Here is a 54,484-nt window from a genome sequence, read left to right on the forward strand (position 1 = left end):
GGCAAGAGGTCCCAGTTGACCAGGGCCGCCGCGGCGACACAGGGCGAGGCCGCCAGCAGCATCCCGTCCCACGGACGGCCCGGTACCGTCCGGACCTGCGCCCAGACGGCGACCAGGAACAGCGCGCCCAGCAGCACCGCGTTGATGTCGACGAAGCCCAAGGTGGCGTCCACCCCTTGCTGGTCGGTCAGCCCGGTGCCGGACGGGGCGCCCAGCAGCACGTTGATCCGCCGCTCCAGCTCGAGGAACCAGCCGGTGAGGACGGGATACTCCAGCACCGGGTAGCTGCCGGAGTCGAGGTAGGGGGTGTTGCCCTGCTGCAACCCCCGGCCGGAGTAGAGCAGCCCGATGTCGGAGTAGCACATGTTCTTGTACTGGTCGATCGACTGCCCGGCCGTGGTGATCCGGCACGGCAGCCGGAAGACCATCCCCGCCAGGTAGACCACGGTGCTGACCAGCAACGCCACCCGGCTGGGGTTCCACCAGACCCCGAACCGGGCCGCGTGCCGCCCGACAGGGCCGCCGAACCGACGGCTCACCTCGGCGACGAACGGGTCACTCAACGAAGGCGCATCTGCGTCACGGGCCGGCGCCGTCACGCTCAGCCGCCGCCGCTGGAGCTCGCGCTCGGCTTGGGGGTGCTGGAGGCGCTGGGCTTGGCCGTCGACGGGCTGCTGCTCGGCTCCGGGCTGCTGGATGAGCTCGGGGTCGGCGAAGCCTGAGTAGTGGCGGACGTGGACGGCTCCGGCGCCGGCCCCTGGGGAGCCGGGGTCTGCGGCGCCGAGCTGGCGTTCACGTAGGCGGGGTCGTCGAACTGCTTCACCGCCTGCCCGTCGGTCGCGACCTCCATGTACTGCGCCCAGGTCAGTGCCGGGTAGGTCGCGCCGAAGAAGGTGCTGTCCCCCGGCCGGCGGTAGTCATCCAGGCTGGAGGTGCCGGCGTTGCCGGCCACGTACATCACGGCGGTGGAGATCTGCTTGGTGTAGCCGACGAACCAGGAGGCGTTGACGACGTTGTTCCCCTGAGCGTCGTCGACGCCGTTGGTGCCCGTCTTGCCGGCGACCGGACGGTTGAGCGTTTGGACGGTCCGGCCGGTGCCCTGCTCGACGACGTTGGAGAGGGCGAACGTGACGTCGCGGGCGACGTCCTCGCTCACCGCCCGCTTCTCCTTCGGGTCGGCCTGGTAGAGCACCTTGCCGCTGGCGTCCTGGACCTCCTCGACGACGTGGGCGGCCACGGACGTGCCGCCGTTGGCGAAGGTGGCGTAGGCGTTGGCCTGGTTCAGCGGGCTGACCTCAGGCGTGCCGATGGGGACGTTCCGAGGGGCCGCGTCCCAACCCACGCTCTTGGGGGCGCCCGCGTCCTTGGCCACCTGCAGGACCTTGTCGGCGCCGTCCTTCATGGTGGTGGTGAGGTCGACGAAGGCGGTGTTGATCGAGTAGGTGGTCGCGTTCAGCAGGCTGGTCTGGTAGCCGTAGCTCTGCCCGTACTCGTTGCGCACGACCTTCGGGTCGCCCGGCAGGTAGAAGCTGCTGCCGTGGAAGGTGGAGCGCAGGCTGTAGCCGTCCTCGAGGCCCGCGGCCAGGGCGAACGCCTTGAAGGTCGAGGCGGTGGGCCGGTGGGTCGTGGCCCAGTCACGGGAGTTCGCGACGTAGTCCGGGCCGCCGTACAGCGCGAGGACGTTACCCGTCCCGACCTCGACGGAGGCGACCGCGGCGTGCAGGTTCTTGGCCTTCTTGCCCGAGGCGTTGGCGGCCTGCTCGGTGTTGTCCTGAGCGGCCTTGACGGCCGCGTTCTGCGCGTCCTTGTCGAAGGTGGTGGTGATCTTCAACCCGCCGCCGTTGATCTGGTCGGAGCTGAAGCCGGCTGCCCCGAGCTCGTTCTCGACCAGCTTGAGCAGGAAGCCCTTGGGTCCGCCGTACCGCTCGTTGACGGGCACATCGGGAAACGTGGGCAGCTTGGCGGCGTCCTTGGTGGCCGCGGCCGCTGTGATGGCGCCGGTCTCGCCCATCGAGGTGACCACGTACCGGTAGCGGTCCAGCAGGTGCTGTTTCCCCTGCTTGCTGGAGGGGTCGAAGTACGTCGGGTTGTTGATCACGCTGGCCAGCACGGCCGCCTGCTTGACGGTCAGGTCCTTGGCGTCCGCGTCGAAGTAGGCCTTGCTCGCCGCCTGGATCCCGTACGCGCCGTGGCCGAAGTAGATCGTGTTGAGGTAGCCCTCGAGGATCTGTTCCTTGGTCAGCTGCTTGTTGATCTTGTAGGCGAGGAACAGCTCCTTGAACTTACGGGTGGCCGTCTGTGAGGAGTACAGGTACTTGATCTTGATGTACTGCTGGGTGATCGTCGAGCCACCCTGCAGGCTGCCGCCGCGTGCGATCGCCCAGGCGGCGCGGGCCATGCCGCGGATGGAGATGCCCTTGTCGGTCCAGAAGGAGCGGTTCTCCGCCGCCACCACCGCGTCCTTGATCGTCTTCGGCATCTCGTCGAAGCTCAGCGGCTGACGGTTCTGGATGGCAAAGCTGCCGATCTCGGACTTGCCGTTGTCGTAGTAGACGAAGGAGGTCGCGGTCTCGAAGTCGGCGTTCGGGTTGGGCAGCTTGGTGGTGGTGTAGCCGACGAAGACCACCGCTGTCGCGCTGACGAGACCAAGGGCGATCAGGATCGCGAGCGTGGCAAAGATGCGTCGGGCCCAGCGCTTTCGCGGCTTCTTGCTCACCGGACCCACAGGTCGCTTCTCCACCGGCCCCCACTGGGGGTCAGCCATAGATGTCCTCGACGGTCTGCTGCCGGCGCGGCGGCTTGCGGCGGACCCCGTCGCCGAGGAGGTAGGACAAGATCATGTGGTTCCACGAGCAGGTCTGGCACACCTCGACCACGACGACCTTGAACTCGCCGTACTCGTGGGCCATCTCCTCAAGCTCGGCCTTCCGCTTGATCCGCCCGGAGTACTGACCGAGCTGCTCACCGAAGACGTAGCTCAGCGTGCTCAACGCCGGCGCCTGGCAGACCGGGCACGCGTTGGTGGTCGGCTCCCCGTGGTACTTCGCCGCCCGCAGCAGCATCGGGTCCGCGTCACACGCCTCGAGGCGCGCCAGCTTCTTCCCCGGGCGGCGCAGCTTCTCCAGGCTGGAGCGTCGCTGCAGCGCATAGTCGATGACCTCCCGCTGCGACCACATGGCGTCAAGGGTACGACTCCTGACTGAGGACAGGCAGGGATGTGAGGTCTTCGACAGCCGGGAACCTCGGCCTGGCCTGGGGCGTTACGAGGCCCGATGACGTAGCATCGGGGACTCGTCGACCACCGCGGGGCCATGGCGCAATTGGTAGCGCACCTGCTTTGCAAGCAGGGGGTTAGGGGTTCGAGTCCCCTTGGCTCCACCCCGCATCTCGCCTTGTCAGAACTGGTTTCACCAGTAGATCGGGTGCTTCCCGAGACCGTCCAATGGGTTAGCGAGTGACTAGCTCTGCGAGTTGAGTGACTACAGCCCTGGACGCAAGCGGACTCCGTGACCTCTTGCCGGGCAGCGACGCTCAACGCTCGCAAGCCGCAAGGAGCAGCTCCGCGACAAGGTCGAGATCTTCCACTGTCACCTCGTCGCCACCGGAGTCGCGAATCCAGCGGATGGACTGACGGCGGTTTCGTTTGAACCAGAGATCGACATGCATGGCCATGTCACGCGCGACGCCGACATCGACGTGCCCGATCTGGGCCAGGGCGACTGGCCGCGTGGCTTCGTCAAAGGTAAGCCGGACGATGTCACTGAGATCGGTTCCTTGCTTCGCGACGGAGCGGTTCATCACCGCTTGCAGCTTCATGGCAATCAATGGCCCGGGTTCGGCAATCAGGGTTGTCTCCTCGAATCTTCTCCCGTCCGAGCGCCGGACCTCGATCGTCACATCCGAGGCCGTGTCGTTCGCCCACGCATGTGCAGCTGCATGGAGCCGATCGCCTGGATCGTCACTTGGCCGATCAAGCTCGACCTGCCGGACTTCCAGTACGTCGACCTTTACCGGGCCGTAAACGGTCGAGAGAATGACCGCCGCCGGCTCGACCGCTTCAGCGCCGGCAGCGGCGCGGAGCACCTCCAACTGCGGTACATCACCGAGAAGACGATCGACGACATCGAGGTCGACTGTCGCGCGGTACGGATTCGACAATCTCGAGAGCACCGCCAGACCACCGACAATCACCGGTGGATGTCCGATGAGCGCGCGGACTTCCGCAACACCTTGCACGACCGCCGCCATCTGGTCGCCGATGAACGTGACGCGGCTACCAGACACGTGGCCATCTGCTTTCGGGGGTCCACGCGTCCAGGATTTCCCGCCCGCGGCCAGCATCTTGGGCCAGGTCCAATGCGACGAACAGCGGGTGCGCCAGCGGCCATTCAGTCGGGTTGCGGCTCAGGTCGACGCGGTGCTCGGACACGGCGGGCACCGGTGCGACGCGCACGGTCGCCCGGACCTGAGAGGGGGAGACGGCCGATCCCAGCAACGTTGTCGCTCGACGGACGATCAGCTGATCGGGAACGAAGAAGTCGAGGACCTGGCCCGACCGGAAAGGCAGAGGTGCCCCGTACGCGGCGGCGGCCGCCGAGTCGGTCAGTGCCCACCCAGATTCATGCGTCTGGCCAAGTCCGAGACGCAATGGTTGAGTGAGAGTCGCATCACCAGCTGGTGGAGGGTTCGCGAGCTGGATGCGTTTGGTCGGCCAACGCTCAGCGGCCCTCCAGAACAGGTCTGTACCGACGACCTTGCCGTCTTCAATCAGCCCATCGCCGCGGAGAGCAGCCACAATGTCCGACACAGTGCTGGGGGAACGACCGAGTCTCCTTGCCAGCTCTCGGACGGCCACCGTCTGCTCCGGTTGCATGAGCAGTGCGGTGGCTATCTCGAGGCCAGCTTTGCCGCTGAGGGCGTCGGAACGGTCGGGACGTTCCTTGACCGGCTGGACGTCAGCTTCGACCACGAGCCGATCAGTGCGGATCGCCAGACGGCCGCGGAGGTCGAGGTAGCCACTCCGATGAGCCACCAGGACTTTCCGTGCGGTGTCGGTCACTCGGTCGGCGACGACGAGCAGCGTTGTCCCGTTCGGCCGAATCTCAGCGAGAAGCCGCTCGGCGACTTCGTCGGTGACCAGGGAGCGGTGCTTCACCTCGACAACGATGGCGGCGCCCTCCGGGTCAAGCACAAAATCGACGCCGGGGTCGGACGCGCCAGTGCGCAGTCGGGATACGATTCCCAGCTGTTCAAAGGCGTCGATCACAACGGCCTCAGTGTCCACGCCTCATGATGACTCGTGTTCGGTGTCCGGTCAATACCGAACAGCGAACATCGAACCTCGAGGCGACCGCTCGTGCTCTGTCCTTTATTGCGCGGTCAAGGGTCGATGGCGCTACCGCCGGATGGCAGCCGACTCGTGATCCATCGGGACTACCGAACAGACGCCGGGCACCGTGCTGCAAGCGCACTCGCAGCGCTCGCCAGCGATCCGGCCCGAGTGACTACCGTGTCAGTGCTGCATGGTCATCGGTGCACCCCGCTGGACAGCATCCGCGCTCAGACGACGACTCCGCAGACCTGGCTTACGTCGTTTGCAAGCAGGGGTTTAGAGGTTCGAGCCCCCTTGGCTCCACCGAGTATCTACCCTAGTCAGAGCCGACCGGACTGGCTAAATTGGACGGGCCGACTCCATTCGGGGCGTTTCCTGAGTGACTGACTCCTCAGACCGAGTGACAACGCTCCCGGATCGCTGCTGACTGACGGCTGACTGATCGCCGACGTCCGCACGATCAGGGCAGCTGACCGAAGCGCACGGAGTATCATCCGAGACAGGCGATGGATTCCGCCTGGAGCCAGCGAGCTCCGAACCGCCAGCCCGGCTGATGACTCCTCCCGACGTCGATCGTCTGGAGTATGCCGTGACTGATCCTGCAGCTACTGCCCGTGACCATCTTGCCCATGGCCAGGCCCTCATCTGCCATGACAAGCCGCACCGCACAGAACGCCGACGTCCAGCTCCGGCGACGGCTCGACCCGCCGCTCGGAGAGGTTGGCTGGCAGCATGTCCAGGCGCTTGCCTGGCCCTGGAGCCCGGGCTGGTCAACCCAGGGGCGACGTGGTCCCCGTCGTTCACGGCAGGTGATCCGCGCAGTGCTGGCGCCCTCGACCCGCAGGTCTGTGGGGCAGTGCAGGGCATCACCTGTGGAAACGAGCGGCACCCGATACCCAATGGCTGGTCCGAGCTGCACGTCGACCGGCGTCCAGGCGCGAACCTGACCACTGCCCCAAGCTCGAGTCCGAGCGCGGCGGTCCCGCTGGGACGAGTAGGTCGAGCACACGTAGGTCGTCGACGAGGAGCAGGCGAGCGACACCGAGGAGACGAGTGATGGGCGAGACGAGAGTCGCAGCGGTGGTCCTGGGCATAACGCCGCGGCAGCCCCCAGAGGTGCTCGCCGCCGCGTTGGGGCTGGCGAGCCGCTCAGGCGGCGTGGTCGTCTGCGCCTACGTCGATGCAGGCAGCTACGTGGTCGAGGAGCACGCGGACGGCTCGGTAGACGCGCGTCCGATCGACCCTGACCAGTTCGACTGGACGAGCGACACGTTCGACCCCGACCTGGCGAGACGCGTGCGCGCGGCCGGGGCTGCGCAGGGGGTTGAGGTGCAGCTACGGGCCCTGGCCGGGGACGTGGGCAAAGCGCTCGCTCGGCTCGCGGAGACGGTGGATGCGGAGGCGATCGTGGTCGGCAGCCGCCGGGGTGGGGTGCGGGCTAGCATGCACGACTTCTTCGGCGGCTCGGTCGCCGTACACCTCATCCACCGCCAGCCCCGACCGGTGCTGGTGGTGCCGGTCGAACCGTCACCGCCCGGCATGAGCCTGCCGTGGGAGGAGGTTTCGTGAGCAAGCCCCACGACCGGGCAGTCACCACCGACTCACACGCCGAGCTGCCGCTGGATCCCGACGTGGAGGCGGCCGAGACGGCGGGGTCACGTCTTCGACCGGTCCACCTGTCAGCCCGCAACATCGTCCTCGTGGCCACGGGGGGTGCGATCGGCACGGGTCTGCGGCTGCTGCTCGAGCAGAGCGTGCCACGGTGGGCGGGCGTCCCGGTGGTGACCGTCGTCATCAACGTCGTCGGCGCCTTCCTGCTCGGGGCGCTGCTGGAGACGGTCGCCAACCCGGAGCTGGACGAACGCTGGAGCCGCCGGGCACGGCTTGGGTTCGGAACAGGGGTTCTGGGTGGCTTCACCACCTACAGCTCCCTGGCCACCGACACGGCGATGCTGGCCGGGGGCGGTCACCCGGGGCCCGCGGTGGCGTACGCACTCGTCACGGTGATCGTCGGGCTGATGGCCTCTCTCGGCGGTATCCGAGCCGCCCGCGCGCAGTCGCGACATCGCGCCGGCGCCCTCGGCGCGGTGGAAGAACAGTGAACGCCACACTCGCTGCAGTGCTGGTCTGTCTCGCCGGCGGCGTGGGGGCCGCGGCCCGGTTCACCCTGGACGGGGCCATTCGCGGCCGGGTCCGCGCCGCCTACCCCGTCGCGACGGCCGTCATCAACCTGTCGGGGTCCTTTGCGCTCGGGCTGGTGACCGGGCTCGCCCTCGGTCGGTTCCTCGACCCGTCGTGGCAGCTGGTGATCGGTACCGGCCTGCTGGGCGGGTACACGACGTTCAGCACGGCCAGTTTCGAGGTGTCCCGACTCCTGGAGGAGCGGCGTTGGCTGGCCGGCGGCGTGCATCTCCTTGGAACCGTGGTCGCGGCCGCCGCCCTCGCCGCCGCCGGCCTCGGGACTGGGCTGGCCGTGGCGCGATGACCGGACCCGCCTGGCAACCCTCCAGACGGCGTCCAGTGCCCGCGTAACCCACCCGGGGCGAGCGCGAGCTCGACGCGTCGCCGGCGAGGTCGGCCAGACTGACGCTGCATCCGCCGTTCAAGATCGTTCGTAACGGCGGTTATGCTCAACTTGTATCTGGTCGAGTTCGGAGGAGAAGCCATGGGAGACGTGCTGCTGTTCGCCGCGGTGTTCCTGGCCTGCCTCGTCGAAGCCGTGGAGGCGTTGACGATCGTGGTCGCCGTCGGCGCCAGCCGCAGCTGGCGGTCCGCAGGTCTGGGAGTCGCAGCGGGCTTGCTCGCCCTCGCGGCGATCGTCGCCGCCCTCGGGCCTGCACTGACCCTGGTGCCGCTGGACGCGCTGCGGCTCGTCGTCGGCGGCCTGTTGCTGGTGTTCGGCTTGGGCTGGCTGCGGAAGGCGATCCTCCGGGCCGCCGGTTGGAAGCCGAGCCATGACGAGGACGCCATCTTCGCGCGGCAGGAAGCGGCTGCCCGGCTCGCCACCTCCGGGCGCCGCTGGATCGTCACTGACTGGTACAGCTTCACGCTGTCGTTCAAAGGAGTGCTGCTGGAAGGGCTAGAGGTGGTCTTCATCGTCCTCACCTTCGGCACGAACCAGGGCAGGGTGTCGCTGGCGGTTGCCGGTGCCGCGACGGCGGTCGTGCTCGTGACCGCGGCCGGCTTCGCGGTCCGGCGTCCGCTGGCGCGGGTTCCGGAAAACACCTTGAAGTTCGTGGTCGGGGTGATGCTGACCGGGTTCGGCACCTTTTGGGGGGCAGAAGGAGCGGGTGCTCGTTGGCCGGGCGGCGACGTCGCGTTGCTGGGGGTACTCGCCGTCGTCCTCGCTGCGGCGCTGATCCTGACCGCGGTACTGCGTCGATCCCGGGCCGCGTTCGTCAGCTCGACCACGGCCGGCCGCCTGGCCGGGGAGGCACGCTGATGACCGGCCTCGGGGAACGGTTGCGCGGGTTCGCCGCCTTCTGGTGGGACTTTGTGGTCGGCGATGACTGGCGCGTCGCGGTCGGCGTCGTTCTTGCACTGGCGGCCACGGCGGCACTCGTCGTGACCGGCCTGCCCGCCTGGTGGTGCACCCCCGCCGTCGTCCTGGTCCTACTGGCTCTCTCGGTGAGACGGGGCATGCATGATGCCCAGAAGTGACGACAGACCTGACAGCAGCGGCCAAGGCTCCGAGAACGAGTCGGGCGCGAGCGACCAGGACGTCCGCTCGGACACCGGTTGGCTACTGCTCACCTATCGGATCCCCAGTGAGCCGTCACGGCTCCGAGCCGGGGTGTGGCGCAGGCTGAAGAGCAACGGCGCCATCTACCTGCAGAACTCGGTCGCGGCCCTGCCCGACAGACCCCCGCACGAACGGCTGCTCCGCGGACTCCGTGCCGAGATCAACGAGCTGGGAGGCACCGCGCAGCTCTTCCGCGCCGCCGCCCTCACCGGTGGTGGCGATGTCCTCACCGCCTACAACGCTGCCCGCGACGACGAGTACGACGAGCTTCTCGACAAGTGCCAGGACTTCCTCGCCGAGATCGCCCACGAGACCGCCGCCGGCCACACCACGTTCGGCGAGCTGGAGGAGAACGACGAAGACCTGACCAAGCTCCGCCGGTGGCTGGTCAAGATCAATGAACGCGACGTCCTCGCTGCGTCCCGAGCCGCCGAGGCAGCCGCGCAGATCGAACGCTGCGCCGCGGTCCTGGAAGAGTTCGCGCAACGTGTCTACGGAGCCGACCCCGATGCGGGCTGACACCGACCGCCCGACCTCGACGGACGCGAGCCCGACGAGGTTGCGCCACCGCCACGGGGACCACGCCCACCAAGCCTGCGCCGCACAGTTCCCGACCGGCCTCCAGACGCGAGACCCGAATCCGCTGCCGCCGCGGCGACCACGACCACGATGACCTCCGGCGCCACGAGAGGGGCCCGCCTGTGAACGTTCTCGACGCACTCATCCTCGGCGTCGTCGAGGGATTGACCGAGTTTCTGCCGGTGTCCAGCACCGCACACCTGACCATCGCGGAGAAGGTGCTCGGCCTTCCCGTCGCCGACCCCGGAGTCACCGCCTTCACCGCCGTCATCCAGGTGGGGGCCATCGTCGCCGTCCTCGGCTACTTCCGCGGCGACATCATCGCCCTTGCCTCGGCCTGGCTGTCGGGACTCGCCCGCCCCGCCGCACGGCGCGACCCCCAGTACACCGTCGCCTGGTGCGTCATCCTTGGCTCGGTCCCGATCGGGATCGTCGGACTGGCAGCCCGCCACCTCATTGCCGGCCCCCTGCGGAACCTGTGGGTCGTGGTGACCGGACTGGTCGTCTGGAGCATCGTGATGTACGTCGCCGAGAAGTTCGCCCGGCAGAACCGCGCCGAACGAGACCTGTCCCTGCTCGACTCGGTGGTGGTCGGCCTGGTCCAGTGCCTCGCGCTGGCCCCCGGGGTCTCCCGATCCGGGGCCACCATCAGCGCCGGCCTCCTCCGCGGCTTCGACCGGGTCACCGCCACCCGTCTGTCGTTCTTTCTCTCCATCCCCGCCCTCGTCGCGGCCGGAGCCTACGAGGCCGGCACCGCCGCTGACAGCATCGCGGCCAGCGTCGGTTGGACACCGACCGTCGTGGCCTCGATCACCAGTTTCCTCGTCGCCTACGCCGCTATCGCCTGGCTCCTACGGCTCGTCGCCCACCACCGCATCACAGTGTTCATCGGATACCGGCTCGCCCTCGCCGCCCTCGTCGGCATTGCCCTCGCCAGCAGGCTGCTCAACCCGACCTGACCACGACCCCCGAACGAGAGGGCAGACTCCTCCCGCACCCAAGCGCCCTCGGCTCAGGCCTGGGCCCGCGGCGAACACGTTCGCGCCCCGGCATCGTCGCGCGACCGACCGATCAGGACAGCGTCGCCCAACTCAACTGACGTCGCAGTGTCGGAGGATCATGCCGCGTTGCCGGCCCGAGTGTGATCACCCTCGGGGTTCGGCTTGCTGCCAGCGGCGTCATCAACCTCGTCGCCCTCAGCCTCTGCCTCCTCGGCCCAGATGAGGTGCAGGCCGGCGGCCTTGGCGTTGTCGAAGTTGTCATCAACCACCACGAGCTGCCGGTTGGCCGCGGAAAAGGACGGGGCCGCGACCGAGGCGCGGTGGCCGCCGGCCTATTGCACCCACACCTTCGTAGCGGCTGGCACTTCCTGAACCCGCACCGGCAGCTCGTGGAGGGGGATGTTGGGGGCGCCCTCGATCCGGGCAGCCGCGAACTCGGAGGCGCGGCGGACATCGAGGACGACGACGTCGCGGTGGTGACGGACCTGGTCGAGATCGGTGAAGGTGGCCTGGCGGAACGAGGACAGCGGCCGGTCGGTCCAGCCGTCCGGATCGCCGATGGCGGCGGCGGCCGGTCGGTCGATGCCGATCCGGACCAGCTCACGCTGGGCCCGCGCGACATTCGTCCTCGGTCTCTCCCAGCAGGGTGAGGGGGTGCCCCACTCGATCAGCCAGCCGAGGTAGGTGGTGAAGCCGCCATCGATGCCGAAGTTCAACGTGCCAGCCATGTGCCCGGCGGCGAACCGGTGCGATTGCGCAGGTCCACCACCCAGTCACCAACCTCGATCCGGCGACGCAGATCCTCCGGCTTCGCCGTCGCCGGCGCGCGCCCACTCGGCCAGGGCCAGCCCGCCGGTGGCGTCGTCGTTGTGGATGTGGGTCTCGCACACGTGCGTGATCAGCGCCCCTCCGCGGCGACGAGCTCGAGGACCCGGTCGATGTCGCGCTGTGGGTCGATCACGATGACGACCTCACCGTCGTGGACCAGGGAGCTACGGTCCCCCAGGGTCGGGGTCTCGATCAGGATGACCGTCGGAATCTAAGTTTCGGAGATGGTCCTCGGGATCATCTTCCTTTCGGGGTGCCGGACTCGACCGGGCGGCCGGCCTTGGTCCAGGCGGCGGTGCCGCCGGCGACCGAATGGGCGTCGAAGCCGTGGTGCAGCAGCGCATCGGTCATCGCCGCACTGCGGCCACCGGCTTGGCACACCACGAAGACCGGCTTCGACCGGTCGATCTCGGCCAGCCGATCGGGCAGCTGACCCATCGGGATCGACGCGGCTCCAGGCACGTGGCCGGCGACGTACTCGGCGGGCTCACGCACGTCGACCACCTGCGCGGCACCGGTTGCGTGGGCGGTGGCGAAATTGTCGAGGGAAATCTCGGTCATGAAGCAGCTCCTCGGGGTCGGATACCCCTGGGGGTATAGATCCGACTCTAGCCCACCCCGAGAGGATCCGAGGGGGGCCGACGGACAGCTTGACGCCGGTCCCGTGCTATACCCGTTGGGGTATCCGCACCGACACGCAGGAGGCGACCGCAGATGAGCGTGCCCCGGAACGCCGTCGACCGGCAGACCAAGCAGCCGATGACCAACGGCAGCGAGCTCCGGGGCGTCGCGGCCAGTGCCGCGCAACTGCTCCACGCTGCCCTCGACTGCCTCACCGCGGAGGCGACCCGCTGATGGTCCAGCTCGATTCTGAGGCGGTCCGTCCCGTGGCCAACCGGCTCAAACGTGCCCAGGGGCAACTAGCCGGGCTGATCCGGATGCTCGACGAAGGCCAGGAATGCGAAGCCGTCGTCACCCAGCTCGCCGCCGTCAGCCGTGCCCTCGACCGAGCCGGCTTCGCCATCGTGGCCACCGGGCTCAAGCAGTGCATCGCCGAGGACGGCGCCGAGAGCCTCGACACCCAGAAGATGGAAAAGCTGTTCCTCTCCCTCGCCTGAGCACGATGGGAATGCCGGAGCCGCCCCTTCTGTTCACCTGCATATCCGTCCAGCCGTACGGATGACCGGCCTACGACGGAGAAGCGGAAGGAAGAGTCGTGCCGAACACTCGAAACAGCTCAATCAACACGGAGCCCCACGACCATCCCGTGGACCCCGAACGGGTCGCCAAAGCGCGATCCCGGGGTCTCTCGGCCGACGACGCCGGCCGACTGGCGGCACTTCTGTCGCTGTTAGCCGACCCGGTCCGCTCGCGTGTCCTCTACGCCCTGGATGAGGTCGACGAGCTCTGCGTCGGGGATCTCGCGCTCGCGCTCGACGCCACCGAGGACGCGGTCGGCTACGGCCTCAAGATCCTGCGCACCGCCGGGCTCGTCGCCACCCGCAAGCAGGGCCGCGTCGTCTTCTACCGCCTCGCCGCCGGCTTCCCTGAGCCGCTCCGCGACCACTGCTTCCGCCAACTGGTGCAGATCACCCGGGCCGACCAGGACGGGGAGGACGACTGATGAACATCTGGCACGCCGTTCTGCACGCCCTCGAGCTCACCGGGTCGATGACCTGGGAGATCACCTGGGCCCTCATCCTCGGCTTCACGCTCTCCGCCGCGGTCCAGGCCGTGGTCCGCCGCGAGTCGATCACCAGGCTGATGGGCAGCAGCAGCCCGAAGGCTCTCGCCATCTCCTCCGGCCTCGGCGCCGCGTCCTCGTCGTGCTCCTACGCCGCGGTGGCGCTGGCCCGCTCGTTGTTCCGCAAGGGCGCCAACTTCGCCGCCGCGATGGCGTTCCAGATCGCGTCGACCAACCTCGTCATCGAGCTGGGCATCATCCTGGTCCTGCTGATGGGCTGGGAGTTCGCCGCCGCTGAGTTCACCGGCGGCCCGGTCATGATCATCGTGCTCGCGCTGCTGTTCCACTTCTTCCTCAAGCCCCGTCTCCTTGACGAGGCTCGCCAGCAGGCTGCCCAGGGCGTCGCCGGGTCGATGGAGGGCCACGCCGCCATGGACATGACGGTCGGCGGATCGGGTTCGCTGTGGCGCCGGCTCACCTCGACCAAGGGCTTCACCTCGGTCAGCCACATCTTCGTCATGGAGTGGGCAGCGGTGCTCCGCGACATCGTCATCGGCCTGCTTATCGCCGGCGCCGTCGCGGCCTGGGTGCCCGAAACCTTCTGGCGGTCCTTCTTCCTGGTCGACCACCCGCTGCTGGCCAAGATCTGGGGGCCCATCATCGGGCCGGTCGTCGCCGTGCTCAGCTTCGTCTGCTCCATCGGCAACGTGCCCCTGGCCGCGGTCCTGTGGAACGGCGGCATCAGTTTCGGCGGCGTCGTCAGCTTCATCTTCGCCGACCTGCTGATCCTGCCCGTCCTGGTCATCTACCGGAAGTACTACGGCGCCAGGATGGCTGCCTTCCTGGCCGGAACCTTCTACCTCGCCAGCGTCGTGGCCGGCTACGTCGTCGAGATCCTCTTCGGCGTCCTCGGCCTCGTCCCCGCGCAGCGACACGCCCGCGTGGAGATGGCCCAGATCTCCTGGAACTACACGACCTACCTCAACATCGCCTTCCTGCTCCTCGCTGCCGTCCTCGTCGTGCGATTCCTGCGCAGCGGAGGCCCCGCGATGATGAAGATGATGGGCGGCGGCCCCGACGACATGGCCGGCGGCGACCACGCCGGCCACGACCAGATGAACCACTCCGGAAGCCAGGTTCACCATCACGACGACTCCGCTCAGGAGCGCCCGCACTCTAGCGATCCGCACCACGACCACCGCTGACCAGAGCCAACCACCAGCGGACGCTCGCAGATCGAAGGAGCGCCCTGACTCAGGCGGGGCCCTCTTCTCAGTAGGAGGTGATGGTGATGTGGCCCCAGGCGTTGTTGATGTAGCCCTTGGGGTTCCACAGCGCCGCTGCGCGTTCGGGCTGGGTAGCGCCGGTGGAGTCCCAGGCCCGGACGGTGATGCGTGACGTGCCGACTGGCAGTTGCAATGAGGCTCGCCAGAGCGACCAGGCCCACGGTCCGCTGTAGGTGAGGTCCGCCTGCTGCCAGCTGCTGCCGTCGTCGGTCGAGAGGTCGACCCGGACGACGCTGCGGTCGTCGCCGGCGTAGGCGTACCCGCTCACAAGGCTGGGGCCGGCGGGTAGGACGGCGCCGTCGGCCGGGCTGAGGATGTCGCAGTTGAGGGCGACCGAGCTGAGTGACAGGCCGTCACCGGGACCTGCGGTACTGGGGTCGGCCTCGGCCGGCAACAAACGGTACGCGGTGGCTTGGAAGTAGTTCGAGGACGGCTCGGTCTGGGCGGTGATGCGGCTGACCCACTTGACGCTGCGGGCGCCGATGTAGCCGGGCACGACGACGCGGACCGGGGCGCCGTGGGCGGCCGGTAGCGCCTGCCCGTTCATGCCCCAGGCCAGCAGCACCTCGGGGCTGGTGGCTTTTGGGATGCTGATGGAGCTTCCGTAGGTCTGCGGCGGGTTGGCGATCTGAGACGAGTCGGGGGCTTCGAACGCGACATGCTCGGCGCCGCTCTGGAGGCCCGCGTCGGCAAGGACGTCGCACAGCGCGACACCGGTCCACTCGGCGGTGGAAGTGGCCCCAGGACCCCACGGGGCTTCACCGGGGATCTCGCGCACATCCATCAAGTCGACGCGGCGGGCGCCGGCGTACTGCAGGGTCGCGACCATCGTCCGGATGGGGTAGCGCCGCTGCAGCGCGGCGAGGGACAGGTCGAGGGAATGCTTGACGAGCCCGTCGACCCGAAGCCGCCACCGGTCAGGGTCGAGGGTCGGGATGGGCCCGTGGTTGCGGCTGTAGAACGTATCGAGGGGGGTCAGCAGGTGCCCGTCGAGGGCCTGCGGAGTCGGCTCGGCGTTGTACGGGTCGTCTTGGTGGACGATCGAGTCGGGACGCTTGGACCAGTTCATCGGTACTCCTTCGTAGCAGGGCCGGCCGGGACGGATCGGTCGTTGGGGCGTTCAGGCCTGGTCGACCACGAGCAGGACGAGGGCAGCGACGAGGGCGAGGACCAGCAAGGTGGAGGCCGCGACGGCAAAGCCGGTCTGACCGCTACGCGTCCGGCGGTGAGCCTCGATGTCGGCAGCGACGCGACGGCAGCGAAGGGTGCCGTAACCGATTCCGACCGCCCCCACCGCCACCAGCAGCGCGCCGGCCAGTAGTGGCAGCAGGTCGACGCCGGCCGCATCGGCCCGGTCGTTGTCGAGGAAACGGGCTACGGCCAGCCCGACGAGCATTGCACTTGCCCCGGTTCGGAGCCACGCAAGGTAGGTCCGCTCGTTGGCGAGGTGGTCACGCGTGCGAGTGTCTGAGCCGGGCTGCGGCGGGTCGCTCATGAGGCGTTCGAGCCCTTCCTGTTCGGGTGGCGGCTGGGCGGTTGCGAGGTCGGTCAGGTCCGGACGAGGAGCACTCCCGCGTAGGCAGTGGCTCCGACGAGGACCCACGAGAGAAGCGCGAGAACGAGCGCCCGGCCGCCGGTGCGGCGGAGGGTGGACACGTGGATGCCTGTACCCAGACCGACGAGCGCAGCCACCAGCAGCACCACCTGGACCTCTTTGGCGACCGCGAGCACCTCAGCCGGCAGGACGTCGGTGCTGCTGACGGCGATGGCGGCCAGGAACCCGACCACGAACAGCGGCACCACCGGCGCCCGCCTACTGCCGCCGGGCGCAGCGGCGGAGGCGCGGCGACGCGCGACCAGCCCGACTCCGGCCACCAACGGGGCCAGCAGGACGACGCGGCTCAGCTTCACCACGACCGCGGTGGTCAGGGCGCCGGGAACCCGGTTGGCGGTGGCAACGGTCTGGCCCACGTCGTGGACGCTGGCACCGACCCAGCGGCCGAAGTCGGACGGGTCGAGACCGAGCGGTCCACGCAGCAGCGGCAGCAGCACGATGGCGAGGCTGCCGCAGAGCGTGACCAGGGCGATGGCGACGGCGGTGTCGTCCTCGTCGCCATCGGCGACATCGGACATGGCTGCGACCGCCGAGGCCCCGCAGATGGAGAAGCCGGTGGCGATGAGCAGCGAGCGGGCGCGGGGGATGCCGAGGAGCCGGCCGATCAGCCGGGTCCCGAAGAAGGTGACGGCGACGGTGGCCACGACGACACCCAGACCGGCAAGCCCGAGGTCGACCAGCTGCGGCAGCGCCAGCTGGAGCCCGAGCAGGACCACCGCGATCCGCAGCAACCGGTGCGAGGCCACATGGGTTCCGGCGTGCAGCAAAGGCCGGTGGAGGCCGAGGTTCGCGGCCAGGGCTCCGAGCACGACGGCCACCGTCGACGGGTTCAGCGCGGGCACGAGGTGGGCGACGCCGAAGGCGACGGCGGTCGCTGCGGCCACGGCCAGCAGACCCGGCCACGCGGCAGCTCGGCGGTCGCCCGGTTGATGGTGCCCGAACAGATGCCGCAGGTCCATTGGCGCGAGGTCGCACCCAGGCCGGCACTGGCTCCGGCGCCGCAGGATGGGCGTGGCGCCGGACCTCTGCAGAATGGGGGTGTCACCTGGTGCAGTCATAGGTCCATCGTCGGTGCTCCTGGCGGCGTGCAGTAGACGTCGCGGACCGATGGACCCATTGAGTGACTGGATGGCTTGTCATAGGTTGGCTGCATGGTCTCGCCCCATGTTCCTGGGCTCGACAGCCTGGCGCTGCTGCTGCAGGTGGCCGTAAGCGGTTCCCTGGGTCGTGCGGCCACGGCGCACGGCATCAGCCAGCCGGCGGTGTCGGCCCGGATCCGAACCATCGAGCGGCTGGTCGGCGTCCCGCTGGTCGAGCGGACGGCACGTGGTTCCTGCTTGACCCCGAACGGCGTCCTGGTGGCAGGCTGGGCCCGGACCGTGCTGGAGGCGGCCGAGGTGCTGGACGCGGGCATCGCCTCGTTGCGGGCGACCAGCGAGCAGCAGCTGCGCGTCGCCGCGAGCATGACCGTCGCGGAGCACCTGCTGCCGCGCTGGCTGGTCCGGCTCACCGCTGAGCGCCCGGAGACCGCGGTCAGCCTGCACGCGATGAACTCGGCACAGGTCGAGCAGGTCATGCTCGCGCACCAGGCGGACCTCGGCTTCGTCGAAGGCCCGCAGGTGGGTCACGGACTCGACAGCCAGGTGGTCGCCACCGACCGGCTCGTCGTGGTCGTCGCACCAACGCACCCCTGGCGGCGCCGTCGCGGAGGCATCGACGCGCAGGAGCTGGCGGGCACGCGGCTGGTTCACCGCGAGCCGACCTCCGGCACCCGGACCGCACTTGAGGCGGCCCTGTCCGCCTACCCACCCATGGCCGCACCCCTGCTCGAGCTCTCCACCACCAGCGCAGTCCGGTCCGCCGTCGCCGCGGGCGCCGGCCCAGCCGTCCTCAGCCGGCTCGCGGTCGGCGACGACCTGAGCCGCGGCACCCTCGTCGAGGTCACGGTCCGCGGGGCCGATCTGACCCGACTGCTCCACGCGATCTGGCCGACGGGCCAACGCCCCAGCGGCCCCGCCCGCGACCTGCTGCGCATTGCCACCCCGAACAAGGGATCAGGATCAGCTAGGCCAGGACCGCGCAGCCAGAAGCCCGCTATGTGAGATATACCCCCTGGGGGTAGGCTTCGCCCCGAAGCCGATCACCGCTACACCCCCCCAGAGGTGTACAGGGATGCTGACCAGGAAGGGGCGGTGCGGTGCGCGTACGGCCAACGACCACCCCTCAGTTCACGCAGTCCCGGCTCGAGCGCGCCGGGTGGCACCGGCTGTTCGTAGGCCTGGTACTGGGCGTCGCCGCACTCGGCGTCATCGCCATGCACCAGCTCTCCCTCGGCCACATGTTCGTGGCGCCCTCCAGCAGCCACGACCACCCGACCGGCATGAGTATGGCCACGGCCACCGGTCCCTCATCCCGCATGGCCGTCGAACCCGGCGTGGCCGTTGAACCCAACAAGGCGACAGAGCTGGTCCAGGCGGCGGGTTCAAGGCCCGAGAAGGTGTCGGCGGTCGGATCGGCCGGCGACAACGGCTGTGCCGGCTGTGCCGGGGACCACGCGATGATCTTCGCCTCATGCGTTCTCACGTTGACGCTGCTGGTGCTGTTCTGGTGGTTGGTGCTGCCGCGGCTACGTCTTGCCCCGCCACTACCGCGGTGGCGGCCGCATCTCGGGCTGGTGGGTCGCCGCCGCGTCCCTGCGATGTCCCTGACGGAGCTGTCGATCCTTCGGACGTGAGCCGGTCCGAGCAGCTCAGCGTCCACCTCATCCCTCCGCGGTACACCTGACCCTGTCGGTCCGTGGCATCTCGCTGCTGCCGCCGACCCGTGCCGCGTCGAGGGGTGACCCTCTCACCAGCTGAGGGGGTCCACCATCTGCACGGAAGAGACAACCGATGAACACCAAGCACGTAGCCAGGGCCGGGCTCACTGCTCTCGCCCTGAGCCTGACCCTCGGGCTCGCCGCCTGCGGGAGCAACGACAACTCCGCCGGGATGGGAGGCATGGGCTCCGGCACCGCCGCCGCCCCGATGTCACCGATGTCGCCGGCGCCCTCAGGCAGCCCAAGCGCGGCGGCCGCGTTCAACGACGCCGACGTGATGTTCGCCCAGATGATGCTTCCTCACCACGAGCAGGCCGTGGCGATGAGCGAGACGCTGCTGGGCAAGAGCGGGGTGAGCGCGGAGACGACCGCACTCGCCCAGCAGATCAAGGACGCCCAACAGCCCGAGATCACCACGCTCAAGGGCTGGCTCACCGCCTGGGGGCAGAGCGCCGACGGTGGCATGAACGGCATGGACCACGGCGGCATGGACGGGATGGCCACCGCGGACGAGCTGGAGAAGTTCGACCAGGCCAAGGGCAAGGACGCCGAGAAGAGGTTCCTGGAGATGATGACCACACATCACCAGGGCGCCATCGCGATGGCCAAGACCGAGATCAGCGACGGGAAACACTCCGACGCGATCGCCATGGCCAGGACCATCGCCACCTCTCAGCAGGCTGAGATCGCCACTATGAAGAAGCTCCTCGACGGGCTCTGACCCGGGCCGCCCCCCAGCAACGGGTGGGTGCCGGGCCGGCCCATCATGACCCGGCCCGGCCCGGCCCGGCCCGGCCCGGCGCTCGCCCGCCCATCTCCGCCGACAGATGTGCCGTCGCGTCGCGACCACCGCGCGTTGGCCCCGCCCCACCCGGCCCCTTTCGCCGGCACCAAGCTGGCTGGAGTCCACTCCGCACAGCTCCTCGATGTCGGCCTCCCGACCTTCTCGGCTTTCCCGGTTTTACCGAAGCAGATTCCGTCCAGGGCCGGGAACGTCTGCGGACACACGCACACCGTCTGGCTCCATTCCTCAGTTGGTGGCTGACGCCATCCGCTTAGTGACCGTGAACATGCGAGGGGGAACTGTCGTCGACGGGCCTTTCGCGGCGATGTCCCGGACTATCGGTTGCCTGCAGTTTCGCGAAGCGGCGGGACGTCGGCCAACCCTTGACCCACCGGACCGAGCAGCGCCACCGCGCGGAGGCACCGCAAGCCGTTCGCAGCGGTCGCAAGCAACCAGGACCGAGTGACTAAGTGAGCGACTACCCTCCCGAGGCTGGGTGGTCACAGCCGGACCGTGCTGGACACTTTCACGCTCAGCCGGCGCCTCCACCCGTGTGGCCCTTGTCGTTTGCAAGCAGGGGGTTAGGGGTTCGAGTCCCCTTGGCTCCACCCACTGTCGCGGGGTTGCTCGGCTCGACGGCACTCCGGCCATGTCACCACATTCAAGACGGACAAAGTGGATGTCTCGCCGGCTCGGCCACACTCGATTCTGTTTGTGTACCCGGCTAGAGCAATACACATGCCAGGCGCCGGTCCGGCGACTTGCTCGGCACCGAGCTGGACCTCGAGTGGCTTCGCCATCAGATCCACCTGCGAGCCCTCGGGCGACGACCGGGACGCGGGGGAGAACCCGAGCCAGGGGTGCGACGCGGGAGCCCAGGCAGGGCCGCGACGCGGTGACCGTCGAGCCCGCTGTCCTCAGCCGGGCGCGGGCCCGGCGCCGGCGGCGCGGCTGACCTCGACCAGGCGCTGCTCCAGGAAGGCGCGCTCCGCGGCGTTCGCCGTGAGCTCCATCGCGCGCCGGTACGACTGAGCCGCGCCGGCGGCATCGCCGAGACGGCGCAGCAGGTCGGCGCGGATGGCGGGGAGGTAGGGGTAGTCGGCGAGCCGGCGATCGTTCGCCAGCTCGTCGAGGAGCGGCAGGGCGGCGGCCGGACCGTCGGCGAACGCCACGGCGGCGGCCCGGTTGAGCGCGACCACCGGGGTGTTCCACACCGCCAGCAGCCGGTCGTAGAGATGCACGACGCGCGGCCAGTCGGTCTGCTCCAGGGACGGCGCCATCGCGTGCACGCCGGCGATCGCCGCCTGCAGGGTGAACCGCCCCGGTGGGCCGGACGCCAGCGCCCCGGCCGTCACCGTGAGCCCCTCCAGAATCGCGCGCTGGTCCCAGCGCGTCCGGTCCTGGTCGGCGAGCAGGAGCAGCCGGCCCTGCTCGTCGGTCCGGGTGACCCGGCGTGCGTCGGTGAGGAGCAGCAGGCCCAGCAGGCCGCGGGTCTCGGCCCGCTCGGGGAGCAGCGCGGCGAGGGTGCGCGCGAGGTGCAGGGCCCGGTCGCAGAGCTCCTCACGGACGAGCGCGTCCCCCTCGCCGGCCGTGTGGCCGGTGCTGAAGAGCAGGTGGACGGCGGTGAGCACGCTGTCCAGGCGCTCGGGCAGCTCCGCCCGGCCCGGAACCCGGTAGGGGATCCGCGCTTCGGAGATCTTCTTCTTGGCCCGGGTGATCCGTGCCGCCATCGTCGGCTCGGACACCAGGAAGGCCCGGGCGACCTCAGGCGTGGGAACGCCGCAGACCAGGCGCAGGGTGAGGGCGACGCGGGCCTCGGGGGCGAGGGTGGGGTGGCAGCAGGTGAAGACCAGCCGGAGCCGGTCGTCCGGCACCGCGTCGGGCCAGTCCAGGTCGGCCGGGTCGTGCGGGTCGACGGTCGCCGGCTCCACGAGCAGCGGGAGCTTGCGCCGGAGGGTGACCTCGCGACGCAACCGGTCCAGCGCCTTGTTCCGCGCCACCGTGGTCAGCCACGCGCCGGGTCGCTCCGGGACGCCGTCCCGGGTCCAGGCCTGCAGCGCGCTGACGTACGCCTCCTGCGCGCACTCCTCCGCGACGTCCAGGTCGCCCGCGACGCGCACCGTGGCGGACAGCACGAAGACCCACTCGGAGCGGTGGGCCTGCGCGAGCGCGGCCGCGACCGCGTCCGCCTGCGTGGCGGACGCGGTCGGCTCGTCGCTGGGAGCGATCAGAACGGGTTCGTCGACGGGTCCACGAGCGGGCGGACCTCGACGCCGCCGAAGGGGGCCGGGCAGAGCTTGGCGATCTCGACGGCGTGGTCGAGGTCGCGCGCCTCGAACGAGTAGTAGCCGCCCAAGGCCTCCTTGGACTCGACGAACGGGCCGTCCGTCACCGTGCCGCCACCCTTGATCGTGGTGGCCGTCGTCACGGACGCGAGCGCCCCCCCGCCCGTCATGGACCCACCGAGCTCGGAGATCTGCTTGACGAACGTGCTGTGCGCATCGATCAGCGCGCCCCACGCCTCGGGCGACATGGTGGCGTAGCGCGTCTGGTCTTCGTAGATGAGGACGATGTACTGGGACATGGAACTGCCTCCTGCACTGGGTCGCGGGCCGGCCTGTCCGGCTCCGTCATAGCTACGACGAACACTCTGCCGCCGGATCGACAGCCGAGCCTGAATCTTCTTCAAGACTTTTTCCGACGCCGCCGCCGCGCGTGCCGGCGTCCGCTGGGCGTGCTTGAGCCTGAGATGACTCCGCCAGGAACCGTCGCCTCGGCTGCCAGGGGTCGCGCGCCACGAGGCCTTCGTGACGGCCAAGAGCCGAAAGGTCGACCTGTGGACAAGGACGAGGTGGAGCTGCTCCGCGAGCGCCACCCGGCGTGGCGGCGGTTGGGGTCAGGAAACGCGGCACTCACCCTGTCGTTTTTCGGCCTGTTCTTGGTCGAGCAGGGCCGCGGCGACCGCGGCCAGCGTCGTGAGCGAGGCGCTCGACGACGAGCTCTTCCGCCCCGACGTCGACTCCCCGGAGGAGCCTTGCTTCCCCCGTCGACCGGAGCACTACCTCGACGACGGGGCGGAGTCCGGCTGGCTCCGGCGGTTCCACCCGTTGGGCTCCGACGAGGTCCACGACGCCGTCGCCGGCAGAGCCGAGCCAGATCATGTCGGCAGGAACAGTAGGGAACCCGGCCGCCGCGGCTAGGGTGGAGCACGATGTCGCACGCATGCCCCTGGTCGTCGACCCTGTCCGCCGACTCCACGACGGACCCGGCGTGACCGCCGCGGCTCTGGTCGAGGTCACCCGGCGGCTTCTGCCCCAGATCGCCCGCGGGGCCGCGGAGCGCGACCGCAACCGGCAGCTGCCACGGGCCGAGCTGGACCAGCTCTCCCGGGCGGGTGTGCTGGCCGTCACGGTCCCCCGCGCGCACGGCGGTGTCGGCGGCGGGGCCGCCGCCGCCTTTGAGATCACGCGGCTCCTCGCGACCGCCGACCCCAACCTCGCGCAGATCCCGCAGAGCCATTTCGTCTACCTCCGCCTGGCCGCGCTGGCGGGCTCGGTGGAGCTGAAGGACGAGCTGTTCGCCGCGGTGCTCGCCGGGGCGCGGGTCGCGAACGCGCAGTCCGAGCGCGGCGGCCGGACGATCACCGATCTGGCCACCGCGGTGAGGTTCGACGGCGAGGACGCCGTGGTCGACGGCGAGAAGTTCTACTGCACGGGAAGCCTGTGCGCCGACTGGCTGGCCGTGCTGGCCCGCGACGCCGAGGGCAACGACCAGGTCGGCTTCCTGCCGGCGGACACTCCCGGCGTCTCCATCGTCGACGACTGGACCGGCATGGGTCAGCGCACCACCGCCAGTGGCACCGTCCTCTTCTCGCGGGTCCGGCTGCCGCGTTCACACCTCGCGCCCCGGCGGGCGGCGGTCACCGGCCCCTACGGCTACGGCGCCCTGGCCCAGGGCCTGCATGCCGCCATCGACGTCGGAATCGCCCGCGCGGCTCTCACGGAGACGGCCGAGTTCGTCCGGACCTCGTCGCGACCGTGGTTCGAGGCCCAGGTGGACCGGGCCGACCTCGACCCGCTGCTCGTGCAGCGCTTCGGCGAGCTGGAGGTCGAGGTCCGCGCCGCCGAGGCGGCCCTCGGCGTGGCCGGGCACGCCTGCGACCTGGCTGAGGAACGACGTGACGACTCGGCGTCGAGCGAAGCGTCGCTCGCGGTCGCCACGGCGAAGGTCCTGGCCGACCGGGCCGCGATCTCCGTCACCAACGCGCTGTTCGAGCTGGGCGGCACCCGGGCCAGCGACGATCGGCTGAACCTGCACCGCCACTGGCGCAACGCGCGTACCCACACCCTCCACGACCCGGTGCGCTGGAAGCTGCAGCACCTCGGGCGGTGGGCCGTGCGGGGCGAGCGTCCGCCCCGAGGTCCGCAGCTGTGACCGCCGCCCTCACCGGCTCCCGCGACGTGACCCACGCCCCGACCGAGAGTGACCGATGACCCTGACCTTCGACTGGTTTCTGCCCACGACCGGCGACAGCCGCTCGCTCGTCGGCGGCGGACACAGCGTCCCGGCCGACCTCGGACGGGCCGGCGGCTCGATCGACACCGCGGGCCGCTTCCGTGAGCCCGACCTGCGCTACCTGGCCCACGTGGCCCGGACGGCGGAGGGCCTCGGCTTCGATGCCGTACTGACCCCGACGGGCACCCCGTGCGAGGACGCCTGGGTGGTCGCCTCAGCGTTGCTCGCGGAGACCGAGCGCCTCAGGTTCCTCGTCGCGTTGCGGCCCGGGCTCATCACCCCGACGCTGCTCGCGCAGATGGCCTCGACCTTCCAGCGGCTCTCGGGCGACCGGCTGCTGCTGAACGTGGTGGTCGGCGGGGACCGGTCCGAGCAGCTGCGCTTCGGCGACCGGATCGACAAGGACAGCCGCTACGCGCGGGCCGCCGAGTTCCTTCAGGTGTTCCGCGGCTGCTTCGGCGCGGAGGGCACCGACTTCTCGGGCTCCTTCTACGACGTCGAGGACGCCCGTACGCGGCGGCCCGCCACGGTCCCGCCGATCTATCTCGGCGGCTCGTCCCCGGCTGCCGGCGTCGTCGCGGCCGAGCACGTCGACGTCTACCTCACCTGGGGCGAGCCGCCGACCGACGTGGCCGAGAAGGTCGACCGGATCCGCGACCTGGCCGCCCGGGCCGGCAGGACCGTGCGCTTCGGGGTCAGGCTGCACACCATCAGTCGCGACCACTCCGAGGACGCGTGGCGGGTCGCCGAGGACATGCTCGCGCAGCTCGACCCGGCCGAGGTGCGACAGACCCAGGCCGTGCTCGCCGCCAGCGAGTCCGAGGGCCAACGGCGGATGCGCGCCCTGCACGGCGGCACGACGCCCTCAGACGCGCGGGCCCTCGAGATCCACCCCGGCCTGTGGTCGGGCATCGGGCTGATGCGCAGTGGTGCCGGCACCGCGCTCGTCGGCAGCCACACCGAGGTCGCCGGCCTCATCGGGGAGTACGCCGCGGTGGGCGTCGAGGAGTTCGTCATGTCGGGGTACCCCCACGTCGAGGAGGCCTACTGGTTCGCCGAAGGGGTGTTGCCGGTCCTTCGCCGCCGAGGACTCCTCGCCGAGGCCTGACGCGGCGCGCTGAGCCATGATGGAGCCATGGATCCCGGGTCACACTCCGTGGCGTTCCCGCGGCGTTGGTGGTATCCGGTGGCCCGGTCGACCGAGCTCGGCCGCAAGCCGCTGGCCGTCACCCTCATGGACACCCCGCTCGCGGTGTTCCGGGATGCGGCCGGCGTCCCGGCCGTCGTCCTGGACCGGTGCGGGCACCGCAACTACCCGCTGTCGCTCGGACGGGTCACCGGCGACGGCCTGCTCCAGTGCGGCTACCACGGCTGGTCCTACGACGGCGCCGGGCAGTGCCTGCGGGTGCCCGGGCTCCGTCAGGTGCGGACGCAGTCGACCTGGCACGTCCCCGCCCACCGATGCGTCGAGCAGGACGGGTTCGTCTGGGCGTGGGGTGAGCCGGACGCCGAACCGACCCGGTCCCCGTACTCCCTACCGGTGGTGGACGGCCGCGGAGCGGGTGAGACCGTCTTCCGGTGCGACCTCGACTCCACTCTGCGAGCCTCGCTGGAGAACGCCCTCGACGTCCCGCACACCGCCTTCCTGCACGGCGGGCTGTTCCGCGGGAAGACGCGCAACACCATCACCGCGGTCCGCCGGCCGATCGAGGGGGGCGTCGAGGTGCAGTACCTCGGCGAGCCCGCCGGGATGGGTCCGCTCCGGCTGCCGGAGACCTCGAGCAGGACCTTCGACCACTGGGACCGCTTCCTGCTGCCGTCGATCGCCCAGATCGAGTACGCCGTCGAGGGCTGGTTCCGGGTCGTGAACACGCTCGTCCAGCTGCCGCTCTCACCGTTCCGCACCCGCGCCTGGTTCGTCGTCCGCTTCTCCTCACCCCTGCCGGCCCCGGTGGTGCAGACCGTGGTCCAGCTCCAGGGCCGACGGATCCTCCGGCAGGACGCCAACGCCCTCGCGCGACAGACCGAGCGGACCCGCAGCCTCGGCGGTGAGCGCTACGCCTCGACCGAGCTGGACCTCCTCGGCACCGCGATCTGGCGCCTCCTGAACCACGCCGAACGCGCCGAGCGGACGAACGGGAGCGACCTGCCCCCCGCCTCGGTCAGCGAGCGCCGGGTCGTGTTCGAGGCTTGAGCCGCCTCGACGGGGAACGGCTGCACCGGGAGTCGTTCGTGCTCGACCTGCACACGCACGGTCGCGGCTTCGTCCCGCAGCCGTTCCACGCCCTCTGGCGGGCGGGGACGCCTGCGGCTCCGCCGCAGGTCGGCTTCGACGCGTTCGGCGAGGGCGGGGTCGACGCTGCCGTGGCCATGGCGGTCGGCGATCCGGTCGTGACCCGCTGGTACCTCGGCCTCAGCCCGTGGGACGCCGTCGAGCACCAGCTCGGCCGGATCGAACGCCAGGCTGCGCGGGCCGGCGTGGTGGTCGTCAGCTCGGTCCAGGGCCTGGCGCGGGCTCGGGCCGACGACGTAGCGGCCGTGCTCCTCGGGGTCGAGGGTGGCGACGCCCTCGGGGACGACGTCGACCGCGTCGACGCCTGGTACGAGCGGGGGGTGCGGGCGCTCGGGCTGGTCCACCTCGGCGACAACGCCCTCGGCACGACCTGCCTGCCCTGGCAGCGGTACGCCGGCCCGCTGCCGGTCCGCCGCCGCTCCGAGCCGGGACTGACCCCGCTCGGCGTCCGGGTCGTCGAGCGTCTGAGCGAGCGCGGCGTCCTGGTCGACGTCGCGCACTGCGACCGGGCGACCCTGCTCGGCGTGGTCGACGCCGCTGCGGCCCCGGTCGTGGCTTCCCACGCCGGCGCCCGGGCCCTGCAGGACTTCCCGCGCTACCTCAGCGACGTCGAGCTCGCGGCGGTCGCCTCGACGGGAGGCGTCATCGGCCTGTGGCCGTTCCGGGCCCGCCGCACCGGCGTGCGCGACCTGCCCGAGCTGGTGGCCCACGCGAGGCACATCGCCGGCGCCATCGGTCCCGAGCACCTCGCCATCGGCACCGACCTGAACGGCGTACCGGGAGTGATGGCCGGGTACGGCGGTGAGGCCGACCTGCCCCGCGTGACCTGCGCCCTCCTCGACGGCGGGTTCGTCCCCGCAGAGGTGGAGGGGATCCTCGGCGGGAACGCCCTGCGGGTGCTGACCGCCGTCGAACGTCACGCCCGCCCGATGCCGACCTGACCTGGACCCAGGGTGGGGACCAGGGTCCTCACGGCTCGAGCGGGAGCGCCGTCCACGTCGAGGTGAACTCCAGGCCGCTGCGCTTGAAGAGCTGGGTGACCGGACAACGCCGTTCGAGCTCCGACACCAAGGTGGCGAAGGTCGCGGCGTCGGCGTCGGTCTGGACCGACGCCTCGACGGTCACGGAGTCGAAGTTCGCGTTCCCCTCGACTCCGCCCACGAAGACGGACGGGTCGAAGTCGCCCACCGCCGAGATCGTGAACTCCCCGAGCCGTACCCCGAGGTCCTTCGCGACCAGCTGGGCGGCGATCTGGTTGCACGAGGTCAGCGCACCCAGGGTGTAGGCGAGCGGGCTGGGAGCGGCGTCGGCGCCTCCGAAGGCCGGGTAGGTGTCCGAGGTGAACGTGTGCGCGTGCTCGCCCACCACGGTCACGTTCTGGGCGACGCCGGTTCCCTGACCACGGACAGCGAAGGGGACGGTCTGCTTGGGCACGAGGGCCTCTTTCGGTAGGTGAGCGGCGGGGGGGCGCCCCGGTAGCCGGTATTCCCTATCAGTTAACCAGGGAATCCCGACGACGGGCGGCCGTGCCCACTCAGAGAGCGGTCGACTCGTCGAGCCGGTGGTAGGCGTGGTCGAGGTAGACGAGCGGGTCCGTCTGCTCCGCGCCGCCCGTGGCCACCACGCGGACCGCGACCAGGTACGACCCCCCGACCGGGATGCGTTCGACCACCGTGCCCCGCAACCAGGAGGCGGCGCCTGTGACCACCGGCTCGCCACTCGGTAGCCGGTGCCAGCCGCCGGCCGCGAAGCGGTCGATGCCGCGGGTCGCGAAGCGGGCCGACAGGTCGGCCTGAGCGGCCGAGAGCAGGCTGATCACCACGGAGTCCGCGGCGGCCAGCCCTGGCCACGAGGACGAGCTCGCCTGCACCGAGAAGGCCACGACCGGGGGCGCGGCCGACACCGAGATCACCGAGGTGGCGGAGAAGCCGAACGGCCGGTCACCCGACCAGCCGGTAATCACCGCCACGCCGGCCGGGTGCCTGCGGAAGACCGACCGGAACTCTTCCGGCGTGATGGCAGCGTCGTCCTCTCCGAGCGCCGGGTGGTTCGAGGTCAGTGGGGACGTCACGCGAAGGCCTCCTCACGCGCCGGGGCGGCCTGCTCGGGGCGCGGCCCGGCCGCCCGCCGCGCTGCGGCGTAGCGGTTCTCCGGAACGGGCAGCCCCAGCAGGCCGCGCAGAGTGGTGGCCTCGTACGCCGTCCGGAAGATCCCCTTGGCCTGCAGCCTCGGCACCACCTGCTCGACGAACTCCGACAGCTGCTCGGTCAGCCGGAACGACACGTTGAGCCCATCGAGGGCACCGGCGTCGAACCACTCCTCGATCGTGTCGGCGACGGTGTCGGGAGTGCCGGCGAACGGGTTGCCGCGGTACTGGCTGAACCGCTCGACGGTCTGGCGGAGGGTGAGCCGCTCCTCCCGCGCCACCCGCTTGATCTCCTTCACCCGGTCCCCGCGACTGTTGTCGCCGGTGGTGCCCAGGTCTGGGAACGGGGCGTCCGGGTCCAGCACGGCGAAGTCGACGCCGAAGGGACGGGCAAAGCCTTCCAGCTTGCGCGGGAAGTCGTTGTCGGACTCCCACTGCTCCCGGTCCAGACGCCGCGCGGCGTCCTCCGTCGGCCCCAGGACGGGATGGCCGCCGGGGAAGATCCGCAGCTGCTCCGGGTCGCGACCTTTCGAGGCGATCCGCCGACGGATGTCGCGGCCGAACTCGGCACCCTCGGCGATCGACCCGGCGTGGGTGTAGATGCCCTCGGCCACCTCGCCCGCGAAGTTGCGGCCCTGCTCGGAGACGCCGGCCTGGAAGATCACCGGCTGACCCTGGGGCGACCGGGAGACGTTGAGCGGCCCGGCGACCTTGAAGAACTCTCCCTCGTGGTCGAGAGCGTGCAGCCTGTCGGGATCGAGGAAGCGGCCGGCCGCCACGTCGGCGACGAACGCGTCGTCCTCGTAGGAGTCCCACAGGCCCTGGGCGACCCGCACGAACTCCAGGGCGCGGGCGTAGCGGGTGTCGTAGTCGTAGTGCTCGTCGAGCCCGAAGTTCCCGGCGACGCCGGGGTCGAAGGAGGTCACGACGTTCCAGCCGGCCCGGCCGTGGCTGATCTGGTCGAGGGAGGCGAGCCGTCGGGCCAGGTTGAAGGGTGAGTTGTACGACGAGGTCGCGGTGGCGACCAGGCCGATGTTCCGCGTGGCCACGGCCAGCGCCGACAGCAGGGTGAGCGGCTCGAGCCGATTCAGGTAGTGCGGCGGGTAGGTCGCGTTGATGTACTGGCTGTCGACGACGAAGATCAGGTCGAAGCGGCCCTCCTCGGCGATCCGGGCGTTCGCGATGTACCAGTCGATGTCGGTGCTGGCGTCGTTCGGGACGCGCGGGTCCTTCCACAGGTTGCGCTGCCCGGGCCCGCCGACCCCGTAGAGGGCCAGAGCCAGGTGGAGCTTGCGGTCGGTCATGAGATCAGCTGCCTTTGCGTCGGGGGTGGGGTACGGGATGGGTCTGAGGGGTGGGTGCGATGTCGCCCCGGGCGGCGAGGTGCCGGTTCACCGGGACCTCCAGTTCGAGGTGGTCGCGCAGCGTGGCGCCGAGGTAGCCGTCGCGGACGACGCCGCGGGCCACGAGCTCAGGGACGACCTCGGCGGTGAACCGGTCGAAGTCCCCCGGGTGGTGGACGAAGACGTTGAACCCGTCGGCGGCCCCGGCGACGTACCACCCCTCGAGCTCGTCGGCGATGGTGCGTGGCGAGCCGACGAAGGTGGCCCAGTGCGGGTCGGTCAGGCTCAGCAGCACCTCGCGCAGGGTGAGCCCCCTCTCGACGGCGTCCTGCTGCAGGGCGGCGGCGCCGCTGAGCGCCCCTCCCGAGCTCGACGCGTCGACCAGCGGGAACGCGACGTCGAGGTCGTAGCACGCGAAGTCGTGGCCGCCGAAGGTCCGGCGCAGCTGGAACAGCGGCACGGCGAGGTCGATCCCGGCCCGCCGCTCAGCGGCGATCTCCTGCGCCCGCTCGTCCGTGTCGGCGATCACGATCGAGGCCGCCGGCAGGATGATCACCTCGTCCGGGCTACGGCCGTGAGCCGCGAGTCGGCCGCGGATGTCGTCGGCGAAGTCCTTGCCCTCGGCGGCGTCGCGGCAGAAGTTGAAGATCACCTCACCGACCCGCGCGCTCAGCTCGCGTCCGGCCTCCGACGCGCCGGCCTGCACCAGCACCGGTCGGCCCTGCCGCGAGGCGACCAGGTTCAGCGGGCCGCCGACGGTGTAGAACTCCCCGACGTGGTCGAGCCGGTGCTGCTTGGCCGGGTCCAGAAAGCGGGGTGCTGTCCTGTCGGTGCTGAACGCGTCCGGCTCGTAGGAGTCCCAGAGACCCGTCACCACCTCGACGTTCTCCTGGGCGCGGCGGTAGCGGGTCGGGTAGCCCTCGTGCGCGTCGCGGCCGAAGTTGCCGGCGGTGCCAGGGTCGATGCTGGTGACGATGTTCCAGCCGGCGCGGCCACGGCTGATCAGGTCCAGCGAGCCGACCTTGCGGGCGATGTCCCACGGCTCCGCGTAGGTCGTGCTGACCGTGGCCACCAGCCCGATCCGGTCCGTCCGGGCCGCCAGGGCCGAGAGCAGGGTGAGCGGCTCCAGCCGGTTCAGGTGGTGGTGCGGGTAGTCGGCGTCGACGTACTGGCTGTCGACCAGGAAGACGAAGTCGAAGCCCGCCGCCTCCGCCTGGCGGGCCTGCCGGGTGTACCAGTCCAGGTCCACGCTGGCGTCGGTCGGGACCGCGGGGTCGCGCCAGAGGTTGGGCACACCGCCGTCCCCCACCCCGACCAGGACGGCACCGAGCTTCAGGCTCCGGGTCATCGGTCCGCCGACCCGACCCCGGCCAGCTCGCGCCGACCCGGAGCGAGGTCGTCCGCCGCAGTCGAGACGCGGCCGTAGACCAGGTCGAGCAGCGCGCCGGCCTCGCTCTCGGAGCCGGCGACGATCCCGTCACCGCGCCACGCCACGTGCAGGTCGGGCCGGACGAGCGCGTAGTCGCGGCCGTACGCGGCCCGGGCGTCCGCGTCGGCGAGATGGATCACCTCCAGGCCGATCCTCCGCTCGCGCGCTGCCGCGAGGAAGGGCGCCACCGCCGCCTGGTCCTGGCCGAGCACCAGCAGTGTCAAAGAGGAGCCCAACCGGTCGTAGAGCGTGCCCCCGTACGGGTCGAGGTAGCCGTTGGGAGCCCGGTGTCCCGGGGCGCCGGTCGGTGAGTAGACGAACGGACTCCACGGCGGGTCTGCCTGGTGCTGCCCCGGCTCGTAGGCGACCACCGGCGAGGCGTCGTAGCGCTCGTCGAAGGTGACCCCCGGCGTGGGCCCCTCGCCGTCGAGCAGTCGGCCGATCTCCACCCGCCTGGCGTCCGCGGCCTCGCTGGTGTCGTCGTCGGTCGGCACCCCGCCGGCGCGGATCCGCCGGACCGCGTGCTCGGCGGACTCCGCCCGCTGCAGGGCATGGTCGGCGACCCGCCAGTTGTGCGGGCGCCGCTCAGCGTCGTAGGAGTCGAGCAGGGCCTCGCCCGCGTCGCCACGGAGCGTCGCCGCCAGCTTCCAGCCGAGGTTGGCGATGTCCCCGAAGCCTTCGCCGAGGTTCCCGCCCGGCGTGCGGACGTGGGCGGCGTCGCCGACCAGCAGCACGCGTCCGCGACGGAACGTCTGCGCGATCCGGGTGCTCTTGAAGTACGGCGTCGCGCTGATCACGTCGAGGTCGACGTCGAACCCGAACGCCGACCGGCCGAGCGCCCGCAGCTCCTCCTCGGTCGGTTGCTCCCCGAGCGCGTACGGTCCGGCGTACGCTCGCCAGTGGGTCTCGTCCAGCGCGGCCAGGAAGCCGGCGTACGTCTGGTTGACGATCACGTTGGTGCCACTGGGCTGGGGTCCGAGCACGGCCGAGGTGTCGGACCGGGTGCGGACCACGAACCGGAAGTGCCGCTCCGTGGCGTACGCCCCGTCCCGCTCGATGCCGGCGGCCCGGCGCACGAAGCTGCGACCGCCGTCGGCGCCGACCAGGTAACGGGAGTGGATCCTCCGGATGCGCCCGGTCTCGGTGTGCTCCACGGTGAGGACGACCCGGTCGGCGTCCTCGGCCAGACCGATCGCGCGCCACCCGCCGGCGACCGCGACCCGGCGTTCGGCGAGCCGCTCCAGGAAGACCTTCTGCAGCACGGTCTGGGGCCGGCGGATGCCGGTCTCGGTGCCGCCACGGCCGCCCCGGGGGTCGGAGGTGAACGAGCGGTGCCGCGTCCCTGCGAGCTCGTGACCGGCCAGCGACGTGAGCACCAGGTGACCGCGGTCCCACTCCGGCGGGATCGTCCACTCGTCGCGGATGCGCTGCAGGAGTCCCCAGCGGCGGAAGAGCTCGACCACGCGGGCCGAGTGCCCCATGGCGCCGGCCCGGACCAGGGAGGCCTGGGTCGCGCCGTCGACCACGGCGACGGACACGGCGTGGCGTTCCAGCTCGACGGCGGTCCCCAGTCCGGCCGGACCGGCTCCGACGACCAGCACGTCGACGATCTCGGGTGGTTCGTGGGTGGGGAACCGGACCAACTCGACGGCACGGCGGCCGGTGGTGGCGGGGGGGTCAGAAGCGGCAGGCACGGGGTTCTCTCTCGCAGCAGGTCAGGCAGGGACGGGGACCGCGCCGGCGCGGGTCCAGCCGAGCTCGGGCGCGATCTGGGTCGCGATCAGCTCGAGGGCGCGGATCGACGCGTCGAGGGTGGGGCGGCCCGGGTTGAACTGGGCGAGCAGGTCCGTGGCTACCGGCAGCACGCGCTCGGTCTGCAGTCGGGCGGTGATCTCGTCCGGGTGGCCGTAGTAGGCGTTGAAGCGGAACAGCGCGTTCTCCAGCTCGGCGGGGCCGAGGTCGGTGGTCCCACTCATCCGCCGGACGCCCTCGAGCACCCCGTCGGCCAGGTGCCGGAGCGACGTCGCCCGGTCCGCGGCGGGGAAGATCAGCCGGGACAACCCGATCCTGGGAGCCCGCTCCTGACGCCAGCCCGCCAGGTAGGTCTCGGCCCAGGGCCGCTGCACGACGTCGGTGGGCTCCTGGTAGCCGTAGGCGGCCCGGTTGAGCAGCAGGTTGCTTCCCTCGTCGGCGACGTGGGCCGCACCACCGGCGGAGAACACCGCGTGCCAGGACCGCGTGCGGACCAGGTCCGGGGACGGGGCCTTGATCACCGTGCCGAGGTCGTCGATCGGTTCACCGAGCAGGGCCGAACGGGTCCGTGCGAAGTGCTCGGTGGTCAGCTCGCGCCGCCGTTCGTGGTCGCGGCCGAAGGCGCGGAAGGTCGATTCGCCGAAGCCGCTGCCGACGCCGAGCTCCACCCGCCCGCCGGAGAGCGCCTCGACCACGGCGACGTCCTCGGCGAGCCGGATCGGGTCCTCGATCGAAGCCAGCGTGATCCCGGTGCCGAGGTGGATGCGCGAGGTGCGCGCCGCGGCGTGGGCGAGGAAGACCCAGGGGGACCCGAGCCCACCCGCCGGGTCGTCGGAGAAGTGGTGCTGCGCGACCCAGCCGGAGTCGAACCCCAGCTCGTCGGCCGCGACGAACAGCTCCGTCGCGTTGCGGTAGCTCTCGGCGATGTCGGCGCCGCCCTCGACGTGGGTCAGGAAACCCAGCCGGAGGTTTCCGCGCCCTGAGCTCGTCGAAGGACGCGTGGGTCGAGCCTGTCGAAGCGTCATCCCCCCGCTCCCAGCGACTCGAGCTGCTGCAGCTCCGCGCGCAGCTCGTCGCGACGGACCCGGTCGACGGCGCCGGAGGCCAGGGTCGGGGCCGACCCGATCAGGAGCCGGGTGTACGGGTGGCGGGGATGCAGCACGACCTGCTCGGTCGGCCCCTCCTCCACGACCCGCCCCTGGTAGAGCACCACGACCCGGTCGGCGATGCCGGCCACCGAGCCGAGGTCGTGGGAGATGAAGACCAGGCTCGTCGACGCGGTGTCGCGGAGGCGGCGGAGCAGCTCGAGGACCTGGACCCGGTTGGCGGCGTCGAGCGCGCTGACCGGCTCGTCCAGGATCAGCAGCCGGGGCTCCGCGATCAGCGCCCGGGCGACGGCCGCGCGCTGCCGCTGCCCCCCGGACAGCTCACCCGGCAGCCGGCGGAGCAGCCCCGGGTCGAGGTTGACCCGGTGCGCGAGCTCCTCGACCTGCCCGGTCGCCACCCGCCGCGCGGTTCCCCGGAGCACCAGCGGCTCGGCGATCGAGGTCCCGACCGCCAGATCGGGGTCCAGGCTGCGCAGCGGGTCCTGGAAGACGTAGGAGAGGAGGCCCTGCCGGCGAAGGTCGCGCCACTGCCGTCGGCTGAAGCGGGTGAGGTCCTCCCCGGCCAGCCGCACCGAGCCGGCAGCCGGGCGGACGAGGCCGAGGACCGTGCGGGCCAGGGTCGACTTGCCGGAGCCGGTCTCGCCGATGACGCCGATCGACTGGCCCGGCTCCACGGTGAGCGAGGCGCCCCGCAACGCGGCCGTGCGCCGATGGCCGCGACCGTAGGTCACGTCGAGTCCCTCGACAGCGAGCAGTGGTCGGGAGGCACGTGGTTCAGACACGGTCGAGCACCTCGGTCCGGGGAGCGACGCCGGACCGGAAGCGGTCCAGGCCGTACTGGTGGTGCTCGGAGATCAGCAGCCGGGTGTAGGGATGCTGCGGTGCGCCCAGGACCTGGTCGCAGGTCCCGTGCTCGACCACCTCGCCGTCCCGCATCACCAGCACCTCGTCGCAGAGCTGGGCGACCACCGCGAGGTCGTGCGCGACGACGATGAGGGCGAGACCGATCCGCTCCTTGAGCTCGATCAGCAGGTCGAGGATCTCCGCCTGGACCGTCACGTCGAGCGCGGTCGTCGCCTCGTCGGCGATGAGGACCTCCGGCTCCAGCGCGATCGCCGAGGCGATCAGCACCCGCTGCAGCATGCCGCCGGACAGCTCGTGGGGGTACTGCTGGTAGACGAAATCCGGGTCCGGGAGCCGCACCGCCCCCAGCAGCTCGACCGCGCGGCGGCGAGCGTCCCGGCGTCCCAGCCCGGCCTTGACCCGCAGCACCTCCGCCACCTGCGGGCCGACCCGGATCGACGGGTTGAGGTAGGAGCCCGGATCCTGGAACACCGCACCGATCCGGGTGCCGCGCCACGCCGTCCACTCCTTCGCGCTCAGCGTGGCGGTGTCGCGTCCGAAGAGCTCGATGGTCCCGGCGCTGACCTGCAGCCGGTCCGGCAGAATGCCGAGGACAGCTCGGCAGGTCAGGGTCTTGCCGCTTCCTGACTCGCCCACGATGCCGAGCACGGCACCACGGCGCACCGTGAAGCTGATCGGGTGGACGAGCTCGACGCCGTCGAGAGGGTCGGTGACCGCGACCCCGTCCAACCGGAGCAGGACCTCCGCCGCGTCAGCCACGGGCCACCTCCTCGATCTGGGGAGCCGTCACCGGAGACGGCGTCGTCGCACGACCCGGCGGCCGGGCGGGCCTGGCACCGGAGCTGCCCGCCACGTCGCGGATCGCGTCGGCGAGCAGGTTGAACGACCAGACGGTGATCATGATCAAGACGGTCGGGAACAGGGGCGCGTACGGCCGGTACCCGAGGTAGCCGAGGTCGGAGGCGAGCACACCGCCCCAGGTGGGCTCCGGCGGTTGCACGCCGATGCCGAGAAAGGTCAGGCTGGCCACCACCACGAGGCCGACGCCCATCGTGTTCGCCAGCGCGACCGCGACCGGCGGCAGCACCTTGGCGATGACGTGCCGGCGGACGATCCAACCGGTCGACGCGCCCGCCAGGACGGCTGCCTCGACGTAGGGGGAGCGCGAGACCGACAGGGTGGCGGCGCGAGCGACCCGGTAGAAGACCGGCGCGACCAGGATCCCGACCGCGAGCATCGCCTGGGTGATGCCGTTGCCCATGAGAGCGGTCATCGCGACCGCGAAGACGAAGAACGGCAGCGCGATCAGGGTGTCGGCGAATCGGAGGGTGAACCACTCGAAGACCCGGCCCAGGTACACCGAGATGATCCCCGGGACGGCACCGATGCCGAGACCGATCAGCGCGACCTGGACAGCGCTGAGCACACTGACCGGCGCACCCCAGAGGATCCGGCTGAACACGTCCCGACCGAGGTAGTCGGTGCCCAGCGGGTGGGCCCATCCGGGCCCGGAGAGCGTCAGGTCGGTCTGCGCGATCGGGTCGTAGGGGGCCAGCACGCGGCCGAAGACCGCCAGCAGGACGATGCTGCCGAGCAGCACCACGGCAAGTCGTCCGGAACGGAGCCGGAGCACGGAGCGCACCATGAGTCACACCCCTCCGGAGGCGGTCGGGATCAGTCGGTGCAGGAGCACGTTGACGGCGACGTTGAAGGCCACGACCAGGACGACCGCGACGACGAGCACGCCCTGGACGGCCGGGACGTCCCCGATGAGCGCGGACTTGGCGGCGAACATGCCGTACCCGGAGAGCCCGAACACCTGCTCCAGGACGACCGCGCCGCCAAGCAGGTTGGCGAACTTCAGGCCGAGGACGGCCAGGGTCGGCCCGAGCCCGTTGCGCAGCACGTGGACCCAGAAGATCCGTCGGCGGCCGAGCCCACGCACCACGGCCCCGAGGACGTAGTTCTCCCGGTTGGCCTGGATCAGGCCGACCCGCAGCTGCCGGGCCACCTCGGCCACCGTGTCGAGACTGAGCGCGACCGCCGGCAGGATCAGATGGACGACCCACGTGTCGAAGCCCCGGTCCAGCGGCACGTACCCGGCCGAGGGGAGCAGTCCGAGGCCTACGGCGAAGATCGCGACCAGCACGATACCGACCACGAAGGCGGGCATCACCGAGATGGCCGTGGCGAACGCCGTGATGCCCCGGTCGAGCAGGCTCCCCTGCCTGGCCACCGCCAGGACGCCGAGGGCGAGCCCGCCGACGACGCCGATGAACAGGCCCAGACCGGCCACCGACAGGCTCACCGAGGCCCGCTGGAAGATCTGGTCGGCGACCGACTGATTGTTCGCCCAGCTCCGGCCGAAGTCTCCGGTCAGCAGATGGCCGAACCAGTCGGCGTAGCGGACCCAGAACGACCGGTCGAGACCCCAGTTGTGCTCCAGCCGGGCGATCGCCTCAGGGGTGGCCGACTCCCCGAGCTGCAGGGCGGCCGGGCTGAGCCCGCTCAGCTCGCCGAGCAGGAAGGTCACGAAGGTGCCGAACAGGAAGACGGGGAGGAAGACCCCCAGCGGCTGCAGGACGGTCAGCAGGAGCCGGCGTCCGCCCAGGCCCCACCCCCGGGCCGGGCGTCGCGCGCTCGGTTCGGCCTGGCGCTCCGGTGTGGCGGGGGGCACCAGGGGCGGCGCCAGCGCCAGCGGGGTCTGGGTGGCCATCGGAGTCTCCTCTGCTTGTTCGTGTCGGGGGCGGGAGCGAGCGCTCGCAGGCGGTTAGTCGGCCTGGATCTTGACGCCGGTCCAGTGGACCTGGCCCGGGACGGGCGGGATCGCGGTCAGACGCTTGGTCTTGGCGAACAGCGTCGGCGCGCCGATGGTGAAGACGGTGGCGGTGTCCCGGACGCCCGCCCGGGTCGCGGCCTGCAGGTTCTTGGCGTAGTCGGGGTCCTCCAGCGGCGTCTGCCGGGCGATCGCCACCCGCCGCTGGAACTCCTTGGAGGTGAACGGTCCGCTGAGGTTCAGCGGACCCTGCGGGCCGAAGTGCGCCGTCAGGGTCTGCACCGGTGACTCCCGGCCGGTGGTGCCGTAGGTGGACAGCACCAGGTCCTTGGCGAAGAACGGGGTCTGCCAGTTCGTGTCGACCTTGATCGCGGCCTTGATGCCGACGGCGGCCAGCTGCGCCTGCAGGATCTCGTTGGACGCCGCGTCGGTGGGCACGACGAACGGGATCTCCAGCCGTGCGTCGTTCTCGGTGTACCCGGCGTCGGCGAGGATCTTCCTGGCCTTCTCCGGGTCGTAGGGCCAGGGGTCGGCCGATTCGGGGTCGTAGGCGATGTGCCCGGGCGGGAAGGGTTGTGAGGTCTTCCAGCCGGTGCCGAAGTTGACCTTCGCGAGCAGCTCGTCGCGGTTGACCGCGTGCCGGACCGCCTCGACCACCCGGGGGTCGGTGAACGGCGCCAAGTTGGCGTTGATGCTGAGGTTGGACGCCGAGTTGACCGGGTGCTCGATCACGTCGAGCCCGGCTCCCTTGGCCGCCTGCACCTGGCTGGCCACGACGTCGGCGAAGTCGTACACCCCGGTCTGGACCGAGGACACGACCGACGCCGCGTCGATGCCCCAGGAGAGCTCGAAGCGGTCGATGAAGATGTTGGCCGCGTCGTAGTAGTCGGGGTTCTTCTCGAAGTAGGCGTGGGCGCCGGGCACGATCTCCAACGCCTTGAACGGGCCGTGGCCGACCGGCTTGGTGGTCAGCCCGTCCGGCGTCCTCCCTGCCTCCTCGCTGGTGATCGCCGCGATCCGTTGCCCGAGCAGCAGCGGGATCTGGTAGTCGACCTGGGCCAACCGGAAGGTGACCTCGGTGTCGCTCTCGGCCACCACCTCCTTGATCGAGGTCAGGTCACCGGCGATCGCGGAGTTGGCCTGTTTCTGCGCGCGGGCGATGTAGGCGCGGACGGCGCTGGAGTTGACGGGGCTGCCGTCGGTGAACGTCAGGCCCTCCCGCAGCGAGAAGGTGATCGCGTCGCCCTTGGCGTTGTACTTCCAGCTCTTCGCCAGGCCGGGCTGCGCCTCGCCCTGCTCGTTGATGGTGGTGAGGGAGGTGTAGACGAGGGCCAGCTGGTTGTACTGGAAGCCGCTGCCCTGGACGACGAGGTCCCAGCTGGTCGGTTCGGAGCTGCTCACCCAGCGGACGGTGGCGGTGCTGCTGCTGCTGCCGGACGACCCGCCGGAGGCGCCGCAGGCGGCGAGACCGGCCAGGACGGGTGCGGACAGCGAGGCGCCGAGCAGGGTACGGCGGGAGATGGGGTTCATCGGGATCGGCCTTGTCTTTCTCCGGTGCCGGGAAGGCACCTCGTGGGTGGGTGGAGGAGCGGTCGGGCGGGCGGGCCTCAGACCGAGACCAGGTCGGCCGCGTGGCGGGCTCGGGTGTGGCGGTTCTCGACGAAGGGCAGGCCGAGGTTCTCGCGCAGCGTGGAGCCTTCGTAGCTGGTACGGGCCAGCCCGCGCTCGCGCAGGATCGGCAGCACCTGCTCGTTGAAGCGGCGGGTCTGGTCGGGGTGGCCGAGGTGGATGTTGTAGCCGTCGACGCCGCCGGCCTGGAACCAGAGCGCCAGCTCGTCGGCGACGGTCTCCGGTGACCCGGCGAACGGGCTGGGCTTCGGGCTCGACACCACCTCGACGGTCTGGCGCAGGGTGAGCCCGCGTTCGGTCGCGAGGTCGGTGATCCGTTTGGCCTGGGTGTAGAAGGAGCGCTCGGCCGACGCCAGCGCCTCGACCGGGAACGGCGCGTCCAGCTCGTAGCTACGGAAGTCGTGCCAGCCGAAGGGGCGGCCGAACTCCGCGAGCGCCCGCTCGAAGCTGGTGTCGGCCTGATGCCAGCGCCGCTCGATCTCCCGGGCCTCGCGGTCGGTGTCGCCGACGTAGACCGCCACCCCCGGCATGACCAGGACCTGGTCGGGATCGCGGCCCTTCGCGGCGGCGCGGCCGCGGAGGTCGGCGCGGAAGGCGACGGCCTGCTCGAGCGAGGCGGCGTGGGTGAAGATGCCCTCGCCGATCTCGGCGCCCAGGTCGCGGCCGTGCTCGGAGTCGCCGGCCTGGAAGATCACCGGCTGACCCTGCGGTGACCGGGACAGGTTCAGCGGGCCGGCGACGGAGAAGAACCGACCCCGGTGGTCGAGCGGGTGCTGCCTGGTGGGATCGAGGAAGGTGCCGGTGGTCCGGTCGCGCGGAAAGGCGTCGTCCTCGTAGGAGTCCCACAAGCCCTGGGCGACGCGGACGAACTCCAGCGCCCGGGCGTACCGGGTCTCGTAGTCGAAGTGCTCGTCCAGGCTGAAGTTGGCTGCGGTCCCGGCGTCCCCGGTCGTGACCACGTTCCAGCCGGCGCGGCCACCACTGATGACGTCGAGCGAGGCGAGCCGGCGGGCCGTGTGGAACGGGTCGTTGTAGGAGGTGGAGAGGGTGCCGACGAGGCCGATGTGCTTCGTGGTCACGGCCAGCGCGGACAGCAGGGTCAGCGGCTCCAACCGGTTCAGGTAGTGCGGCGGGGAGTCCCGGGTGATGAACTGGCTGTCCACGATGAAGACGAGGTCGTACCCGGCGGCTTCGGCCTGCTGTGCCTGGGCGATGTACCAGCCGATGTCGACGCTCGCGTCGCCCGGGATGTCCGGGTCGAGCCAGGTGTTGACCCGGCCCGGCCCACCGACGCCCGTCAGCACGGCACCGAAGGCGATCTGGCGTCGCTGCCTGGCGACAAGTGGTGAGGTCATGCGTCACCCCTGAGGTTGTTGGTCCGGGATCGTTGATCACGTTCCGGGACGGCTGGGCGGAGATTTCGAGGCGGCGTCAGCGGCGGCGAGGGCCGCTTCTGTGGCGCTGTGGTCCGGCGTGTCCGGGTCGTCCCCGTCGCCGGACGTCGGGCGGGTGGCTCCCTGGGGGCTTCTAACCCAGCTGCCGGTCGGGCGTGCAGGTCTGGAGTCGCCCCCGACACGAGCCGCTTGCCGTACCCGCAGGGTTGATCGCGCGGCAGCTGATCCGAACTCCAGACATGACTAGACCATATTTCCTAGTAGGAACATAGGAAACTGGATCTCACCATTTGGTCATGTGTCCAAATGATGAGCAAGAAGCAGGTGATGCTCGGTGCGACTCCGAAACGTCTCGTTCAGTGAACTTGAAGTTCTTCCGGGGCCTCCCCGTCCACGTCAGCTGCGTCGGTGTCGAGGTGGCCTCGCCCCGAGCGCTCGAGTGCGGCCCGGATCGTCGCAGCGCGGTGGTCAGCGCGGGCCGGGGGTGGTGCGAGCGAGATCGACCTCGGCCATGTGCGCTTCGGCCCATTCCCGGATGGCCGCGAGCGGTGCCTCGAGAGAACGGCCGAGGCTGGTCAGCTGGTAGTGGACCCGGGGTGGGACCACCGGTTCGACCCGTCGCGCGAGGAGTCCGTCGGCCACGAGCTGCTGCAGGGTGCTGGACAGCATCTTGTGCGAGACCCCTGGCATCCGACGCTCCAGCTCGGCGAACCTCAGCTCGCCCTGCTCGGCGAGCACCGTGATCACCATGGCCACCCACTTGCCTCCGATCCGGTCCAGCAGCTGCCGGGTCGGGCAGCCGGGATCGAACAAGTCCCCGCGGCGTCCCTGCGGAACCAGGTCACCCACCCGACACCACCTTTCCGATCTGTGCGGTCTTACCGTCCGGGACTGAGTCTCTTACGGTGACCATGTCACCACAAGGCAAAGGATGGGGCTCGGCGTGGACATCAGAGAACAGCACATCTCGGTACGCGACACCGTGCTCAACGTGGCGGTGAGCGGAGCCGGTCCGCCCGTCGTGCTGCTGCACGGCTTCCCGCACACCTGGCAGGTGTGGACGCCGGTGATCGAGGCGCTCAGCGTCACCCACCAGGTACTGGCGCCCGACCTGCGCGGACTCGGCGCCAGCGGCCCCGGCCGGACGGGCTATGACGCCGGCCAGATCGCGGCCGACGTCATCGCCCTGCTCGACTCCCAGCGCGTCGACCGTGCCGACCTCGTCGGACTCGATCTCGGCGTGGTGCCGGTGTTGCTCGCTGCTCTCACGACCCCGGAGCGGGTCCGGCGCCTGGTCGTCATGGAAGGGCTGGCCGGTTCACTGCCCGGTGCCGAGGACTTCGTCACCGGCGGCCCGCCCTGGTGGTTCGGCTTCCACGCGGTGCCCGGCTTCGCCGAGCAGGTCCTCGCCGGACACGCCGTGGAGTACGTCGACTTCTTCCTCCGGTTGGGTACTCGAGGCCGCGGCGTCGATCCGATCGCCCGGGACGCCATCGCCCGGACGTACGGAGCACCGGCCGGGCTCGCCCGGGCGTTCGAGCACTACCGTGCGCTACCGGCCAGCAGCGACCAGCTGACCACGGCCGCCGGAGCGCGGCTCCGAATACCGACCATGGCTATCGGCGCGCAGCCGGTCGGTCGGGCGCTGGAGCACCAGCTCGCCACGATCGCCGACGACCTCACCGGACACCTCATCGAGGACTGCGGTCACATCATCCCGCAGGACCGCCCCGACGCACTGACCGCGCTCCTCGTCCCCTTCCTTCGTTGACGCGAGCACCACGGCCGCCGGGACCCGGTCGGAGAGCGGCCCGACGGTCCGGACCAGGCCCGTCGCCACCAGGGCCGCACGGGCCGGCCGGGCTGATGGAAGCTCCGCCAGGCCCCGCCGGGCCGCGAGCACCGTCCTGCTAGGTTCAAGCCAATCGAGGATTGGGAGCCACTCATGCAGCTCGGAATGATCGGTCTTGGCCGGATGGGTGCGAATATCGTGCGCCGCCTGATGCGGGATGGCCACGAGTGTGTCGTCTACGACGTCAGTCCCGACTCGATCGCCAAGCTGGAGGGTGAGGGCGCCTCCGGGGCGCCCACGCTCGAGGAGTTCGTCGCCAAGCTGGACCGGCCACGGGTGGCCTGGGTGATGATCCCCGCCGGCATCACCGGGAAGACCGTGGAGGCGCTCGCCGCGCTGCTGGACGAGGGCGACGTCATCATCGACGGTGGCAACTCGAACTACCACGACGACGTGCGCCGCGCGGCCAAGCTGCGCGAGCAGGGGATCCACTACGTCGACATCGGTACCAGCGGCGGGGTCTTCGGACTCGAGCGCGGCTACTGCATGATGATCGGGGGCGACGACGACGCGGTCGCCCTGATCGACCCGATCCTCAAGACCATCGCGCCCGGGCCGGGTGAGGTCGAGCGCACCCCGGGCCGCGAGGGCGACCTGGCGGCTGAGGAGCAGGGCTACCTGCACTGCGGTCCGTCCGGGGCCGGCCACTTCGTGAAGATGGTCCACAACGGCATCGAGTACGGCATCATGGCCGCCTTCGCTGAGGGCCTGAACATCCTCGACAACGCCGACGCGGGAATCAAGTCCGGTGAGCACTCCGCCGAGGTCGCTCCCCTCGAGGAGCCCGAGTACTACCAGTTCGACATCGACACCGCGAAGGTCACCGAGCTGTGGCGTCGTGGCTCGGTCATCTCCTCCTGGCTGCTGGACCTGACGGCCGCCGCCCTGCAGGCCAACCCCACGTTGGACGGCCTGGCCGGCCGCGTCTCCGACTCGGGCGAGGGCCGCTGGACCGTCAAGGCGGCCATCGACATCGGCGTTCCCGTCCCCGTGCTGGCTTCGTCGCTCTTCGAGCGGTTCGCCTCCCGTGGCGAGGACCACTTCGCCAACCAGGTCCTGTCGGCCATGCGCCAGCAGTTCGGCGGCCACAACGAGCTGCCCGCCGGCAGCTCGCTCGAGGCCGGTGCCGAGAAGGCCGACCAGGTCGGCGGGTCTCACCAGGAGTCTCCGACCGAGGGTGCTCCCGCTACTTCCTGAGGCTCGGTTCGCTGCGCAGGGAGGACGGAGCAACCTCTTCGAGGCCTTCGACGAAGGTCAGGGCGCGTCAGTGGTGCTGAGCCTTGACACGTTCCTTCTCGGCGACGACCTCGGCGTAGGTGCGGCGTTCCTTGAGCAGCCACGGCGGCGGGTCGGCGAGCAGGACGCCGATCTCGTCGGCGTCCATGGCGTCGGCTACGCCGGCCCGGGCGAGACCGGCTCGTGAGATGCCCAGCTTCTGGGCCACCACGTCGCGCGGGAAGGGTCCGGTCCGTCGGAGCTCCAGCAGCCAGGCGGGCGGGTCGTCGCGCAGGGCCTCCAGCTCGTCGCGGGTGAGGCTCGACTGCTGGAACTCCTCCGGCGTCGCCGGCAGGTGCACGCCGAGCTTGCCGGCCGCGGTGATGGGCTTCATGGTCTGACTCACCGGCCCAGGGTAGCGATCGGCGTAGCCTGCGCGGGTGACGAAGACCCCGCCCCCGTTCGCTGACGAACCTAGGGATGTGCCGACCCTGCGGCTGGGGTACGTCCCCGGCGTCACGCTGACGAAGTGGCGGCGGGTCTGGGACGAGCGGTTCCCGCGGCTGGGGCTGGACGTGACCGAGGTCGCAGAGGCCGACCAGACGTCGGTGCTCCAGCAGGAGCAGGTGGACATGTGCTTCGTCCGCTTGCCCCTGGACGAGGCGCGGCTGCACGTCATCCCGCTCTACGAGGAGGCCCCGGTGGTCGTCGTCCCGCGGGACCACCCGGCGGCCCTGTTCGACGAGGTCTCCCGAGCCGACCTGGACGACGAGGAGGTGCTGGAGGGGTTCGCCATCGCCGAGGCGATGGATCTCGTCGCGAACGGCGCCGGGATCGTCTACGTCCCGCAGTCCGTTGCCCGCTCGGCCAGCCGCCGGGACGTCGTCCACCGACCGGTCTCCGACGGCACCCCGACCCGGGTCGCGCTGGCGTGGCTGCGCGAGAACCCGCACGAGATGATCCAGGAGTTCGTCGGGATCGTCCGCGGCCGTACGGTCAACAGCTCGCGGACGCCGAGGCCCGAGCCGACCGCTCCTGCGAAGACCTCGGACCGGACGGCCGTCGCCCGCACCGCAGCCCGCGGTCGGCGCCCGCGCGAGAGGCGCCCCGGCCGCGGTCGCTGATCAGCCGAGCTGCTGCGCGAGCGCACGTCCCAACGCCACCCCCGACAGGTAGGCAGCCTCGACTCGGGGCTTGTCCGACCAGGCGTCACCACAGAAGCCGACCCGGTTCTCACCGAGCCAGAACGTCTGCTCGCGGCGGCCGGTGGGACGGGCGAACGACCACCGGTGCACCGTGGCGGACTCGGCGGGAGCACTGATGCCGAGGACGTCCCGGACCGCCAGCTCCATCATGGCCACCGCGGCCTCCGGATCGCCGAGGTGCTCCGCGGCGAACTCCGGCGTCGAGTGCGCCACCAGCACCGGAGCGAAGTCGTCACGCCGCCGGCCGTCGTCAGCGATCCAGGACAGGATCGGGTTGCCGCTGACGAAGGCTCCGTCGAACCCCCGCCACGAAGCCTCGGCCCACCGGGCGGTCAACGCCAGCACCGGCTCGAACGGGTCGTCGAGGGCGGCCAGCTCGCCGCTGAGCGAGGGGTCGAGCAGCCGCCTCGCCTGGGGGTCGGGCATGGCCAGGACGACTGCTTCGGCAGCCTCACCGTCCACGTCCAAGCCCGGTGTCACGCCTTCGACGGTCCTCTGGCGCACGTCGAGGCCCTCGGCCAGGTCCTCGACGAGGCTCCGCAGCCCTCCTCGCGCCGCCCAGCGCATCGGTCCGGACTTGGGGCTCAGCTCACCGTCCCCGGCGACGGAGAACGTGTCGGTCCACGGCCGGGCCAGGCCGCGGTCCTGCCAGTCGTCGGCCACCTCCGCGAACGCCGGGTCGGAGACGGTGAAGTAGGAAGCACCGGTGTCCACGACCCGGCCGTCCGTACGGCGGCTGGCCATCCGGCCGCCGATCACCCGTCCCCGGTCCAGCACCACCACCGGCAAGCCGGCGCCCCTCATCGTCCGGGCCGCCGCCACGCCCGAGATCCCGGCCCCCACCACGATCACCGTCATGGCGCCATCCTGCCAGCGCTCACAGCATCGGTCCTGGCCGGCCGCCGCAGTTAGCGCAGCATGCCGTACGCCCGCGTGGGCAGCAGCCGGACGACCAGCCGGCGGTCGGCCACCATCGCCGCCCGGTAGGCCGCCCAGTCCTCGTGCTCGCCGGACTGCGACCGGTACAGCGCAACCAGCTCCTCGACGGCCACGTCGTCGGGAGCGGCCGCCACCTCAGACAGCTCGACGTCGCCCTCGAGCACCGCGTAGGACCAGAACGACTCACCGTCCACCTTGAGGGCGGCCCACGGCCGTCGTCGCAGGTTCGTGTACTTGGCCCGGTCCGCCGTGGTGGAGACGCGGATGACCCCGGCCTCGTCCACCGCGTGCACGACATTCGAGAGCTGCGGCAGGCCGTTGCCACGGATGGTGGTGAGGACGGACTGGTGGTTGGCCCGAGCCGCCCCGAGCGCCTGGCTGAGATCCATGCCTCAGCGTAGGACCCCCCCCCCGTGGTATGGCACGAGCGCTACGGTCGTCGCATGACCACCGTGGCCGCACGGGACCTGCGCCACCGCACGGCCGAGGTTCTCCGGCAGGTGGCCACGGGAGCTGAGGTGACCACCACCGTCAACGGCGCTCCGGTAGCCGATCTCACCGCCCACCGCGGGCCGAGGCAGGCGTACCTCCGCCCGGTCGACCTGGTGGCCCCGATCCGGCACGGCCAAGCCGACCCCGGCCTCCGGGCCGACCTGGACCGACTGGCCGGCGACACCACGGACGCCGGCTTCGACGTGATCGAATCGGTTGGCGGCCCCTCGGTGCTCCGCCGCTGACGAGCAGATCCCGGCTCAGGCGCCGCCGTCCTTGAGCTCGACGGTGAGGGGCGTGAAGCCCTTGCCGTCGACGTCGACGCCCTCGTCCCGCAGCTGCTTGAGCGCGGCCTCGAGGAAGGTGGTGTTCTTCGCCGTCGCCGGCGGCTCCTTGGTGATGATGGTGGCGCCGGTCTCGTTCTTGGTACCCATGGCGATGTCGACGGTCTGCTTCCAGGCGGTGTCGCTGATCGAGCCGATGCCGCTGGTGGAGGGCCAGATGAGCTTGTTCACCTCGTTGGCCTGCCAGAGCTGGTGGCTCTGCCCCAGCTGGGAGCCGGCCGCCACCACGATGTCGGCCGCCTTCTCGGGGTTGTCGCGGGCGTAGACCCAGCCCTTGATGGAGGCCTTGATGAACTTCGTGGTCTGGTCGGCGTACGCGGCGTCGGCGAGCTTCTCGGAGTTGGCCCAGATCGCGTCCTGCAGCATGGCGGTGCCGACGTCGTTCCAGTTGATTACGTTCAACTCGGCCGCGGTGTAGAGGTTGCCGGTGTCCGGGTTCTTGGTCTCCAGCACCTGCGCGTACTCGTTGTAGGTCATCGCCTGCGCCGCGTCGATGTCGCCGGCCAGGAAGCCGTTCATGTCGAAGGCCTGCTGCACGAGCTTGACGTCCTTCACGCTCACGCCGTCCTTCTGCATTCCGGCGAACAGCTCCCACTCGTTGCCGTAGCCCCAGCTGCCGACGTTCTTGCCGGCGAACTGGTCAGGTGAGGTGATGTTCTTGGTCTTGAACGAGATCTGGGTGGTCCCGCTGCGCTCGAAGATCTGCGCCACGTCGGTGATCTTGGCGCCCTTCTCGATCGAGCCGAGCACCTTGGGCACCCACGAGATGGCGTAGTCGACGTCACCGGTGGACAGGACGTCCTGCGGCACGATGTCCGAGCCGCCCTCGACGATGGTGACGTCCAGGCCCTCGTCGGAGTAGTAGCCCTGGTCGACGGCGGCGTAGTAGCCGGCGAACTGGGCCTGAGCCACCCACTGCAGCTGCAGCTTGACCGGGACGGGGGCCGTGCTGGCGCCACCACTACCGCTGGCGGCCGGGGCGGCGGCGTCCTTGGTGCTGCTGCCACAGGCCACCGCCGTGGTCGCGACAACGGCGGTCCCGGCCAGACCGAGGGCGGTGCGTCGGGTGAACAGCTTCGGGGTCATCGGGTCTCCTTGGGTGCTGAGCGGTGGGTCAGGACGGGCGGTGTCGGGTGGACCACGACTCGACGGCGAGCGCGGCGCAGTAGAAGAGGAGGCCGAGGCCGATGGCGCCGAGCACGTAGGCCCAGGCCAGCGGGTAGTTGCTGCTCGAGGCGGCCGAGGTGATCGACTTCCCCAGCCCGCCGACGGGACCTCCGAAGTACTCCGCCACCAGGGCCGAGATGACCGCCAGCGACGAGGCGATCCGCAGCCCGGTGAAGAGGTACGGCGCGGCGGTGGGCAGGGTGACCGCCAGCTGCTGCTGCCGGGCCGTGGCGGCGTAGGCACGCATCAGGTCGCGGTGCACGGGCCGCACCTGGCGCAGCCCGCGGAGCGTGTTCAGGTAGACCGGGATCAGCACGGCCAGGGCCGCGACCAGCTGACGCGCGGTCTCGACGTCTGCGCCGTACATCGTGTAGAGGACCGGCGCGAGGGCGACGATCGGCATGACCGCGAGCGCCGCCACCAGCGGCGCGCCGAGGGCGTCGGCCGTCCGCCACAGGCTGGCCACCACGGCCGCGAGCACGCCGACCACGGTCCCCACCGCCAGCCCGACCAACGCGTTGGCGCCCGTACGGAGCGACCCGGCCAGCACGGTGTCGAGGTTGCCGAAGAACTCGGCGGCGATGGCGCTGGGCGCGGGCAGCAGGAACGTGTCGACGTGCAGGGCCGTCACCAGCAGCTGCCACAACCCCAGGAACACCACCCCGAACGCCACCGGGGCCAGCACCGTCGAGGTCCCGGAGCCGCCGCCGAGGACGCGCCGGGGCACCGTGACGTCCTGGGTCGCGACCGGCTCGGAGATCAGCGTCACCGGTTCTCCACCCCACGAGCCCCGCGCCCTGAGCTTGCGGAAGGCCTCGAAGAGGTGGCCGGCGTGCCGTGCAACGCCTCGCGGACGGCGGCGACCGAACGGAAGAACGTGTCGTCCTCCCGCAGCGCGTCGTCGCGGGCTGCGTCGGCCACGTCGACGGCCACCGTGTCGGCGATCCGGCCCGGCCGGGGCGACATCACCACCACCCGGTCGGACAGGAAGACCGCCTCGGGGATGGAGTGGGTGACAAACACCACGGCCGCGCGCGTCTCCGCGCAGATTCGGACCAGCTCGTCCTGCATCCGCTCCCGCGTCATCTCGTCCAGTGCGCCGAACGGCTCGTCCATCAGCAGCAGCCGCGGGCTCTCGGCCAGCGCGCGGGCGATCGCCACCCGCTGCTGCATGCCGCCCGACAGCTGGTCGGGGTAGGAGCCGGCGAAGTCCTTCAACCCGATCAGCTCGATCAGCTCGGCCACCCGGCCACGCCGGGTCGTGCGGTCGGCGCCGTGCAGCTTGAGCGGCAGCTCGATGTTCGCCGCGACCGTCCGCCAGGGCAGCAGCCCGGCCTGCTGGAAGGCGATGCCGTAGTCCTGGTCGAGGCGGGCCTGCCGGGCGGACTTGCCGAAGACGGTCAGCTCGCCCGACGTCGGGGTGTCCAGGTCGGCGATCAGCCGCAGCAGGGTGCTCTTGCCACAGCCACTCGGCCCGATCAGGGAGACGAACTCCCCTGGCGCCACCTCGAGGTCCACCTCCGCCAGCGCCTGGACGCCTGGTCCGCGCTTGCTCGGGAAGATCCGGTTGAGTCTGCGGACCCGGACCGCCACCTCGGGGACGGCGGTCACGCGGGTACCTCCGAGCGACGGTACGGCCGCAGGGCCAGGCCGAGCAGCGAGACGAAGCCGGCGGCCACCAGCCCGACGGCGACGGCGCCGAAGATCGGGGCCCATGGCTTGGCCGGGTCGCCGCCGGAGGCCGACGCGTACTCGATCACCATCCGACCGATGCCCCCCCGGAGACCGATGGAGACCTCGGCCACCACCGTCCCGATCACGGCGGAGGCCGCGGCCAGGCGCAGGGCGGGCAGCAGGTACGGCACGCTGGCGGGCAGCCGCAGGCTCAGCAGCGTCCGCCACCAGCCGACGCCGTAGGTGCGCAGCAGGTCCAGGTGGGTGGCCTCGGGCGACTTGAGCCCCCGCAGCGCGCCGACGGAGACCGGGAAGAAGGCGAGGTAGGCGGCGATCACGGCGACGGAGTTCTCGTTGCTCCACGTGAAACCGCCGACGTGGATCTGGGAGCCCCAGCGCCGGACCAGCGGCGCGATCGCGATCAGCGGCACCGTCTGACTGAGCACGATCCAGGGCAGGATCGCCGCCTCGGCCAGGCGTAGCCGCTGCATGACCAGCGCCAGCCCCAGGCCGACCACCACCCCGATCAGCCAGCCGGTCGCCGCGATCTTGAGCGAGAACAGGCAGGCGTGCAGCACCGACAGCCACAACGGGTCGCCGCGCCGGCCGACCGTGAAGCCGCCCAGCCGCGTCACCATCTGCCAGACGTGCGGCATCGCCCGGTCGCTCGTCCGGGGCAGCACGGCCCGGTCCCCGACCAAGACGCCCGTCTCCGGCCCGACCGCCTTGTAGAGCTCCCAGACGGCGATCATCGCCGCCACGCCGAGCAGCCCGAGCCCGATCGCCCTCCAGCGGATCACCGACGCCCCCCGCGCGTGCTGGCTTCGCTCAGGGCGGATCCGGGGCTGGTCAAGATCGGGCCGTCACGTGGTCGCGGAGGGCGGGGATGACCGTCTCGCCGTAGACGCGGAGGGTCTCCTCCTTCATGTCGTGCTGGAGGTAGCCGGCGAACTGGTCGCAGCCAACCGCGCGGAGCTGCTCGAGCTTGGCGATGTGGGCCTCGGCCGGGCCGAGCAGGCAGAAACGGTCGATGATCTCGTCGGGGACGAAGTCGGTGTGGGTGTTGCCCGCGCGGCCGTGCTCGTTGTAGTCGTAGCCCTGCCGGTTCTTGATGTAGTCGGTGAGCGCTGGGGGGACCGCGGCCGACTCGCCGTACTTGGCCACGATGTCGGCGACGTGGTTGCCCACCATGCCCCCGAACCAACGGCACTGGTCGCGCTGGTGGGCCAGATCGTCGCCCCCCGGATCCCGTGACACGTACATCGGGGCGGCGACGCAGAAGGTGATCGCCATCGGGTCCCGGCCGGCGTTGCTCGCGGCCGTCCGGACGGCCTCGATCATCCAGGCCGCGATGTCGACGTCGGCCAGCTGCAGGATGAAGCCGTCGCCCACCTCACCGGCCGCCTTGAGGGCCAGCGGCCCGTAAGCGGCGACCCAGACCTCCAGCGAGGACGTCCGCGCCCAGGGGAACTGCAGCCGGCTGCCCTTGTAGTCCACCGGCCGACAGTTCGCGAGCTCGCGGATGACGTGAGTGGCGTCGCGGACCTCCTTCAGCGTGGAGGGCTTGCCGTTGGTCACCCGGACGGCGGAGTCGCCGCGGCCAATGCCGCAGACCGTGCGGTTGCCGTACATCTCGTTGAGGGTGGCGAAGAGCGAGGCGGTGACCGTCCAGTCCCGGGTGGCGGGGTTGGTGACCATCGGGCCGACCTTGATCCGGTCCGTCCGGTCGAGGATCTGGCTGTAGATGACGTACGGCTCCTGCCAGAGCAGGTGGCTGTCGAAGGTCCACACGTAGTCGAAGCCGTGCACCTCCGAGAGCTGCGCCAGCTGCACCGTGCGCTGGGCCGGAGGGTTGGTCTGTAAGACGACACCGAACTCCATCAGACGAGGTACTGACTGAGGGAGCGCTTCACGTACCGGCCGTGACCCTTGGTGCCGACGTACTCGCCGTCGTCCACGACGACTGCCCCGCGCGAGATCACCGTGTCCACGTGACCGTCGATCTCGAAGCCCTCCCACGCGGAGTAGTCCATGTTCATGTGGTGGGTCTTGCCCTCGCCCAGGCCGATGGAGGTGTGGCCGTCCGGGTCGTAGATGACCACGTCGGCGTCGGCGCCGGGCTGGATCACGCCCTTCCGGCCGTACAGCCCGAACATCCGCGCCGGGGTGGTCGAGGTCAGCTCGACCCAGCGCTCCAGGCTGATCCGGCCCGTCGCCACGCCTTGGTACATCAGGTCCATCCGGTGCTCGACCGAGCCGATCCCGTTGGGGATCTTGGCGAAGCTCCCGATGCCCATGTCCTTCTGGTCCTTCATGCAGAACGGGCAGTGGTCGGTGGAGACCATCTGGATGTCGTTGGTCCGCAGCGCCTGCCACATGTGGTCCTGGTGGCCCTCGGCGCGGGCGCGGAGTGGCGTCGAGCAGACCCACTTGGCCCCCTCGAAGTCACCCCACTCGGGCCCCTTGGCGCCCAGCTGCTCCTCCAGCGACAGGTACAGGTACTGCGGACACGTCTCACCGAACACGTTCTGCCCGGCGTCGCGGGCGGCAGCGATCTGGGCCACGGCCTGCTTCGCGCTCACGTGCACCACGTACAGCGGGGCGCCGGTGAGGTTCGCGATCATGATCGCCCGGTGCGTGGCCTCCTCCTCGGCCTGCCAGGGACGCGAGATCCCATGCCAGTAAGGGTTTGTCTTGCCCTCGGAGATCAACTGAGCCACGAGGACGTCGATCATGGCGCCGTTCTCGGCGTGCATCATGATCATCGAGCCGTTCTCGGCGGCCTTCTGCATGGTGCGGAGGATCTGGCCGTCGTCGGACAGGAACACGCCCTTGTAGGCCATGAACAGCTTGAAGCTGGTCACGCCTTCGGTGATCAGCTCGTCCATCGCCTTGAGCGAGTCGTCGTCCACGTCGGACAGGATCTGGTGGAAGCCGTAGTCGATGGCGCAGTTGCCGGCGGCCTTCTCGTGCCACAGGTGGTACTGGTCCAGGATGTTCTCGCCGGCGTACTGGACGACGAAGTCGATGATCGACGTGGTCCCGCCCCAGGCCGCGGCCCGGGTGCCGGTCTCGAAGGTGTCCGAGGCGAACGTGCCGCCGAAGGGCATCTCCATGTGGGTGTGCGCATCGATCCCGCCGGGGATGACGTACTTGCCGGCTGCGTCGACGACCGTGTCGCAGGCCGCCTCGAGGTCGAAGCCCAGCAAGGTCGAGCCCGGAGCCAGGACCGCCGCGATCGTCTCGCCGTCCACCAGCACGTCTGCGGTGGCGGTGCCGGTCGCGTTGACCACGGTGCCGTTCTTGATGAGCGTCTTCACGGGGTCACGCTCCTCACGGCTTCGGGATGGACGTGTAGGACTCCGGCCGCCGGTCGCGGTAGAACTGCCAGGCGTTGCGAACTTCGCGGATCAGGCCCAGGTCGAGGTCGCGGATGACCAGCTCCTCGTGCTCGCTGCTGCCCATCGGACCGACCAGGTTGCCCCGGGGATCGACGAACTGGCTGGAACCGTAGAAGGAGACCGCGGCCTCGCCGTACTCGTTGTCCTCCCGGCCGACCCGGTTCGGGGCGGCCACGAAGTAGCCGTTGGCCGCCGCGGCCGCGGGCTGCTCGATCTCCCAGAGCCGGTTCGACAGCCCGGGCTTGGTGGCGTTGGGGTTGAAGACGATCGAGGCACCGTTCAGGCCCAGCTCGCGCCAGCCCTCGGGGAAGTGCCGGTCGTAACAGATGTAGACGCCGATCTTGCCGACCGCGGTGTCGAAGACCGGATAGCCGAGGTTGCCCGGGCGGAAGTAGAACTTCTCCCAGAACTTCTCCAGGTTCGGGATGTGGTGCTTGCGGTACGTGCCCAGGATGCTGCCGTCCGCGTCCACCACCACCGCGGTGTTGTAGTAGACGCCGGGCAGGTCCTCCTCATAGATCGGCAGCACCATCACCAGGCCGAGCTCGGCGGCCAGGGCGGCGAACCGCTGCACGATCGGGCCGTCGGCGGGCTCGGCGTAGTCGTAGTACTTCGCGTCCTCGGTGATGCCGAAGTACGGCCCGTAGAAGAGCTCCTGGAAGCAGATCACCTGCGCGCCCTGGGACTTCGCCTCCCGCGCGAACTTCTCGTGCCGGTCCAGCATCGAGCCCTTGTCACCGGTCCAGGTGGTCTGGGTGATGGCAGCACGCACGGTGGTGCTGCCGGCAGTCTTGGGGCGGTCGCTGTCCAGGCCACTGGTGCTCACGTCGGTCATGCCCCCACCCTCGCGCCAAGTGATGTCGCCGTCCACCACCACGGGCCGCGTCGCCCCGTCGTGGCATTGAACGACGCGTGAGTTTCGGCGCTGTGTCGCCACGTCACAGCCAGATGAACGTCGATGCATCCGCGAGGTGTCGGGGCCGCGAACACTTCCTCGCGGCCGGTCGACAGGGCCGCTACCCGTCTCAGGGGGAGATGCAGCGATGGACCTGATGCTGACCGCGCCGGCGGCGGCGACCTGCCTCCCCACCCAGCACGTCGACCTCGGACCACAGGCCGACGCCGCACTGCGGAGCCGGATGGTGATCGGTCAGGCCGTCGGCATCCTGATGCAGCGCGACGGCCTCGACTCCGACGCCGCGTTCGCCTGGCTCGTCGACACCTCGCAGCGGACGAACACCAAGCTCCGCGAGGTGGCGCGACAACTCGTCGATCGGCT

59 protein-coding genes, 1 tRNA gene and 1 riboswitch (2 of these 61 running past the window's edge) are annotated in these 54,484 nt (G+C 70.5%); of the genes, 24 read left to right on the forward strand and 36 right to left on the reverse strand.

The genetic code is table 11. From position 1 onward, the window contains the following. The 3 genes in view from ACFE7W_RS08525 to ACFE7W_RS08535 are tightly spaced (at most 38 nt apart) and all read right to left on the reverse strand, a layout consistent with a single transcriptional unit that may run on beyond the window. Positions 1-563, reverse strand: the beginning of a protein-coding gene (locus ACFE7W_RS08525; RefSeq protein WP_375424340.1) for a glycosyltransferase family 87 protein. Its footprint begins 829 nt before the window's first position; the window shows 563 of its 1,392 coding nt (coding positions 1-563); it begins with the start codon at positions 561-563; its stop codon lies beyond the left edge, outside the window. Positions 564-601: 38 nt separating this feature from the next. Continuing rightward, positions 602-2,764, reverse strand: a complete 2,163-nt coding sequence (locus tag ACFE7W_RS08530) for a transglycosylase domain-containing protein (RefSeq protein WP_375424341.1) — start codon at positions 2,762-2,764, stop codon at positions 602-604. Beyond that, positions 2,757-3,176: a DUF5318 family protein gene (locus ACFE7W_RS08535; RefSeq protein WP_375424342.1), complete on the reverse strand. Its 420-nt coding sequence runs from the start codon at positions 3,174-3,176 to the stop codon at positions 2,757-2,759. The genes ACFE7W_RS08530 and ACFE7W_RS08535 overlap by 8 nt, the downstream gene beginning before the upstream one ends. 129 nt (positions 3,177-3,305) lie before the next feature. Between ACFE7W_RS08535 and ACFE7W_RS08540 the strand changes: the two genes are divergently transcribed. Further along, positions 3,306-3,378 (forward strand) — tRNA-Ala (locus ACFE7W_RS08540). Positions 3,379-3,531: 153 nt separating this feature from the next. Here the strand turns inward: ACFE7W_RS08540 and ACFE7W_RS08545 are convergent. Both ACFE7W_RS08545 and ACFE7W_RS08550 read right to left on the reverse strand, forming a co-directional pair. Next, entirely contained in the window at positions 3,532-4,284 is a 753-nt protein-coding gene (locus tag ACFE7W_RS08545; protein ID WP_375424343.1) for a prevent-host-death protein, read from the reverse strand. After that, entirely contained in the window at positions 4,274-5,284 is a 1,011-nt protein-coding gene (locus ACFE7W_RS08550) for a transcriptional regulator (protein ID WP_375424344.1), read from the reverse strand. Before ACFE7W_RS08550 ends, ACFE7W_RS08545 begins: the two co-directional genes overlap by 11 nt. Positions 5,285-5,825: 541 nt before the next feature. After that, positions 5,826-5,902: riboswitch (Fluoride riboswitch) on the forward strand. A 486-nt stretch (positions 5,903-6,388) separates the two neighbouring features. Between ACFE7W_RS08550 and ACFE7W_RS08555 the strand changes: the two genes are divergently transcribed. From ACFE7W_RS08555 to ACFE7W_RS08585, 7 genes are all read left to right on the forward strand, one after another. Next, on the forward strand, positions 6,389-6,901 hold the full coding sequence (locus ACFE7W_RS08555; RefSeq protein WP_375424345.1) for a universal stress protein: 513 nt from the start codon (positions 6,389-6,391) through the stop codon (positions 6,899-6,901). Then, positions 6,898-7,434 carry a fluoride efflux transporter FluC gene (locus ACFE7W_RS08560; protein ID WP_375424346.1) on the forward strand — a complete coding sequence of 179 codons (537 nt, stop codon included), beginning with the start codon at positions 6,898-6,900 and terminating at the stop codon, positions 7,432-7,434. Before ACFE7W_RS08555 ends, ACFE7W_RS08560 begins: the two co-directional genes overlap by 4 nt. A 17-nt stretch (positions 7,435-7,451) precedes the next feature. Then, entirely contained in the window at positions 7,452-7,817 is a 366-nt protein-coding gene (locus ACFE7W_RS08565) for a fluoride efflux transporter FluC (RefSeq protein ID WP_375424347.1), read from the forward strand. A 180-nt stretch (positions 7,818-7,997) separates the two neighbouring features. Continuing rightward, positions 7,998-8,774, forward strand: a complete 777-nt coding sequence (locus tag ACFE7W_RS08570; RefSeq protein ID WP_375424348.1) for a hypothetical protein — start codon at positions 7,998-8,000, stop codon at positions 8,772-8,774. Next, the gene (locus tag ACFE7W_RS08575; RefSeq protein WP_375424349.1) at positions 8,774-8,992 is read left to right on the forward strand and encodes a hypothetical protein; all 219 of its coding nucleotides are present in this window, start codon (positions 8,774-8,776) and stop codon (positions 8,990-8,992) included. The genes ACFE7W_RS08570 and ACFE7W_RS08575 overlap by 1 nt, the downstream gene beginning before the upstream one ends. Positions 8,993-9,125: 133 nt before the next feature. Further along, the gene (locus tag ACFE7W_RS08580) at positions 9,126-9,593 is read left to right on the forward strand and encodes a Chromate resistance protein ChrB (RefSeq protein ID WP_375424350.1); all 468 of its coding nucleotides are present in this window, start codon (positions 9,126-9,128) and stop codon (positions 9,591-9,593) included. A 182-nt stretch (positions 9,594-9,775) separates the two neighbouring features. Beyond that, positions 9,776-10,612, forward strand: a complete 837-nt coding sequence (locus ACFE7W_RS08585) for an undecaprenyl-diphosphate phosphatase (RefSeq protein WP_375424351.1) — start codon at positions 9,776-9,778, stop codon at positions 10,610-10,612. Between the two features lie 158 nt (positions 10,613-10,770). Here the strand turns inward: ACFE7W_RS08585 and ACFE7W_RS08590 are convergent, their stop codons facing one another. The 3 genes from ACFE7W_RS08590 to ACFE7W_RS08600 form a co-directional block, all read right to left on the reverse strand. Continuing rightward, complete coding sequence (locus ACFE7W_RS08590; protein WP_375424352.1) at positions 10,771-10,926, reverse strand: hypothetical protein; 156 nt, start codon at positions 10,924-10,926, stop codon at positions 10,771-10,773. A 60-nt stretch (positions 10,927-10,986) separates the two neighbouring features. Continuing rightward, positions 10,987-11,382: a rhodanese-like domain-containing protein gene (locus tag ACFE7W_RS08595; protein ID WP_375424353.1), complete on the reverse strand. Its 396-nt coding sequence runs from the start codon at positions 11,380-11,382 to the stop codon at positions 10,987-10,989. A 337-nt stretch (positions 11,383-11,719) separates the two neighbouring features. Beyond that, entirely contained in the window at positions 11,720-12,043 is a 324-nt protein-coding gene (locus tag ACFE7W_RS08600; protein WP_375424354.1) for a rhodanese-like domain-containing protein, read from the reverse strand. Between the two features lie 153 nt (positions 12,044-12,196). On the opposite strand from ACFE7W_RS08600, the gene ACFE7W_RS08605 reads away from it, so the two are divergent. The 4 genes from ACFE7W_RS08605 (at position 12,197) to ACFE7W_RS08620 (ending at position 14,371) form a co-directional block, all read left to right on the forward strand. Beyond that, the gene (locus ACFE7W_RS08605; protein ID WP_375424355.1) at positions 12,197-12,337 is read left to right on the forward strand and encodes a hypothetical protein; all 141 of its coding nucleotides are present in this window, start codon (positions 12,197-12,199) and stop codon (positions 12,335-12,337) included. After that, positions 12,337-12,600 carry a metal-sensitive transcriptional regulator gene (locus ACFE7W_RS08610; protein ID WP_375424356.1) on the forward strand — a complete coding sequence of 88 codons (264 nt, stop codon included), beginning with the start codon at positions 12,337-12,339 and terminating at the stop codon, positions 12,598-12,600. The genes ACFE7W_RS08605 and ACFE7W_RS08610 overlap by 1 nt, the downstream gene beginning before the upstream one ends. A 149-nt stretch (positions 12,601-12,749) precedes the next feature. After that, positions 12,750-13,106 (forward strand): ArsR/SmtB family transcription factor, encoded by a 357-nt coding sequence (locus tag ACFE7W_RS08615; protein WP_375424357.1) that lies wholly within the window; start codon positions 12,750-12,752, stop codon positions 13,104-13,106. Then, positions 13,106-14,371 (forward strand): permease, encoded by a 1,266-nt coding sequence (locus tag ACFE7W_RS08620; protein ID WP_375424358.1) that lies wholly within the window; start codon positions 13,106-13,108, stop codon positions 14,369-14,371. Before ACFE7W_RS08615 ends, ACFE7W_RS08620 begins: the two co-directional genes overlap by 1 nt. Positions 14,372-14,438: 67 nt before the next feature. On the opposite strand, the gene ACFE7W_RS08625 is transcribed toward ACFE7W_RS08620, so the two are convergent. From ACFE7W_RS08625 to ACFE7W_RS08635, 3 genes are read right to left on the reverse strand one after another with little or no spacing between them, the layout of a single operon-like run. After that, positions 14,439-15,521, reverse strand: a complete 1,083-nt coding sequence (locus ACFE7W_RS08625; RefSeq protein ID WP_375424359.1) for a sulfite oxidase — start codon at positions 15,519-15,521, stop codon at positions 14,439-14,441. A 51-nt stretch (positions 15,522-15,572) separates the two neighbouring features. Continuing rightward, complete coding sequence (locus ACFE7W_RS08630; RefSeq protein ID WP_375424360.1) at positions 15,573-15,947, reverse strand: YidH family protein; 375 nt, start codon at positions 15,945-15,947, stop codon at positions 15,573-15,575. A gap of 53 nt (positions 15,948-16,000) precedes the next feature. Next, on the reverse strand, positions 16,001-17,026 hold the full coding sequence (locus tag ACFE7W_RS08635; protein WP_375424361.1) for a YeiH family protein: 1,026 nt from the start codon (positions 17,024-17,026) through the stop codon (positions 16,001-16,003). A 192-nt stretch (positions 17,027-17,218) separates the two neighbouring features. Here ACFE7W_RS08635 and ACFE7W_RS08640 point away from each other — a divergent pair, with 192 nt between their 5' ends. The 3 genes from ACFE7W_RS08640 (at position 17,219) to ACFE7W_RS08650 (ending at position 19,606) form a co-directional block, all read left to right on the forward strand. Further along, entirely contained in the window at positions 17,219-18,169 is a 951-nt protein-coding gene (locus tag ACFE7W_RS08640) for a LysR family transcriptional regulator (protein WP_375424362.1), read from the forward strand. A gap of 95 nt (positions 18,170-18,264) precedes the next feature. Beyond that, positions 18,265-18,801, forward strand: a complete 537-nt coding sequence (locus ACFE7W_RS08645) for a hypothetical protein (protein WP_375424363.1) — start codon at positions 18,265-18,267, stop codon at positions 18,799-18,801. A gap of 157 nt (positions 18,802-18,958) precedes the next feature. Beyond that, a complete protein-coding gene (locus ACFE7W_RS08650; RefSeq protein ID WP_375424364.1) occupies positions 18,959-19,606 on the forward strand; it encodes a DUF305 domain-containing protein in 648 nt (215 codons plus the stop codon). A gap of 980 nt (positions 19,607-20,586) precedes the next feature. On the opposite strand, the gene ACFE7W_RS08655 is transcribed toward ACFE7W_RS08650, so the two are convergent. Both ACFE7W_RS08655 and ACFE7W_RS08660 read right to left on the reverse strand, forming a co-directional pair. Beyond that, positions 20,587-21,804 carry an RNA polymerase sigma factor gene (locus ACFE7W_RS08655; RefSeq protein WP_375424365.1) on the reverse strand — a complete coding sequence of 406 codons (1,218 nt, stop codon included), beginning with the start codon at positions 21,802-21,804 and terminating at the stop codon, positions 20,587-20,589. Between the two features lie 92 nt (positions 21,805-21,896). Then, complete coding sequence (locus ACFE7W_RS08660; protein ID WP_375424366.1) at positions 21,897-22,253, reverse strand: YciI family protein; 357 nt, start codon at positions 22,251-22,253, stop codon at positions 21,897-21,899. A 638-nt stretch (positions 22,254-22,891) separates the two neighbouring features. On the opposite strand from ACFE7W_RS08660, the gene ACFE7W_RS08665 reads away from it, so the two are divergent. The 4 genes from ACFE7W_RS08665 to ACFE7W_RS08680 are packed head-to-tail and all read left to right on the forward strand — an operon-like array spanning position 22,892 to position 27,418. Continuing rightward, the gene (locus ACFE7W_RS08665; RefSeq protein ID WP_375424367.1) at positions 22,892-24,103 is read left to right on the forward strand and encodes an SfnB family sulfur acquisition oxidoreductase; all 1,212 of its coding nucleotides are present in this window, start codon (positions 22,892-22,894) and stop codon (positions 24,101-24,103) included. Positions 24,104-24,158: 55 nt separating this feature from the next. After that, positions 24,159-25,292: an LLM class flavin-dependent oxidoreductase gene (locus ACFE7W_RS08670; protein WP_375424368.1), complete on the forward strand. Its 1,134-nt coding sequence runs from the start codon at positions 24,159-24,161 to the stop codon at positions 25,290-25,292. 27 nt (positions 25,293-25,319) lie between these two features. After that, a complete protein-coding gene (locus ACFE7W_RS08675; RefSeq protein ID WP_375424369.1) occupies positions 25,320-26,378 on the forward strand; it encodes a Rieske 2Fe-2S domain-containing protein in 1,059 nt (352 codons plus the stop codon). Next, complete coding sequence (locus ACFE7W_RS08680; protein ID WP_375424370.1) at positions 26,375-27,418, forward strand: dipeptidase; 1,044 nt, start codon at positions 26,375-26,377, stop codon at positions 27,416-27,418. The genes ACFE7W_RS08675 and ACFE7W_RS08680 overlap by 4 nt, the downstream gene beginning before the upstream one ends. Before the next feature lie 28 nt (positions 27,419-27,446). Here ACFE7W_RS08680 and ACFE7W_RS08685 read toward each other — a convergent pair whose 3' ends face one another. The 13 genes from ACFE7W_RS08685 to ACFE7W_RS08745 all read right to left on the reverse strand — a co-directional run bounded on the left by ACFE7W_RS08685 (position 27,447) and on the right by ACFE7W_RS08745 (position 41,765). Beyond that, positions 27,447-27,911 carry an OsmC family protein gene (locus ACFE7W_RS08685; RefSeq protein WP_375424371.1) on the reverse strand — a complete coding sequence of 155 codons (465 nt, stop codon included), beginning with the start codon at positions 27,909-27,911 and terminating at the stop codon, positions 27,447-27,449. Positions 27,912-28,011: 100 nt separating this feature from the next. Next, positions 28,012-28,548, reverse strand: coding sequence for a flavin reductase family protein (locus ACFE7W_RS08690; protein ID WP_375424372.1), 537 nt, complete (start codon positions 28,546-28,548; stop codon positions 28,012-28,014). Beyond that, the gene (locus ACFE7W_RS08695; RefSeq protein WP_375424373.1) at positions 28,545-29,927 is read right to left on the reverse strand and encodes an LLM class flavin-dependent oxidoreductase; all 1,383 of its coding nucleotides are present in this window, start codon (positions 29,925-29,927) and stop codon (positions 28,545-28,547) included. The genes ACFE7W_RS08690 and ACFE7W_RS08695 overlap by 4 nt, the downstream gene beginning before the upstream one ends. A 4-nt stretch (positions 29,928-29,931) precedes the next feature. Next, positions 29,932-31,314, reverse strand: a complete 1,383-nt coding sequence (locus ACFE7W_RS08700) for an NtaA/DmoA family FMN-dependent monooxygenase (protein ID WP_375424374.1) — start codon at positions 31,312-31,314, stop codon at positions 29,932-29,934. After that, complete coding sequence (locus ACFE7W_RS08705; RefSeq protein ID WP_375424375.1) at positions 31,311-33,089, reverse strand: FAD-dependent monooxygenase; 1,779 nt, start codon at positions 33,087-33,089, stop codon at positions 31,311-31,313. Before ACFE7W_RS08705 ends, ACFE7W_RS08700 begins: the two co-directional genes overlap by 4 nt. A 21-nt stretch (positions 33,090-33,110) precedes the next feature. After that, entirely contained in the window at positions 33,111-34,172 is a 1,062-nt protein-coding gene (locus tag ACFE7W_RS08710; RefSeq protein ID WP_375424376.1) for an LLM class flavin-dependent oxidoreductase, read from the reverse strand. Further along, positions 34,169-35,035 carry an ABC transporter ATP-binding protein gene (locus tag ACFE7W_RS08715; RefSeq protein ID WP_375424377.1) on the reverse strand — a complete coding sequence of 289 codons (867 nt, stop codon included), beginning with the start codon at positions 35,033-35,035 and terminating at the stop codon, positions 34,169-34,171. Before ACFE7W_RS08715 ends, ACFE7W_RS08710 begins: the two co-directional genes overlap by 4 nt. Next, positions 35,028-35,876 carry an ABC transporter ATP-binding protein gene (locus ACFE7W_RS08720; protein ID WP_375424378.1) on the reverse strand — a complete coding sequence of 283 codons (849 nt, stop codon included), beginning with the start codon at positions 35,874-35,876 and terminating at the stop codon, positions 35,028-35,030. Before ACFE7W_RS08720 ends, ACFE7W_RS08715 begins: the two co-directional genes overlap by 8 nt. Beyond that, entirely contained in the window at positions 35,869-36,762 is an 894-nt protein-coding gene (locus ACFE7W_RS08725; protein ID WP_375424379.1) for an ABC transporter permease, read from the reverse strand. Before ACFE7W_RS08725 ends, ACFE7W_RS08720 begins: the two co-directional genes overlap by 8 nt. A 3-nt stretch (positions 36,763-36,765) precedes the next feature. Beyond that, positions 36,766-37,833, reverse strand: coding sequence for an ABC transporter permease (locus ACFE7W_RS08730; protein ID WP_375424380.1), 1,068 nt, complete (start codon positions 37,831-37,833; stop codon positions 36,766-36,768). Positions 37,834-37,887: 54 nt separating this feature from the next. Beyond that, positions 37,888-39,423 (reverse strand): ABC transporter substrate-binding protein, encoded by a 1,536-nt coding sequence (locus ACFE7W_RS08735; RefSeq protein WP_375424381.1) that lies wholly within the window; start codon positions 39,421-39,423, stop codon positions 37,888-37,890. Between the two features lie 77 nt (positions 39,424-39,500). Continuing rightward, a complete protein-coding gene (locus tag ACFE7W_RS08740) occupies positions 39,501-40,877 on the reverse strand; it encodes an NtaA/DmoA family FMN-dependent monooxygenase (protein WP_375424382.1) in 1,377 nt (458 codons plus the stop codon). Between the two features lie 507 nt (positions 40,878-41,384). Next, a complete protein-coding gene (locus tag ACFE7W_RS08745) occupies positions 41,385-41,765 on the reverse strand; it encodes a winged helix-turn-helix transcriptional regulator (protein WP_375424383.1) in 381 nt (126 codons plus the stop codon). Between the two features lie 94 nt (positions 41,766-41,859). On the opposite strand from ACFE7W_RS08745, the gene ACFE7W_RS08750 reads away from it, so the two are divergent. After that, positions 41,860-42,687, forward strand: coding sequence for an alpha/beta fold hydrolase (locus tag ACFE7W_RS08750; protein WP_375424384.1), 828 nt, complete (start codon positions 41,860-41,862; stop codon positions 42,685-42,687). A 186-nt stretch (positions 42,688-42,873) separates the two neighbouring features. After that, positions 42,874-43,965 (forward strand): phosphogluconate dehydrogenase (NAD(+)-dependent, decarboxylating), encoded by a 1,092-nt coding sequence (gene gnd, locus ACFE7W_RS08755; RefSeq protein WP_375424854.1) that lies wholly within the window; start codon positions 42,874-42,876, stop codon positions 43,963-43,965. A gap of 67 nt (positions 43,966-44,032) precedes the next feature. Here gnd and ACFE7W_RS08760 read toward each other — a convergent pair whose 3' ends face one another. Continuing rightward, a complete protein-coding gene (locus tag ACFE7W_RS08760; RefSeq protein WP_375424385.1) occupies positions 44,033-44,389 on the reverse strand; it encodes a DUF5997 family protein in 357 nt (118 codons plus the stop codon). 34 nt (positions 44,390-44,423) lie between these two features. On the opposite strand from ACFE7W_RS08760, the gene ACFE7W_RS08765 reads away from it, so the two are divergent. Further along, positions 44,424-45,107 (forward strand): LysR family substrate-binding domain-containing protein, encoded by a 684-nt coding sequence (locus ACFE7W_RS08765; protein WP_375424386.1) that lies wholly within the window; start codon positions 44,424-44,426, stop codon positions 45,105-45,107. Here the strand turns inward: ACFE7W_RS08765 and ACFE7W_RS08770 are convergent, their stop codons facing one another. Both ACFE7W_RS08770 and ACFE7W_RS08775 read right to left on the reverse strand, forming a co-directional pair. Further along, complete coding sequence (locus ACFE7W_RS08770; RefSeq protein ID WP_375424387.1) at positions 45,108-46,046, reverse strand: NAD(P)/FAD-dependent oxidoreductase; 939 nt, start codon at positions 46,044-46,046, stop codon at positions 45,108-45,110. A gap of 50 nt (positions 46,047-46,096) precedes the next feature. Next, complete coding sequence (locus tag ACFE7W_RS08775) at positions 46,097-46,516, reverse strand: PPOX class F420-dependent oxidoreductase (protein WP_375424388.1); 420 nt, start codon at positions 46,514-46,516, stop codon at positions 46,097-46,099. A gap of 54 nt (positions 46,517-46,570) precedes the next feature. Here ACFE7W_RS08775 and ACFE7W_RS08780 point away from each other — a divergent pair, with 54 nt between their 5' ends. Then, complete coding sequence (locus ACFE7W_RS08780; protein ID WP_375424389.1) at positions 46,571-46,864, forward strand: type II toxin-antitoxin system Phd/YefM family antitoxin; 294 nt, start codon at positions 46,571-46,573, stop codon at positions 46,862-46,864. A 15-nt stretch (positions 46,865-46,879) separates the two neighbouring features. Here the strand turns inward: ACFE7W_RS08780 and ACFE7W_RS08785 are convergent, their stop codons facing one another. The 7 genes from ACFE7W_RS08785 to ACFE7W_RS08815 are packed head-to-tail and all read right to left on the reverse strand — an operon-like array spanning position 46,880 to position 54,040. Beyond that, positions 46,880-48,049: an ABC transporter substrate-binding protein gene (locus ACFE7W_RS08785; RefSeq protein WP_375424390.1), complete on the reverse strand. Its 1,170-nt coding sequence runs from the start codon at positions 48,047-48,049 to the stop codon at positions 46,880-46,882. 28 nt (positions 48,050-48,077) lie between these two features. Next, positions 48,078-48,899 (reverse strand): ABC transporter permease, encoded by an 822-nt coding sequence (locus tag ACFE7W_RS08790; RefSeq protein WP_375424391.1) that lies wholly within the window; start codon positions 48,897-48,899, stop codon positions 48,078-48,080. Continuing rightward, positions 48,896-49,741, reverse strand: a complete 846-nt coding sequence (locus tag ACFE7W_RS08795; RefSeq protein WP_375424392.1) for an ABC transporter ATP-binding protein — start codon at positions 49,739-49,741, stop codon at positions 48,896-48,898. The genes ACFE7W_RS08790 and ACFE7W_RS08795 overlap by 4 nt, the downstream gene beginning before the upstream one ends. Beyond that, entirely contained in the window at positions 49,738-50,604 is an 867-nt protein-coding gene (locus tag ACFE7W_RS08800) for an ABC transporter permease (protein ID WP_375424393.1), read from the reverse strand. The genes ACFE7W_RS08795 and ACFE7W_RS08800 overlap by 4 nt, the downstream gene beginning before the upstream one ends. Before the next feature lie 49 nt (positions 50,605-50,653). Next, positions 50,654-51,685 (reverse strand): TIGR03842 family LLM class F420-dependent oxidoreductase, encoded by a 1,032-nt coding sequence (locus ACFE7W_RS08805; protein WP_375424394.1) that lies wholly within the window; start codon positions 51,683-51,685, stop codon positions 50,654-50,656. Then, positions 51,685-53,124: a dihydropyrimidinase gene (gene hydA / locus ACFE7W_RS08810; protein WP_375424395.1), complete on the reverse strand. Its 1,440-nt coding sequence runs from the start codon at positions 53,122-53,124 to the stop codon at positions 51,685-51,687. Before hydA ends, ACFE7W_RS08805 begins: the two co-directional genes overlap by 1 nt. Before the next feature lie 13 nt (positions 53,125-53,137). Further along, positions 53,138-54,040: a nitrilase-related carbon-nitrogen hydrolase gene (locus tag ACFE7W_RS08815; RefSeq protein WP_375424396.1), complete on the reverse strand. Its 903-nt coding sequence runs from the start codon at positions 54,038-54,040 to the stop codon at positions 53,138-53,140. A 208-nt stretch (positions 54,041-54,248) separates the two neighbouring features. On the opposite strand from ACFE7W_RS08815, the gene ACFE7W_RS08820 reads away from it, so the two are divergent. Further along, positions 54,249-54,484: the 5' portion of an ANTAR domain-containing protein gene (locus ACFE7W_RS08820; RefSeq protein WP_375424397.1), read on the forward strand. The gene runs 25 nt beyond the window's last position; 236 of the gene's 261 nt are visible here — the first part of the coding sequence; the start codon lies at positions 54,249-54,251; the stop codon falls past the right edge of the window.

Origin of the sequence: uncultured Friedmanniella sp. (genome assembly GCF_964244285.1) — a bacterium.
Classification (GTDB): Bacteria; Actinomycetota; Actinomycetes; order Propionibacteriales; family Propionibacteriaceae; genus Microlunatus.

What these genes read in the sequence shown, in the direction of transcription:
- ACFE7W_RS08530 (WP_375424341.1), bottom strand. Translation starts at nt 2,764, where the DNA reads ATGGCTGACCCCCAGTGGGGGCCGGTGGAGAAGCGACCTGTGGGTCCG.
- ACFE7W_RS08535 (WP_375424342.1), bottom strand. Translation starts at nt 3,176, where the DNA reads ATGTGGTCGCAGCGGGAGGTCATCGACTATGCGCTGCAGCGACGCTCC.
- ACFE7W_RS08555 (WP_375424345.1), top strand. Translation starts at nt 6,389, where the DNA reads ATGGGCGAGACGAGAGTCGCAGCGGTGGTCCTGGGCATAACGCCGCGG.
- ACFE7W_RS08570 (WP_375424348.1), top strand. Translation starts at nt 7,998, where the DNA reads ATGGGAGACGTGCTGCTGTTCGCCGCGGTGTTCCTGGCCTGCCTCGTC.
- ACFE7W_RS08575 (WP_375424349.1), top strand. Translation starts at nt 8,774, where the DNA reads ATGACCGGCCTCGGGGAACGGTTGCGCGGGTTCGCCGCCTTCTGGTGG.
- ACFE7W_RS08595 (WP_375424353.1), bottom strand. Translation starts at nt 11,382, where the DNA reads ATGGCTGGCACGTTGAACTTCGGCATCGATGGCGGCTTCACCACCTAC.
- ACFE7W_RS08600 (WP_375424354.1), bottom strand. Translation starts at nt 12,043, where the DNA reads ATGACCGAGATTTCCCTCGACAATTTCGCCACCGCCCACGCAACCGGT.
- ACFE7W_RS08605 (WP_375424355.1), top strand. Translation starts at nt 12,197, where the DNA reads ATGAGCGTGCCCCGGAACGCCGTCGACCGGCAGACCAAGCAGCCGATG.
- ACFE7W_RS08610 (WP_375424356.1), top strand. Translation starts at nt 12,337, where the DNA reads ATGGTCCAGCTCGATTCTGAGGCGGTCCGTCCCGTGGCCAACCGGCTC.
- ACFE7W_RS08620 (WP_375424358.1), top strand. Translation starts at nt 13,106, where the DNA reads ATGAACATCTGGCACGCCGTTCTGCACGCCCTCGAGCTCACCGGGTCG.
- ACFE7W_RS08625 (WP_375424359.1), bottom strand. Translation starts at nt 15,521, where the DNA reads ATGAACTGGTCCAAGCGTCCCGACTCGATCGTCCACCAAGACGACCCG.
- ACFE7W_RS08630 (WP_375424360.1), bottom strand. Translation starts at nt 15,947, where the DNA reads ATGAGCGACCCGCCGCAGCCCGGCTCAGACACTCGCACGCGTGACCAC.
- ACFE7W_RS08635 (WP_375424361.1), bottom strand. Translation starts at nt 17,026, where the DNA reads ATGGACCTGCGGCATCTGTTCGGGCACCATCAACCGGGCGACCGCCGA.
- ACFE7W_RS08640 (WP_375424362.1), top strand. Translation starts at nt 17,219, where the DNA reads ATGGTCTCGCCCCATGTTCCTGGGCTCGACAGCCTGGCGCTGCTGCTG.
- ACFE7W_RS08650 (WP_375424364.1), top strand. Translation starts at nt 18,959, where the DNA reads ATGAACACCAAGCACGTAGCCAGGGCCGGGCTCACTGCTCTCGCCCTG.
- ACFE7W_RS08660 (WP_375424366.1), bottom strand. Translation starts at nt 22,253, where the DNA reads ATGTCCCAGTACATCGTCCTCATCTACGAAGACCAGACGCGCTACGCC.
- ACFE7W_RS08665 (WP_375424367.1), top strand. Translation starts at nt 22,892, where the DNA reads ATGCCCCTGGTCGTCGACCCTGTCCGCCGACTCCACGACGGACCCGGC.
- ACFE7W_RS08670 (WP_375424368.1), top strand. Translation starts at nt 24,159, where the DNA reads ATGACCCTGACCTTCGACTGGTTTCTGCCCACGACCGGCGACAGCCGC.
- ACFE7W_RS08675 (WP_375424369.1), top strand. Translation starts at nt 25,320, where the DNA reads ATGGATCCCGGGTCACACTCCGTGGCGTTCCCGCGGCGTTGGTGGTAT.
- ACFE7W_RS08695 (WP_375424373.1), bottom strand. Translation starts at nt 29,927, where the DNA reads ATGACCGACCGCAAGCTCCACCTGGCTCTGGCCCTCTACGGGGTCGGC.
- ACFE7W_RS08700 (WP_375424374.1), bottom strand. Translation starts at nt 31,314, where the DNA reads ATGACCCGGAGCCTGAAGCTCGGTGCCGTCCTGGTCGGGGTGGGGGAC.
- ACFE7W_RS08710 (WP_375424376.1), bottom strand. Translation starts at nt 34,172, where the DNA reads ATGACGCTTCGACAGGCTCGACCCACGCGTCCTTCGACGAGCTCAGGG.
- ACFE7W_RS08725 (WP_375424379.1), bottom strand. Translation starts at nt 36,762, where the DNA reads ATGGTGCGCTCCGTGCTCCGGCTCCGTTCCGGACGACTTGCCGTGGTG.
- ACFE7W_RS08730 (WP_375424380.1), bottom strand. Translation starts at nt 37,833, where the DNA reads ATGGCCACCCAGACCCCGCTGGCGCTGGCGCCGCCCCTGGTGCCCCCC.
- ACFE7W_RS08735 (WP_375424381.1), bottom strand. Translation starts at nt 39,423, where the DNA reads ATGAACCCCATCTCCCGCCGTACCCTGCTCGGCGCCTCGCTGTCCGCA.
- ACFE7W_RS08740 (WP_375424382.1), bottom strand. Translation starts at nt 40,877, where the DNA reads ATGACCTCACCACTTGTCGCCAGGCAGCGACGCCAGATCGCCTTCGGT.
- gnd (WP_375424854.1), top strand. Translation starts at nt 42,874, where the DNA reads ATGATCGGTCTTGGCCGGATGGGTGCGAATATCGTGCGCCGCCTGATG.
- ACFE7W_RS08770 (WP_375424387.1), bottom strand. Translation starts at nt 46,046, where the DNA reads ATGACGGTGATCGTGGTGGGGGCCGGGATCTCGGGCGTGGCGGCGGCC.
- ACFE7W_RS08775 (WP_375424388.1), bottom strand. Translation starts at nt 46,516, where the DNA reads ATGGATCTCAGCCAGGCGCTCGGGGCGGCTCGGGCCAACCACCAGTCC.
- ACFE7W_RS08780 (WP_375424389.1), top strand. Translation starts at nt 46,571, where the DNA reads ATGACCACCGTGGCCGCACGGGACCTGCGCCACCGCACGGCCGAGGTT.
- ACFE7W_RS08785 (WP_375424390.1), bottom strand. Translation starts at nt 48,049, where the DNA reads ATGACCCCGAAGCTGTTCACCCGACGCACCGCCCTCGGTCTGGCCGGG.
- ACFE7W_RS08805 (WP_375424394.1), bottom strand. Translation starts at nt 51,685, where the DNA reads ATGGAGTTCGGTGTCGTCTTACAGACCAACCCTCCGGCCCAGCGCACG.
- ACFE7W_RS08815 (WP_375424396.1), bottom strand. Translation starts at nt 54,040, where the DNA reads ATGACCGACGTGAGCACCAGTGGCCTGGACAGCGACCGCCCCAAGACT.